Raw genomic sequence first — 54,407 nt, forward strand, 5'->3', positions numbered from 1 at the left:
GTGCGCGAACGCTGGTTCGGCTGGCGTCCGATGTCGATCGACGACGTGCCCATGATCGGCGCCGTGCCGGGCCGTCGCGGCCTGTGGCTGGCCACCGGGCACGGAATGATGGGCGTCGGCATGAGCGCGGGCACCGGCCAGCTGCTTGCGGATCTCGTCGGCGGCCGTGCGCCCGCGATCGACCCCGCGCCGTATCGACCCGACCGTTTCGTGCGTTGACCGCAACCGCGTAACGCGCCCCGCGGCGTAATGCAGCGTCCATTCTTTCCGAGCACGCCATGTCCGACACGCCCGCAACCACCGATTTCGACCTGATCGTGATCGGCGGCGGCTCGGGCGGACTCGCCGGCGCGTTCCGCGCGGCCGAACACGGCGCGCGCGTCGCGTTGCTGGAACCGAATGCGCTCGGTGGCACCTGCGTCAACGTGGGCTGCGTGCCCAAGAAGGCGATGTGGCTGGCGGCGGAAGTCGCCGGAAAACTGCGGCAGGCGGGATCGCTGGGTTTCCCGGCTGCATCGTGCACGCTCGACTGGCCGACCTTCGTCGCGCACCGCGAGCGATACATCGAAAACATCCACGCGAGTTACCGCCGTCGCCTCGACGCGGCCGGCATCGCGCTGATGCCCGTGCGCGGAACCATGCTCGACGCGCGCCGCGTGCGCAGGTCCGATGGCGTCGTGCTCACCGCGTCGCACGTACTGATCGCGACCGGCGGCCATCCCGTCAAACCCGACATTCCGGGTGCCGAGCTCGGTGGTGTGTCCGACGATTTCTTCGCATGGCGCGCTGCGCCGGCGAGCGTCGCCGTGATCGGTGGCGGCTACATCGCCGTCGAACTGGCCGGAGTGCTGCAGGCCTTGGGCAGCCGCGTCACGCTGCGTGCGCGCGGCCGCCTGCTGGAGGGTTTCGACGACGACATCACCGCGCAGCTCGTCGACGACTACCGCCAGCACGGTGTCGACGTGCAGCTCGCGACGCCGACGGCCGCGCTCGAACGTGTCGACGGTGGCATCCGTTTGCGCAACGGTGACGGCACGTGGACCGCGCCGGTCGAGCAGGTGCTGTTCGCGACGGGGCGTCGTCCCAACATCGAAGGCCTCGGGCTCGATGCTGCCGGCATCGCGCTCGACGCGGGTGGTTTCGTGCCGGTCGATGCGTACAACCACACGATCGTCGACGGCGTGTTCGCAGTGGGCGACGTGACGCCGTCGCCCGCGCTGACGCCGGTCGCGATCGCCGCCGCGCGCCGGCTGATGGACCGCGTATTCACTGCACGCACGCGCACACCGCTCGCGCTCGACGATGTGCCGACCGTGGTGTTCTCGCATCCGCCGATCGGCCGCGTCGGCCTGTCCGAAAGCGCGGCGCGCGACACGTACGGCGACGACGTGCACGTGCTGCGTGCCGGCTTCCGTCCAATGTTGCACGCGCTCGCCGAATCGCCGCAGCGCAGCCTGTTCAAGATCGTCTGCACGGGCGAGGAACGCCGCGTTGTCGGCCTGCACCTGCTCGGCGACGCCGCCGACGAAATGCTGCAGGGCTTCGCCGTCGCGATGCGGCGCGGGCTCACGCTCGACGACCTGCACGATACGATCGCGATCCACCCGACCAGCGCCGAGGAAGTCGTGCTGATGCGTTGAGCATCGCGCCATCCACCATGACCGACGACATCCTCACGACCGACACGTTCACCCTGTATCGCGGTCGTGCGCCGTTGCTGGTGAGCCTGCCGCACGACGGCAGCGCGATTCCGGCGGGCCTCGCATCGCGCATGACCGACGCTGCACGACGCGCGCCCGACACCGATTGGCACGTCTCGCGCCTGTACGCATTCGCACGCGACCGACTCGGCGCATCGCTGCTGGTGCCGCGGTATTCGCGCTACGTCGTCGACCTGAATCGTCCGCCCGACGATACGTCGCTGTATCCCGGGCAGAACACGACCGGCCTGTGCCCGACGCGCCGCTTCACCGGCGACGACGTGTATCTCGACGGCGCGCAACCCGACGAAAGCGAAGTGCGTTCGCGCGTCGACACCTACTGGCGCCCGTACCACGGCGCGCTCCAGTCCGAACTCGCGCGCTTGCGCGACGCACACGGCCGCGTGGTGTTGTGGGAAGGCCATTCGATTCGCGGCAGCGATCTGCCGTTCCTGTTCGAAGGCCGGCTGCCGGATCTCAACCTTGGAACGTCGGGTGGCGCGAGTTGCGCGTCGGACTTGCAGGCCTCGCTCGAGCAGGTGCTCGCGACGCAGCCCGCGTTCGACTGGGTCGCGAACGGACGTTTCCGTGGCGGCTACATCACGCGTCACTACGGGCGGCCGGACGACGGCGTCGATGCGATCCAGCTCGAAACCAGCCAGCGCACCTACATGGATGAAGACAGCTTCGCCTACGACGACGTCAAGGCGCTCGCGCTGCAGGCGGTCTTGGAGAAACTGCTACGCGCGGCGCTCCAGCGCGCGTCGCGCTGACGCCTACCAGAGGCAATCCTTGCATCGCCCCTCGACGTTGGCGACCACGCGCTTGAGGCCATCCATCGTCTTCATCAACGCACGCGGTTTCGCATTCAGCGCCGGGTCCGTCGCGTCCAGCCACTGGTCCATGCGTTCGGTCGACCCATAGACGTCGCCCAGGCCACGGTGCAGGCGTACGAGCAGCAACAGGTGCCGGGCAAGGTCGCTGCCGGATGGGACGCGCGCGCTGCCGTTCTGGATCGTCGCGACCATGGCGTCGTCCACCCCCAGCAATCCCGCCAACTCGCCGGCGCCGAGCCGCAACGCGGCGAGCGCGCGGCGCGCATCGAGCGCGAGTGCTTCCGGGGACGACCGGCCGTCGCCATGCGCAACGTGGACGGCGTGATGGTGCTGATTAGGAATGCCCATGTCGCGAGGTTCCCTGAGCCGACATGACGGCGAGGTACACGACGACGCTTTCAACCTGCAATTTCATTCATGCGGCAGAGGTGCGCACGAACGCATATCCAAATGTCCCGCCAAGCCAAAAAAAAAGCCCGCACGATGCGGGCTTTCTCTCATGCGACGGGCTTCAGACCTCCAGCGTCGCCAGATCGCCCTTGCTCTCCAGCCACGCCTTGCGGTCCGACGCTCGCTTCTTCGCGAGCAGCATGTCCATCAGCGCCAACGTCGCGTCCTGGTCGTCCACGGTGAGTTGCACGAGGCGGCGGGTGTCGGGGTGCATGGTCGACTCGCGCAGCTGCTCGGGATTCATCTCGCCCAGGCCCTTGAAGCGGGTGACGGAGATGGCGCCCATCGGCGTGCCCTTTTTCTTCGCGGCGCGATCGCGTTCGATGCGGTCGATGAGGATGCGCTTCTCCTCCTCGTCGAGCGCGTAGAACACCTGTTTGCCGATGTCGACGCGGAAGAGCGGCGGCATCGCGACGAACACGTGGCCTTGGCGCACGAGCTCGGGGAAATGGCGCAGGAACAGCGCCGACAGCAGCGTCGCGATGTGCAGGCCGTCGGAGTCGGCGTCCGCGAGGATCACGACCTTGCCGTAGCGCAGGCCGGAGATGTCGTCCTTGCCCGGGTCGCAACCGATGGCGACGGCGAGGTCGTGCACTTCCTGCGAACCGAGCACGCTGCCCGATGCGACTTCCCACGTATTGAGGATCTTGCCGCGCAGCGGAAGGATCGCCTGGAAGTCCTTCTCGCGCGCCTGGCGTGCACTGCCGCCCGCCGAGTCGCCCTCGACGAGGAACAACTCCGTGCGCGAGAGATCCTGCGACGAACAATCGGCGAGCTTGCCGGGCAGGGCGGGGCCCTGCGTGACCTTCTTGCGGACGATCAGCTTCTCGGTCTTGAGGCGCGCGGCCGCGCGTTCGATCGCGAGCTGCGCGATGCGCGTGCCGAGTTCCGTGTGCTGGTTGAGCCACAACGAGAATGCGTCATGCGCGGCGGATTCGACGAAGCCCGCAGCCTGTCGCGACGAGAGGCGTTCCTTCGTCTGCCCGGAGAACTGCGGGTCGGTCATCTTGATCGACAGCACGAACGCGACGCGGTCCCACACGTCTTCCGGTGCGAGCTTCACGCCGCGCGGCAACAGGTTGCGGAAGTCACAAAACTCGCGCAGTGCGTCGGTGAAACCGGTGCGCAGGCCGTTGACGTGCGTGCCGTGCTGCGCGGTCGGAATCAGGTTGACGTAGCTTTCCTGCACCAGGTCGCCTTCCGGCACCCACGCCGCGGCCCAGTCGACGACCTCGGTTTCCTTGGTGAGCGAACCGACGAACAACTGCGGTGGCAGCAGCTCGCGCTCGCCGAGTTCGCCCGCGAGGTAGTCGCGCAGGCCGTTCTCGAAGTACCACTCGTCGCGCTCGCCGGTGGCCTCGTCGAGCAGGCGCACGGTCAGGCCCGGGCAGAGCACCGCCTTGGCGCGCAACAGGTGGCGCAAGGCACGCAGGTTGAACTTCGGCGTATCGAAATACTTGGGATCCGGCCAGAAGTGCACGCGCGTGCCGGTGTTCTTCCTGCCGACGGTGCCGATGACTTCCAGCGCGGAATCGCGGAAGCCGTCCTTGAACGTCATCCGGTATTCGCTGCCGTCGCGCTTGATGCGTACGTCGACCAGCTTGCTCAGCGCATTGACCACGCTGACGCCGACGCCATGCAGGCCGCCGGAGAACGTGTAGTTGTTGCCGCTGAACTTACCGCCGGCGTGCAGGCGGGTGAGGATCAGTTCGACACCCGGGATCTGTTCCTCGGGATGGATGTCGACCGGCATGCCGCGGCCGTCGTCCGATACCGAACAGCTGCCGTCGGTGTGCAGCGTGACTTCGATGGTTTTGGCGTGGCCGCCGAGGGCTTCGTCGACGGAGTTGTCGATGACCTCCTGCGCCAGGTGGTTGGGGCGGGCGGTGTCGGTGTACATGCCCGGGCGGCGCTTGACCGGGTCCAGCCCGGACAGCACCTCGATGTCGGCGGCGTTATATCGCTTGTTCATTAGTCGAAATGCTAACAGAGCGCGTCGCAGCGGCTGGGACGGCCGCAAGCTGAACGTGTGAATGACGTTTTAGCGTCCCTTTCACGTGAGGGCTACGGTCGCCGCAAGTAGGGTCGCGGCCCGGACAACGGCACCCCCGGGCCGTTCCGGTTTCCCCAAGGAGGCTCCATGAAGAAGCGAATCCTCGCCCTGTCGATCCTGGCCACGCTGGCCGTCCCCGCGTTCGCACAGGTGGCGTTGCCGCCGGTTGCGACCCCGGTGACGCCGACCACGGCCCCGGTCGGCGCCACCGGCAGCGTCGCCGGCGACGTGTCGGGCGCGGTCACCACTCCAACGGTGCCGACCGCCAAGTCGACCAGCGCGGCCGTGCACGCCGCGAAGTCCACCGCGCGCGCGGCCGGTAACAAGGTGGGCGCGACCGTGAGCGAAGCGGCATCCGCGATTCCGCCGGTCGACGCGACCGCCGCCACTGGCGTCAACGGCAGCGCGAGCGCCGGTACGTCGGGCGTCGACGCAAGCGGCTCGGTGTCGGGCAGTGTCGCCGGTTCGACGAACGCCGCCGTCCCCGCGCGCGTGAACTCGCAGGGCGCAGTGAATGCGTCGACCAATGCCGCCGATGCGGTGTCGGGCAACGCCACTGCCGCCACGCGCTCGGCTGTCACGGCAGGCAAGACGGCGATCTCGACCGCCACGACCGCCACCGACGACGCGCTCGCCGGCACCGGCCAGATGACGGACGACGCGCAGGTCGAGGCGGACGCCAAGGCCGACGCGAAGGCGGCCGCCGAGGCCCGCAAGGCCAAGCGCGACGCGCACAAGCGCAAGTAAGACGTCGCGGCGTAATGCACCACGGCGCCCCGGCTCGTCCGGGGCGCCTTTTTCGTGCGTGGCGCGCGGGTCGATTCGCGGGACGCGCGTCACGCCTGTAAACTACGACTTTCCAGCGCACCCACGCCCATGACTTCCGCAAGCCATGTAACGCCGCTCGTGTTCGTCACCGGCGGCGTGGTGTCCTCGCTCGGCAAGGGCATCGCGGCGGCCTCGCTCGCGGCCATCCTCGAATCGCGCGGCCTGCGCGTGACGATGATGAAGCTCGATCCGTACATCAACGTCGATCCGGGCACGATGAGCCCGTTCCAGCACGGCGAGGTCTACGTCACCGACGACGGCGCCGAGACCGACCTCGACCTCGGCCACTACGAGCGCTACGTCCGCACCCGCCTGTCGCGCAAGAACTCGATCACGACCGGTCGCATCTACGAGTCCGTGATCCGCAAGGAGCGTCGCGGCGACTACCTCGGCGGCACCGTGCAGGTCATCCCGCACATCACCGACGAGATCAAGCGCTGCATCGTCGACGCGACCGACGGCTACGACATCGGCATGGTGGAAGTCGGCGGCACGGTGGGCGACATCGAATCGCTGCCGTTCCTCGAGGCGATCCGCCAGCTGCGCAGCGAGCGCGGCCCCGAATCGACGCTGTTCATGCACCTCACCCTGGTGCCGTGGATCGCCGCGGCCGGCGAACTCAAGACCAAGCCGACGCAGCACTCGGTGAAGGAGTTGCGCTCGATCGGTATCCAGCCGGACGTGCTGCTCTGCCGCAGCGAGCAGCCGCTGCCGGATTCCGAGCGCCGCAAGATCGCGCTGTTCACCAACGTGCCCGAGCGCGCGGTCATCTCGGCGGTCGACCTCGACAACATCTACAAGCTGCCGCGCTTCTTCCACGAACAGGGTCTGGACGACATCGTGATCCGTCGCCTAGGCCTGCAGGCGGGTCCCGCCGATCTGTCCGAATGGGACGCGGTGCTCGACGCCAGCGAACATCCGGTGGACGAAGTGACGATCGGCGTCGTCGGCAAGTACGTCGACCATCAGGACGCGTACAAGTCGGTCGCCGAAGCTCTGAAGCACGGCGGCCTGCGCCAGCGCACGCGCGTCAACCTCAAGTGGCTGGAGTCGAGCGACGTCGAGAAGCAGGGCGTGTCCGCGCTCGATGGCGTCGACGGCATCCTCGTGCCCGGCGGCTTCGGCGATCGCGGTTTCGAAGGCAAGGTGCTGACGTCGAAGTTCGCGCGCGAGCACGGCATTCCGTATTTCGGCATCTGCTACGGCATGCAGGCCGCGGTGGTCGACTACGCGCGCGATATCTGCGGCCTAGAAGGCGCGAACAGCACCGAGAACGACAAGGCGTCGCCGCATCCGGTCATCGGCCTGATCACCGAGTGGCGCACGCAGGCGGGTGATGTCGAGCGACGCAGCGAAGCGAGCGACCTGGGCGGCACCATGCGCCTGGGCCTGCAGGACCAGCGACTCAAGCCCGGCACCCTGGCGCGCGAGACGTATGGGCGCGACGTCGTGGGCGAGCGCCATCGCCATCGCTACGAGTTCAACAACCGCTACCGCACGCAGCTCGAGGACGCGGGCCTGGTCATCGCCGCGAAGTCGATGGACGACCTGCTCGTCGAGATGGTCGAACTCAAGCGCGACGTGCACCCGTGGTTCCTCGCCTGCCAGGCCCACCCCGAATTCCTGTCGACGCCACGCGACGGCCATCCGCTCTTCATCGGCTTCATCCGTGCCGCGCGCGAACACAAGGCGCAGGCGGGCGGGCGACTGCTGAAGGAAGCGCGGGCCTCGTGATGCGCCACGACACCAAGCGCCTTCTTGGCGCGACGCACCGGAGCAATCGATGAACCTCTGCGGATTCGAGGTCGGTCTCGACAAGCCGTTCTTCCTGATCGCCGGTCCCTGCGTGATCGAGTCGATGGAACTCCAGATGGAGACCGCCGGCCGCCTCAAGGAAATCACCACCGAACTCGGCATTCCCTTCATCTTCAAGTCGAGCTTCGACAAGGCGAACCGGACGTCGATCTCGGGTTTCCGCGGTCCCGGCGTCGAAGAAGGTTTGAAGGTTCTGGCGGAAGTGAAGCGCCAGCTGGGCCTGCCGGTGCTGACCGACGTGCACGAGTACACGCCGATCGACGAAGTCGCCAGCGTGGTCGACGTGCTGCAGACGCCCGCTTTCCTCGTGCGCCAGACCGACTTCATCACCAAGGTCTGTAGCGCCGGCAAGCCGGTCAACATCAAGAAGGGCCAGTTCCTCGCGCCGTGGGACATGAAACCGGTGGTCGAGAAGGCGAAGTCGACGGGCAACAACGACATCATGGTCTGCGAGCGCGGCGCGAGCTTCGGCTACAACAACCTGGTCAGCGACATGCGCTCGCTTGCGGTGATGCGCGAGACCGGGTGCCCGGTCGTGTTCGATGCCACGCATTCCGTGCAGCTTCCGGGCGGGCAGGGGACGTCGAGCGGCGGCCAGCGCCAGCACGTGCCGGTGCTCGCGCGCGCGGCGATCGCGGTCGGCATCGACGGCATCTTCATGGAGACGCATCCCGATCCGTCGAAGGCGCTGTCCGATGGCCCGAACGCGTGGCCACTGCCGAAGATGCGCGCGCTGCTCGAGACGCTGAAAGCGCTCGATGAAGTGACCAAGCGCAACGGTTTCCTCGAATCTACTGTCTAAGGACAACGTTCCAACAATGACGACGATCGCCAAGATCCACGCCCGCGAAATCCTGGACAGCCGCGGCAACCCCACGCTCGAAGCGGACGTCACGCTCGCCGACGGCAGCTTCGGCCGCGCGATGGTGCCGTCGGGCGCGTCGACCGGTACCAAGGAGGCCGTGGAGCTGCGCGATGGCGACAAGACGCGCTATCTAGGCAAGGGCGTCACGCATGCGGTCAACAACGTCAACACGACGATCGCGCAGGCGCTGGTCGGTTTCGACGCGAACGACCAGGCGGGCCTCGACCGTCGCCTGATCGATCTTGACGGCACCGACAACAAGGGCCGCCTGGGCGCGAACGCGTTGCTCGGCGTGTCGATGGCGAACGCGCACGCCGTGGCGGCGTGCAAGAAGATGCCGCTGTGGCAGCACCTCGCGAACGGTCGCGACGTCCAGCTGCCGGTGCCGATGATGAACATCATCAACGGCGGCGCGCATGCCGACAACAACGTCGACCTCCAGGAATTCATGGTGCTGCCGGTCGGCTTCGACAGCTTCCGCGAAGCGCTGCGCGCCGGCACGGAGATCTTCCACGCGCTGAAGAGCGTGCTGAAGGGACGTGGCCTGTCGACAGCGGTCGGCGACGAAGGCGGTTTCGCGCCTGACCTGCGCAGCAATGAAGAAGCACTGGAAACCATCCTCGAAGCGATCGGCAAGGCCGGCTATCGCGCAGGCGAGGACGTGCTGCTCGGCCTCGACGTCGCGTCGAGCGAATTCTTCGAGAACGGCAAGTACAACCTCACCGGCGAAGGCAAGCGCCTCACCAGCGAGCAGTTCGTCGATTTCCTCGCCGACTGGACCCAGCGCTACCCGATCATCACCATCGAGGACGGCATGGCCGAGCACGACTGGGCCGGCTGGAAACTGCTGACCGAGCGCGTCGGCAACAAGGTGCAGCTGGTCGGCGACGACCTGTTCGTCACCAACCCGAAGATCTTCCGCGAAGGCATCGACCAGCACGTCGCCAACGCGATCCTGATCAAAGTCAACCAGATCGGCACGCTGACCGAGACGCTCGAAGCCATCGCGATGGCCGATGCCGCGCGCTACGCGGCGATCGTGTCGCACCGCTCGGGCGAAACCGAGGACACGACGATCGCGGACATCGCGGTCGCCACCACCGCGACGCAGATCAAGACCGGTTCGCTGTGCCGCAGCGATCGCGTCGCCAAGTACAACCAGCTGCTGCGCATCGAAGAGCAGCTGGGCGCCGCCGCGCGTTACGCCGGCCGCGACGCGTTCGTGTCGCTGGCGCGCTGATCGATGGCGCAACCGCGCTACGGCCTGCTGATCCTGATCGGCCTGCTGGCGATGCTGCTTGCGGTGCTGCAGGTGCGGCTGTGGCGCGGCGAGGGCGGCCGCGAAGCGGTCGGTACGCTGCAACACCAGGTCGACGCGCTCGCGCACGAGAATGGCGGTCTGCGCCAGCGCAACGACGCGCTTGCGGCGGAAGTCGAAGACCTGAAGTCGGGCGAGGCGGCGGTCGAAGACCGTGCGCGCAGCGAACTCGGCATGATCAAGCCGGGTGAAGTGTTCTATCGCGTGGTCGAGAACACGCGCCCTGCGCAGAAGCCGGCTGACGCACCCGCCACGCCGGCGGCGCAATGACGCGCATCTGGGCCGTGGTGCCCGCGGCCGGCAGCGGCAGCCGTTTCGGCGGCGACGTTCCGAAGCAGTATCTCGACGTCGCGGGTCGGCCGCTGATCGCGCATGCGCTCGAGGCGCTGCTGCGTCATCCGCGCGTCGAGGGGGCGATGGTTGCGCTCGCGGAAGGCGATACGCGCTGGCCGGGCTGGACGTCGATGCACGGCAAGCCCGTGCTGACCTGCGAAGGTGGCACCGAGCGTTCGCGATCGGTGCTCGCTGCGCTCGACGCGCTCGCATCGCGTTTCGACGAGGACATCCTCGTGCTCGTGCATGACGCCGCACGTCCCAATCTTCATGCGGACGATCTGGATCGACTGGTCACGGCCGCGCTGGATCATGCCGACGGCGCGCTGCTCGGCGCGCCGGTTCGCGACACGCTCAAACGCGTCGACGCGCACGCCCGCAGTGCAGGCACCGAGCCGCGCGAGCGCCTCTGGCGCGCATTCACGCCGCAGGCCGCGCGTCTTGCCGTGCTGCGCGCTGCATTGACGCGAGCGCTCGACGCCGGCGTCGCCGTCACCGATGAGGCCATGGCGCTCGAACACGCCGGCTTTCATCCACGATTGGTCGAAGGCCGCGAGGACAACATCAAAGTGACGACGCCCGCCGATCGTGCGCTCGTCGAATTCCTGCTGTCGCGTCGATCGAACGAGGCAAACACGTGACCGTCCGCATCGGCCAGGGCTTCGACGTGCATGCGTTCGGCGATGGCGACCACGTCATGCTGGGCGGCGTGCGTATCGCGCATTCGCACGGCGTGGTTGCGCATTCGGACGGGGACGTGGTGTTGCACGCTCTGTGCGACGCAATCCTCGGCGCGTTGGCACTGGGCGACATCGGCCGGCACTTTCCGCCGAGCGACGCACGCTGGCGCCATGCCGACAGCCGCACGTTCGTGCGCCATTGCGTCGCGCTGGCGGCGGAGCGCGGTTTCCACGTGGTGAACGTCGATGCGACGGTGATCGCCGAACGCCCGAAGGTCGGGCCGCATGCGCAGGCCATGCGCGAGTGCATGGCGCAGGATCTCGGCATCGACCTCGACGCAGTCAGCGTGAAGGCGACCACTACCGAACGGCTGGGCTTCACCGGTCGCGAGGAAGGCATTGCTGCGATGGCGATCTGCCTGCTCGAGTCGGTCTGATGACGACGCCATTGCCCCGCGCGCACGGCGACGCCGTGCTGACCGCGACGTTCCGTGCGCGTCCCGAGGACTTCGTCGTCGAAGAAGTTGCGGGCTTCGAACCGACGGGTGCGGGCGAACATCTGCTGCTCGAGGTCGAGAAGCGTGGGCTGACGACGCCGTTCGCTGCGCGTCGCATCGCCGAGTGGGCGGGCGTCAAGGAGGTCGCGATCGGCTATGCGGGTTTGAAGGATCGCCACGCGGTGACGCGCCAGCGTTTCACCGTGCACCTGCCTGGCCGCGAAGCGCCGGATGTCGCGGCGCTCGAAGATGCATCGTTGCGCGTGCTCGCGTCGTCGCGTCACGCGCGCAAGCTGCCGCGCGGCGCGCTCGCCGGCAACCGTTTCGTCATCACGTTGCGCGACGTCGAAGGTGACGCCGCGGCGATCGATGCGCGCCTCGAGGCCATCGCCTCGCGCGGCGTCCCGAATTATTTCGGCGAGCAGCGCTTCGGCCGCACAGGCGACAACGTCCAGCAGGCGCTCGCAATGTTCGCCGGCCGCCGCGTCCGACGCGAGGAGCGCAGCCTGCTGCTCTCGGCCGCGCGATCGGAATTGTTCAACCGCGTTCTCGCCGAGCGCGTGCGTCGCGACTGCTGGGACACGCCACTCGACGGCGAGGTGTGGATGCTGGACGGACGCCGCAGCGTGTTCGGTCCCGAGCCGTTCGACGATGCGCTCGCCCAGCGCCTCGCGGAATTCGACATCCATCCGACCGGCCCGCTCTGGGGGCGTGGCGACTTGCGCACCACCGGTGCCTGCCGTGACTTAGAAATCGCGTGCCTCGACGGTGGCAACGGCCCGGACGTGCGCGCGGGCCTGGAGCGCGCCGGCCTGGAGCAGGAGCGGCGCGCGTTACGGCTGCGTCCGTCCGATTTCGCATGGCGACGTGCGGAACCCGCCGTGCTGGAGCTGACGTTCGGCCTGCCGCCGGGAGCCTACGCAACCTGCGTTCTGGACGCGCTGGGCGATGTGCGGTCGGCCGTCAGCCGCCCCGACTGACCGTTCGTCGCGACTGGACTTCAGTCACGCGACCCTGCCGGGAGCCGGGCGTATAAGAAGGTCGACGCCCGCCACGGGGGCGGACGTCCCGACTGCGTCAGAAGGGAGGGTTTATGTCCGCAATGCGCTCCGCATTTCTGGTCGTCTTCCTCGCCGGCACCGCCACGGGCTGCGCGAGCATGCATGACTCGTCCGCCGCCTACGTGCCGGCGCCGTCGCACAGCGTCGCGACCGTGCAGCAGGACGACGAGTACATCGCGCGCGTCGAACAGCAGGCGCGCATCCACGGCGCCGGCGTCACCTGGATCAACCCGCCGATCAAGCATCGGCATCCCACGCCGCGCTAGCGCTTCGCCAGCAGGACGATCACCGCGCCCGTCCCGCCCTGTGCGGGCGGGGCGGAATGGAAGCCGAGCACGTCCGCGCGCTGGCGAAGCACGCGGTCGACGAGATTCTTGAGCACCGGCGCGCCGCTGCTGTCGAGTTCATCGCCGCCGCGGCCCTTGCCATGGATGACGCGCACGCAGCCGACGCCATGGCGTCGCGCGTCGGCAAGGAATTCGCGAAGCAGTGACTGGGCCTGCCGCGCATCGAGGCCGTGCAGGTCGATCTCTTCCTGCGCCGACAGCTCGCCGCGCTTGAGGCGCCCGAACGTCAACGGCGGCAGGCGCTCGTCGCGGTGACTCAATACGTCGCCGGCGCCCAGCAGCTGTTCGTCGAGAGCCAACCTGAACTCGCTGGCTGCGGCTGCTTCGTCGCGTTCCGCCATGCGCGCGCGCGGCCTAGGCTTTGGCGCGGCAGGCGGCGGAGGCGGCGCGTCGACCGGGCGCACGGGGCCGACCGCCTGCCGGAACAGTTCGAGATCGTCGTCGCCCGGATCGTTGTCGCCCATGCCGCCAGCGTAGCCGGCCGACGCGCGCATCGGTGCGACGTCGTCGTCATCGCGCGAATGGGCGCCCGAAGCATTCGGCTATCATGAGTGCCCGCCGTCGCCGGCGGTTCCTCCACCCGGCGCACCGTATCGAATGCGAGTTCTTGTCAGTAACGACGACGGCGTGGACGCGCCGGGCATCCGCGTCCTCGCGGACCACCTGCGCGCCGCCGGCCATAGCGTCATCACCGTCGCGCCTGATCGCGACCGCTCCGGCGCGAGCAATTCCCTCACCCTCGACATGCCCGTGCGCGTGGTCCGCCAGGACGCGCAGACGTTCCGCGTGTTCGGCACGCCCACCGACTGTGTGCACGTCGCGCTGACCGGGATGCTCGACGAGGAGCCGGACATCGTCGTGTCCGGCATCAACAACACCGCGAACCTCGGCGACGACGTCATCTATTCGGGCACCGTCGCCGCCGCGATGGAAGGCCGCTTCCTGGGCCTGCCGGCGATCGCCGTGTCGCTGGCGACCGCGGACCACGTCGGCCGTCATTACGAAACGGCGGCGCGCGCGGCGGTCGAGTTGGTCGCGCGCCTGGCGGTCGATCCGTTGCCCGCCGACACCATCCTCAACGTCAACGTGCCCGACGTTCCGTGGAATGAACTCGCCGGCTTCGAAGTCGGCCGCCTCGGCAATCGCCACCGCGCCGAAGCGTGCGTGTCGCAGGTCGATCCGCGCGGCCGCCAGTGGTACTGGATCGGCGCCGCCGGACCCGAGCAGGACGCTGGCCCCGGCACCGATTTCCACGCCGTGCGCCGCGGTTGCGTGTCGATCACGCCGATCCACGTCGATCTCACGCGCTTCCAGGCGCTGGAGCAGGTCGCCGGCTGGGTCGGTGGGCTCGCCGAAACGCTGCGCCTGCGGGCGGACGCATGACCATGCGCATGCATCTGAAACCCGAGGCGACGGGCAGCGGGCTGACCTCGCAACGGGTGCGCGACCGCCTGGTCGAGCGCCTGCGCGCGAACGGCATCGTCGACGAGCGCGTGCTCAACGCGATCCGCACCGTGCCGCGTCACCTGTTCGTCGACGAAGTGCTGGCGTCGCGCGCCTACGAAGACACCGCGCTACCGATCGGCCACGGGCAGACGATCTCGCAGCCGTGGGTGGTTGCGCGGATGACCGAAGCGCTGATCGAGTCGCAACCGAAGAAGGTGCTCGAGATCGGCACCGGGTCGGGCTACCAGGCCGCCGTGCTGGCCGCGCTCGGTCTGGAAGTGCACACCGTCGAGCGCATCGGCGAGCTGCTGCGTGTCGCGCGCAAGCGCCTGCGCCAACTCGGCCTCACCGTCCGAACGAAGCATGACGACGGCCGCATCGGCTGGCCCGAGAACGCGCCGTTCGATGCGATCCTCGTCACCGCGGGCGCGCCTGCGCTGGTCGATGCGTTGAAGGCGCAGCTCGTGCCGGGCGGCACGCTGATCGCGCCGGTCGGGCCCGCGAACGCCCAGTCGCTGATGCGCATCCGCCAGCGCGAGGACGGCAGCTTCGAGGAGCAGGTGCTCGCGCCCGTGGTATTCGTGCCGCTGCTGTCGGGCATCGTGGATTGAGACGGAGAACCGCTTGAAGCTTTTCGCCCCGCTGTACGACCGCGCGATCGGATGGGCCCGTCATCGACACGCCGTTCGTTATCTGGCGACGCTGAGCTTCTTCGAGGCGATCATTTTCCCGGTGATGCCGGAAGTGATGCTGGCGCCGATGTGCGTCGCGGAGCCGCGTCGTGCGTTCCGTTTCGCCGCGTTGAGCCTGGCGTTTTCGCTGCTCGGCTCGCTGGTCGGTTATGCGCTCGGTCATTACGCGTTCGAAGCGGTGAAACCGCTGTTCGCCGCTATGGGCATGCTGCCGGCGATCGAGTCCGGCATCCACACCGTGCAGACGAAGATGGCTGAATCGCCGTGGGCGGTGTTCACGTTCCTGGTGCTCGGTGGCTTCATGCCGATCCCGATGAAGATCTTCACGTGGGCGTCGGGCATCGTCGGCGTGCCGATGCTGCAATACATTCCCGCGATGGCGGTCGGACGCGGCAAGCGCGTGTTCCTGCTCGCCGCGGTGATCCGCGCGGGCGGCGAACGCGCGGAGGCAGCGCTGCGCCGCTACATCGAGCCGATCGGCTGGGTCGCGGTGCTTCTTGTCGTCGCCGGTGTCGGCGTGCTGGCGTGGAGGGCGCACGGCGCATGAGCGGTCATCGCATTCGTTCGTTCGTCATCGCTGGCGCGGTGACGCTGCTCGCCGCCTGTTCGAGCACCGTGGTGCGCGAATCGTCGGGTGCGCATGCCGGCGCGCAGCGCGTGTCGACGGCGAAACCCGGTGGCACGACCATCGTGCAGCGCGGCGATACGCTGTATTCGATCGCCACGCGCAACGGCATCAGCGTGCTCGACCTCGCATCGTGGAATGCGTTGCCGCCGCCGTACACGATCTATCCGGGACAGCGCCTGCGCCTGTATCCGGGAAGCGCGCGGCCGCCGTCGATTCCGGCGCCTCCGCCGTCGCGCGGCACGACCGCGCATGTGCCGACCACGCCGCCGCCCGTTCCGCACTACGCGCGTCCGATGCCGCCACCCGTCGTCGTCGCGCCACCGGCGAGCGGCTTCGCATGGCGATGGCCGGCGGACGGCTCGCTGGTCGGACGTTTCGTGCCGGGTGAACCGACCAAGCAGGGCGTCGACATCGGCGGCAGCGAAGGTTCGCCCGTGCGTGCCGCTGCGGACGGCACCGTGGTGTATTCGGGTGCGGGCCTGGTCGGCTACGGCGAACTCGTGATCATCAAGCACAACGACCAGTGGCTGTCCGCGTACGGGCACAACCGGCGTCGACTGGTGAACGAGGGGCAGCTGGTGAAAGCGGGCGACGCGATCGCCGAAATGGGCCACAGCGGCGCACCGCGCGACATGCTGCATTTCGAGATCCGTTACACCGGCAAACCGGTGGATCCGCTGCTGTACCTGCCCGCGCGCTGACGGCTTCGACGCCGCATCAGAGCGGCGGGCGACGGGCGAATCAGCCGCCGAGTATGAATCCGGCGACGATGCGTCGGCCTTCGCCGGCCAGCACGCTGTAGGTGCGCGCCGCGGCGTCGTTGCTCATGACTTCGAAGCCGACGCCGGCCTGCAGGCAGGCCGCCTGAGTCGATGCCGGCGCAAAGGCCTGACGGGAACCGCTGCCGATCACGATGACGTCCGGCTTGAGCGCCAGCAGGGGCTCCAGCAGTTCCGGCGTCAATAATCCGACCGCCGCCACCGGCCAATCCTCGACCAGCACCTCGGGCGACACGACGAAGCTCGTGCTCAGGCGACGGTCGTTGACCAGCGCCGAACGGCCGTCGGCGCCGCGCAGCACATATGCATGTTCAGGGGTCTCGAGCGTCAGTTGCATGCCGGCTCCTCGTGGATCGAGTGTCGACGCGCCGCCGTCTGTACGGCGTCAGGCGCGCGGCAGGACGATCTGCCGCTTCTCGCGGCTCTGCCGGAACAGCACGGCGGTATGGCCGATGCGCTGCACGAGCGCCGCACCGGCGGCGTCAGCGAGCCCGTCGATCAGCGCATTGCGCGCTTCGCGGTCCTCGGCGGCCACCTTCACCTTGATGAGCTCGTGATCCTCGAGCGCCTGGGCGACTTCGGCGACCACCGCCGGCGTCACCCCCTTGCCGCCGACCTGCAACATCGCCTTCAGGCCGTGGGCCTGCCCGCGGAGAAAACGGATCTGGGCATTCGTCAGGCGGGGCGCGGTCAAGCGGAGGTACCGGGAGCGTGGGGAGGCGCAGGGTATCATGCGGCCTTGCGCCGCCTTTTCCGGCGCGTGCACATGCCGATGCCGACGCGCAGCAAGTCCAGCCAACGCTGGCTCAAGGAACATTTCTCCGACCCGTACGTGAAGAAGGCGAAGGCCGAGGGCCTGCGCTCGCGTGCGGCGTACAAGCTCGAGGAACTCGTCGAGCGTGACCGGCTGCTCAAACCCGGCATGGTCGTCGTCGACCTCGGCGCGGCGCCCGGCGGCTGGTCGCAGTGGGTCCGACAGGCGATGGGCGACAAGGGCCGCGTCATCGCCCTCGACATCCTGGAGATGCCGACGCTGGCCGGCGTCGAATTCCTGCACGGCGACTTCCGCGAAGACGACGTTCTCGCCCGGCTCGAAGCTTCGCTCAACGGACTGCCGGTAGACCTTGTGCTGTCGGACATGGCCCCCAACATGAGCGGTATGGACGCGGTGGACCTGCCGCGCTCCATGCACCTGGCGGAGCTCGCGATGGATTTCGCCGACCGGCACCTGCGTGTCGGCGGCAATTTCCTCATCAAGCTCTTCCAGGGCGTGGGGTTCGACGACTACGTGAAGGAGCTTCGGCGGCGTTACGACAAGGTCGTGATCCGCAAACCGGCAGCCTCCCGCAAACGGTCGCCGGAGGTCTATGCGCTCGCGCAGGGCCGTCGATCGGAGATGAAGTAAGGTGGCTCGAGGCCGTTAACGTCCGAAGGCAAGCCCTCGGTCAGGCCGCGATGCGATGACGGTGCTGCAAGCGGCCGTCGCCGCACCGGGTTGCGTGACCCGCGCTTGAAGGCGCGTACAGGATGTGCGTGCTTCAATGACACACAAGGTATGAAGATGAACGACTTGGCCAAGAATCTTTTGCTGTGGGTGGTAGTCGCCGTCGTGCTGATGGTGGTCTTCCAGGCCTTCGGCCCGCGCAGCGCCCAGACGGAGACGCTGGCCTACGACCAGTTCATCCAACAGGTGCAGTCCGATCGCGTGCAGAAGGTGCAGATCGCCGAGGACCGCACGACGATCGCGGGCGAGCGCAAGGACGGCACGAAGTTCGTGACCTACGCGCCGGAAGACAGCGGGCTGATGTACGACCTGCTGCACCACCGCGTGTCCGTCGCCCAGCAGCCGCCGCAGAACGGCCCGTCGCTGTGGGCGATCCTGCTCAACTTCCTTCCCATCCTGTTGATCGTTGGCGCATGGATCTTCGTCATGCGGCAGATGCAGCAGGGCGGTAGCAAGGGCGCGATGAGCTTCGGCAAATCGCGCGCGAAGATGCAGGGCGAGGACCAGGTCAAGGTCACGCTCGCCGACGTCGCCGGTTGCGACGAGGCGAAGCAGGAAGTCGGCGAACTCGTCGAGTTCCTGCGCGATCCGACGCGCTTCCAGAAGCTCGGCGGCAAGATTCCGCGCGGCGTGCTGATGGTCGGCCCGCCGGGTACCGGCAAGACGCTGCTCGCCCGCGCGATCGCAGGTGAAGCGAAGGTGCCGTTCTTCTCGATCTCCGGTTCGGACTTCGTCGAGATGTTCGTCGGCGTCGGTGCGAGCCGCGTGCGCGACATGTTCGACCAAGCGAAGAAGCACGCGCCCTGCATCATCTTCATCGACGAGATCGACGCGGTCGGTCGTCACCGCGGCGCCGGCCTCGGCGGCGGCCACGACGAGCGCGAGCAGACGCTCAACCAGTTGCTGGTCGAGATGGACGGGTTCGAGGGCGGCGAAGGCGTGATCGTGATCGCGGCGACGAACCGCCCCGACGTGCTGGATCCCGCGCTGCTGCGCCCGGGCCGTTTCGACCGTCAGGTCACAGTCGGCCTGCCCGACGTTCGCGGTCGCGAGCAGATCCTGAAAGTACACATGAAGAAGCTGCCCCTCGGCGACGACGTCGATGCGATGGTGGTTGCGCGCGGCACGCCGGGCTTCTCGGGCGCCGACCTGGCGAACCTCTGCAACGAAGCCGCGCTGTTCGCTGCTCGCGACAACGCCAAGCAGGTGCAGATGGAGCACTTCGACAAGGCGCGCGACAAGATCCTGATGGGCGCCGAGCGCCGCTCGATGGCGATGAGCCTCGAGGAGAAGACCAACACGGCGTACCACGAAGCCGGCCACGCGATCGTCGGCCGCCTCGTGCCGGAACACGATCCGGTCTACAAGGTGACGATCATTCCGCGCGGCCGCGCGCTCGGCGTCACCATGTACCTGCCAGAAGGCGATCGTTACAGCTACAACCGCACGATCATCGAGTCGCAGCTGTGCTCGCTGTATGGCGGTCGCGTTGCGGAAGAGCTGATCTTCGGTCGTGGCAAGGTCACCACCGGTGCGTCGAACGACATCGAGCGCGCGACCAAGATGGCCCGCAACATGGTCACCAAGTGGGGCCTGTCCGAACTCGGCCCGATCACGTTCGGCGAGGAAGAGGACGAGGTGTTCCTCGGTCGCTCGGTCACGCAGCACAAGAACGTGTCGGACGAGACCGCGCGCAAGATCGACGAGGTCGTGCGCAGCATCCTCGACAACGCGTACGCGCGGTCGGTGAAGATCCTCACCGACAACGTCGACAAGCTGCACGCGATGGCGAAGGCGCTGCTCGAGTACGAGACCATCGACGCGACGCAGATCGACGCGATCATGGAAGGCCGCGAGCCGCCGCCGCCGTCCGGCTGGGGCCGCGGTGGCCCGGCGACCGAGGAGCCCAAGCGCCTCACGCTCGGCGGTCCGCAGCCCAGCGGCACCTGATCCGCGTTGCCAGAAGCATCCGAAAAGGCCAGAGTCCGCTCTGGCCTTTTTCGTTGGGTGACGTGCATGAAGCAGTCGGGTCGCATGGGTGTATTTCTCGCGATCGGTGTCGCCATTGGCGTGGCGATCGGCGCGGCGATGCACCAGATCGCCATGGGCGTGGCGCTCGGCGTTGCATTCGGCGTCGTCCTCGGCCGCATCGCCGGACGACGCGGACAACCCTGATGTTCGACATCTCACCGACGCTCGACTGCGCCGGTCGTCGCCTCGTGCTCGACCGTCCGCGTGTCATGGGCATCGTCAACGTCACGCCGGATTCGTTCGCTGACGGCGGCGCGCATTTCGATCTCGATGCTGCGGTGGCGCACGGACGGCGGCTCGTCGACGAGGGTGCGGACCTGCTCGACGTCGGCGGTGAGTCGACGCGTCCGGGCGCGGCGGATGTCGATGCGGGCAAAGAGATCCGGCGCGTCGTACCTGTCATCGAACGACTGGTGCGCGAAACGGGCGTGCCGGTGAGCGTCGACACGTCGAAACCGGAGGTGATGCGCGCTGCGGTCGCCGCAGGCGCGGGGCTCATCAACGACGTCTACGCGCTGCGACGCGACGGTGCACTCGATGCCGCGGCGTCGCTCGGTGTACCCGTCGTACTGATGCACATGCTCGGCGAGCCGCGATCGATGCAGGACGATCCGCGCTATGACGACGTCGTCGCAGACGTGCACCGCTTCCTCGCCGAGCGCATTTTCGCGGCCGAAATGGCCGGCATCGACAAGAAGCGCATCGTCGTCGACCCCGGCTTCGGGTTCGGCAAGACGCGCGATCACAACCTGCAGTTGCTGGCGAATTTCGAGCGCTTCATCGACCTCGGCGTGCCGGTGCTGGCGGGTCTGTCACGCAAGCGCACGATCGGTGACATCACCGGGCGCGACGCGCCTGCCGATCGCGTCTTCGGGTCCGTCGCCGCGCACCTGATCGCCGTGCACAACGGCGCGCGCATCGTGCGCGTGCACGATGTCGCGGCGACGGTCGATGCACTGAAAGTGTGGAGCGCGGTCGATGCGCAGCCGCGGCCGAAGGCGCGCAGTGCGGCGCCGTCGATCCGCTGGCCGGACGACGACTGAGGGACTGCCGCGCGTCGATTTCGACGCGTCGGAATCGCGCCGCCGTTGTCCGCACCGGACATGGATTCGATAGCCCGTCGAAGCGGAGCGGACGAGGCCGCCATCGCAACGCGCGCTATGGCGCGTCGAGTCCGCTGTCAAGCTGCGCGTTACCCACACGCGCTGTGGATAACCCACGGGAGCGGATTGTGGATAACCGTTCGAGGGCGCGTCGCGTCGGGCGTGCAGGCCATCGTGGCGAAACTTTGACCGGGCGATGACGGATCGCATCGCGGTCGCGCTTGCTCCACACTTCGGCCACCCGTACGCCGCCCCGAGGCACGCATGTCGACCTGGCTCCGTCGCAAGGACATCGATCGCATCACCGTGCACGAGGAGGGGCGTCGGCTCGTCCGCACATTGAGCTGGCCGCATCTGGTCGCGCTCGGCATCGGCGCGATCGTGGGTACGGGCATCTACACGCTGGTCGGCGTCGCGGCGAATCTCGCCGGACCGGCGGTGCTGCTGTCGTTCGTGGTCGCCGGCGTCGTCTGCGCCTGTGCGGCGCTCGCGTACGCCGAGATGGCGACGATGATGCCCGCGGCAGGCAGCGCCTACACGTACAGCTATGCGGTCCTGGGCGAGAGCATCGCCTGGGTGGTGGGCTGGAGCCTGATCCTCGAGTACTCGCTGGTGGTGAGTGCGGTGGCCGTCGGGTGGTCGGGCTCGGTGGTCGAGTTCCTCCAGGGGCTGGGCGTCGCGTTGCCGCACGCGTTGATCGCCGGGCCGCATGCGGGCGGCATCGTCAACCTGCCGGCCGTGCTGATCGTGTTCGTCGTTGCAGGGTTGCTGATGGTCGGCACACGCGAGAGCGCGACGCTCAACGCCGCGCTGGTCGCGGTGAAGGTCGTGGCGCTGGGCGTGTTCGTCGCGATCGCGATGCCGCATTTCGATGCGGGCAACCTGCATCCGTTCATGCCGTACGGCTTCGTCAAGGCGGCGGGCGCGGACGGTGTCGAGCGTGGCGTCATGGCCGCGGCGGCGATCATCTTCTTCGCGTTCTACGGCTTCGACGCGATCTCGACCGCGGCGGAAGAAGCGAAGAATCCGGGACGCGACCTGTCGATCGGCATCGTTGGCTCGATGATCGGCTGCACGCTGATCTACCTGCTCGTTGCGGTCGCCGCTGTGGGCGCGATGCACTACACGGTGTTCGCGCAGAGCCCGGCGCCGCTGGCGCTGATCATGCGCGAGCTGGGGCAGGGCGCGGCGGCGAAGATCGTCGCGGGCGCGGCGGTGGTCGCGCTGCCGACGGTGCTGCTCGCGTTCTTCTACGGCCAGAGCCGCATCTTCTTCGTCATGTCGCGCGACGGCCTGTTCCCGCGCGCGCTGTCGAAGGTGAATCCGCGCACCGGCACGCCGGTCGCGATCACGTTGTTCACGGCGGTGATCGTCGCTGCGCTCGCGGGCGTGGCGCGACTCGACGAGATCGCCGCGCTCGCCAACGCGGGCACGCTCGCCGCGTTCGTCGCCGTCGCGGCCTGCCTGCTCGTCCTGCGCGTCCGCGATCCGCAGCGTGCGCGCGTGTTCCGCACGCCGGCGGCGTGGATCGTCGGCCCGATCGCGATCCTCGGCTGCCTGTATCTCTTCTACAGCCTGCCGCACCGCACGCAGTACTGGTTCCTGATCTGGAACGCGATCGGCGTCGCCGTGTACCTGCTGTTCGGTCGACGCGGCAGCGTGCTGGCGCGCGGCGAGCACGCCTGACGTCGCGTCGTCGATGGCCGACCCGCGTCCGCTCGCCATCGCGTTGATGGGCCCGACCGCGTCGGGCAAGACCGCGCTCGCGGTCGAGTGGGCGCAGCGGTTCGGCGGCGACGTGGTGAGCGTCGATTCGGCGCTCGTCTATCGCGGGCTCGACATCGGTGCAGCCAAGCCGACCGCGCACGAACGCGATGGCGTCGCGCATCACCTCATCGACGTGCGCGAGCCCTGGCAGCCGTATTCGGCCGCGGACTTCGCGACCGATGCGCTCGTGGCGATCAACGACATCCTCGCGCGCGGTCGCCTGCCCATCCTCGCCGGCGGCACCGGCCTGTATTTCCACGCACTGCTGCGCGGGCTCGCACCCATGCCCGAGGCCGATGCGGATGTGCGCGCAACGCTCGAAGCCGAAGCCGCCGAGCGCGGTTGGGCGGCATTGCACGCGGAGCTGGCGACGGTCGACCCCGAGGCCGCATCGCGCATCCACGCGACCGATGCGCAGCGTATCCAGCGCGCGCTCGAGGTCTGGCGCATCAGTGGTCGCACGATTTCGGACTGGCGTCGCGAGCGCCCGGCACAGCGCTTCCCGTGCCGCGTGCTGAAGCTAGTGGTTGCGCCCGCGTCGCGCGAGGTATTGCACGAGCGCATCGCGCGTCGCTTCGACGCGATGCTCGAGACCGGTTTCCTCGACGAGGTCCACCGCCTGCGTGGACTGCCCGCGATCGCCGCGCATCCGCGACCGCTCGATCTGCCGGCGATGCGCGCGGTCGGCTACCGTCAGGCGTGGGAGCACCTCGACGGTCAGTTCGACGCGGCGACGCTGCGCGATCGCGGCATCTTCGCCACGCGCCAGCTCGCGAAGCGACAGCTCACCTGGCTGCGCGGGGAACTCGATGCGCTGTGGGGCGACCCGCTCCACGGTCGCGCCCGACTCGACCGACTCGTGACGGACTTCGTCGAACCGCGCTGAACGTCGCGCTCCTCGACGCCGCGCCGACGGGAAATCAGCCACTTTGCGCTACCATCGGGCCGTCGCTGCCGTGGGGACAACCGCGGCGACACGGCCTGCCTCAGCGGGCCGCCCATAACAACAAGAGCAAAAGGTGGGGAACAGCAATGTCGAAGGGGCAATCTCTCCAGGACCCGTTCCTGAATGCACTGCGCCGCGAGCGCGTGCCGGTGTCGGTGTACCTGGTCAACGGGATCAAGCTGCAGGGGACGATCGAGTCGTTCGACCAGTTCGTAGTGCTGCTGCGCAATACCGTGAGCCAGATGGTCTACAAGCACGCCATCTCGACCGTGGTGCCCGCGCGCAACGTGCGCGTCGGACCGGGCGGTGGCTATGTGCAGCCCGGCGACAGCGAAGGCGCGCCGGAGAACGGCACGGAATGATGCGAATGTGGTTGGAGGTGCAGAGTGTTTGAACGCTCGCGCAAGGGCGAGAACGCGCTGCTGATCCAGCCGCACGCCGGCCCGCTCGACGAGACGGTGCTGGAGGAGTTCCAGGAACTCGCGCGGTCGGCCGGGGCGAGCATCGCCACCGTGCTGACCGCGCGCATCGACCGCCCGAATGCGGCGACGCTGATCGGCAGCGGCAAACTCGAGGAAGTGCAGGCCGCCGCCGAAGCCAGCGGCGCCGACCTGATCCTCGTCAACCATCCGCTGTCGCCCGGCCAGGAACGCAACCTCGAGAAGGTGCTCAAGCGTCGCGTCGTCGACCGCACGGGCCTGATCCTCGACATCTTCGCGCAGCGTGCGCGCAGCCACGAAGGCAAGCTGCAGGTCGAGCTCGCGCAGCTTCGACACATGGCCACGCGCCTGGTGCGCGGCTGGACCCACCTGGAGCGCCAGCGTGGTGGTTCGATCGGCCTGCGCGGCCCGGGTGAGACCCAGCTCGAAACCGACCGCCGCCTGCTTCAGAAGCGCCTCGAACAACTGTCCAAGCGGCTCGACAAGGTCGAAGTGCAGCGCACGCAGATGCGTCGGGCGCGACTGAAGGGCGAACTGCCGCGCGTCGCGCTGGTCGGCTACACCAACGCGGGCAAGTCGACGCTGTTCAATGCGCTGACCGGCGCCGGGGCCTACGCGGCCGACAAGCTGTTCGCGACGCTCGACCCGACCGTGCGTCGCGTCGATCTCGCCGGCGGCGGTGTCGTGCTCGCCGACACCGTCGGCTTCGTGCGCGACCTGCCGCACGAACTGGTCGCGGCGTTCCGCTCCACGCTGTCCGAAGCGCGAGAGGCGGATCTGCTGCTGCACGTCATCGACGCCGCCGACCCGTTGCGCACGGATCGCATCGCGCAGGTCGATGCCGTGCTCAAGGACATCGGCGCGAGCGACATCCCGCAGCTGCTCGTGTTCAACAAGATCGACCGCCTCGAAGACATGGCGCCCCGTTACGATCGCTTCGTCGAGGAGCGCCCGCGCGTGTGGCTGTCGGCGCGCGACGGCACCGGCCTCGACTTGCTCGGCGACGCGCTTGGCCAGATGCTCGGCCTGGAGCGCGTGACCGGCCGCATCCATCTGCCATCCGCGTCCGCGCGCCTGCGAGGCCGGCTGTATGAGCTGGGCGCCATTCGCGCGGAACGTGTCGACGACGATGGCTGGTCGCTCGACATCGACATGCCGCAGGCCGAAGCCCGGCGCATCGCGGACGGCGCGGGCGGACACCTGCTCACCCCGCTGCTTCCACCCCCGGTTGATCCGCCGCCCCTTGGTTGAGGCGGCTGGACCCCCCACCTAGAATCCCGAACATCGCGCCGGCGTTACGCCGTTCCGCGAAGGCGCGACCGCCGCGCCCGCGGCGGTCGCCGATGCACCCTCAGGAGTCCGCATGGCCTGGAACACGCCCGGCAGTGACAACGGCGACCGCGAATCGCGGCCGCGCAGCCCGCGACGTGGTTTCGCGCCCAACGACCTGCTCGACCGCCTGCGTGGCCTCGGCGATGGCAACGGGCCGCTGCGGTGGGTCGCGCTGGCGCTGGGCCTGGTGCTGGTGTTTTCGACCTTCACGCTGATCTCCGAGCAGCAGCGCGGCGTCGTGCTGCGTTTCGGCCAGTTCGCGCGCGAACTCAGGCCCGGTCCGCACCTGAAGATGCCGTGGCCCATCGAGCGTGTGTTCAAGGTCAACGCGACGCAGATCAAGACGTTCACGCAGACCGTGCCGGTGCTGACCTCCGACGAGAACATCGTCTACGTCGATATCAACGTGCAATACCGCATCGCCGATTCGCAGCAGTACCTGTTCGGCACGCGTGATGCCGACGAGGTGCTGAAGGAAGCATCGCTGTCGACGGTGCGCGAGATGGTCGGCCGCTCCAACCTCGACACGGTGCTCGGCTCACGCAATGCGTTGGCCGTAGCCGCGCGCACGCGCCTCGAGAAGTCGTTGCAGGCGTACCGTACCGGTCTGACGGTGACCGAACTCAACCTTCCCAACGCGCGTCCGCCGGAAGAAGTGAAACCGGCGTTCGACGACGTCAACAGCGCGCAGCAGGACAAGGACCGCGTGATCAGCGAGGCGCGCGCGTACGCCGCCAAGGTGATCCCGGAGGCGCGCGGCGAAGCGGCTCGCGTCCGGGCGACGGCGGAAGGCGAAAAGGCCTCGGCGATCGCGCGCGCGACGGGCGATGCGAATCGTTTCTCGCTGCTGGTCGAGCAGTACAAGGCGGCGCCGGACGTCACCCGCAAGCGTCTCTGGCTGGAAACCGTGCAGCGCGTGCTGGCGGAGAACCGCACGATCGTCGGCGGCGATTCGCGCCAGCTGATCTACGTTCCGATGTCGGATGCGAACGCCACGCAGCCGGTCGCGCCGCCGCTGCTCGCGCAGCCGCAGGCGGCACCGTCGATCATCCCCGACGTGCTCGCGCCGGTGACCGCATCGGGTGATTCGAATGGTCGCGGCCCGCGTGCGCCGCGCGCACCTCGTAGCGCAGGAGCCGAACGATGAGATATCCCGCCCTGATTGCACTGGTTGTCGCGACGTTGCTCGCGCTGATGGGGTCGGTGTTCGTCGTGCCGGCAGGCTACAGCGCCATCGTGCTCAACCTCGGCCGGCTCGCGCGTACCGATCTGGGCCCCGGCCTGCATTTCAAGTTCCCGCTGGTGGAAAGCCAGTTGCTGTTCGACCGTCGCCTCGAAGTGTTGCCCGCCGAACCGGAGCGTTACCTCACCTCCGAACGCAAGGACATCAGCGTCGACTTCTTCGCGGTCGGCCGCATCGAGAACCTGCGCGCGTTCTACCGCGCGACCGGTGGTGATGAGTCGGTCGCCATTGAACGTCTCGCGCCCATCATCAAGGACGCGCTGCGCAACGAGATCAACACGCGCACGCTGTCGGAGGTGGTGTCGGGTGATCGCAGCCGGATCGTCGCGGCGCAGCTGGCGACCATCAACAAGGGCGCGTCCACGCTCGGCGTGCGCATCCTCGACCTGCGCATCAAGCAGATCGACCTGCCGACCGACAGCAAGGTCATCGCCGACGTCTACAGCCGCATGCGCGCGCAGCGCCAGCAGGTGGCGAGCCAGTTGCGCGCGGAAGGCGCGGAGCAGGCGCAGCGCATCAAGGCCGATGCCGACCGCGACAGCGCGGTGATCGTCGCCGAGGCCGAGCGCGATGCGCAGGAACTGCGTGGCCAGGGCGATGCGCAGGCTGCGCGCCTGTACGCCGACGCCGCGCAGAAGGACCCGGGCTTCTATGCGTTCCAGCGCAGCCTCGAGGCCTATCGCCAGGCATTCGGCACCGGCCAGACGGTGATCGTCGTGGACAAGAACGACCCGTTCCTGCAGTACCTAAAATCCGACCATTGATGGCGCGTGAGTTGCTCTCCGCGCTCTGCCTGGTGGCGGTGCTCCAAGGCCTGTTCCTGTTCCTCACGCCGGATGGCTGGAAGCGCACCGTCGAGCGGCTGTACGTGCTGAGCACGCCACAGCTGCGCGTGTTCGGGGCGGTCATCGTCGTCGTCGGGCTGCTCTCGCTGTGGGGCGTGCGCGGCTGAACGATGCGACCGGCGGGGTGGCCCCACCGGACCGAAACCCGGATAATGCACAAAAGCCGGACGGGGACACCCGCCGGCTTTTTCCATGTCTGCGATCCGCCACGGCGGATCGGTCGGCCGACGTGCGCCCGAGGGCGCCATCACGCGCGCTGCCGCGTGCCGCCGATGTCGCGCGTCCACGCGGCCGGTCCTCTGTGCACGCAGCGAATTCGGAGAGCGGTAATGGGTCAGTCGGTAGTGGTGCTCGGTGCCCAGTGGGGCGACGAAGGCAAGGGCAAGATCGTCGACCTGCTGACGCAGGATATCGGCGCGGTCGTGCGCTTCCAGGGCGGCCACAACGCCGGCCACACGCTGGTCATCGGCGGCAAGAAGACCGTACTCCACCTGATTCCGTCGGGCGTGCTGCGCCCCGACGCGCTGTGCCTGATCGGCAATGGCGTGGTGCTGCATCCGGGCGCGCTGCAGAAGGAGATCGCCGAGCTCGAAGGCAACGGCGTCGAAGTGCGTTCGCGCCTGAAGATCAGCCCCGCCACGCCGGTGATCATGCCGTACCACATCGCCCTGGATCAGGCGCGCGAGAAGGCCGCCGGCGGCAAGGCGATCGGTACGACCGGGCGCGGCATCGGCCCCGCGTACGAGGACAAGGTCGCGCGTCGCGGCATCCGCATCGCCGACCTGCACTATCCGCAGGAAATGGCCGAGAAGCTGCGCGCCGCGCTCGACTATCACAACTTCGTGTTGACCAAGTACCTCGGCGTCGAAGGCGTCGACTACCAGCAGACGCTCGACGAAGCGCTCGCGTTCGGTGAATACGTCGAGCCGATGAAGGCCGACGTCGCCGGCATCCTTCACGAGCTGCGCAAGCAGGGCAAGAAGGTGCTGTACGAAGGCGCGCAGGGCTCGCTGCTCGACATCGACCACGGGACGTATCCGTACGTCACCTCGTCGAACACCACGGTGGGCGGCGCGCTCGCCGGTACCGGCGTTGGCGCGGACGCGATCGACTATGTGCTCGGCATCGCGAAGGCGTACGCGACGCGTGTCGGCGGCGGCCCGTTTCCGACCGAGCTCGACGACGAGATCGGGCAGGGCATCCGCGATCGTGGCCAGGAATACGGCGCGACCACCGGCCGCCCGCGTCGCTGCGGCTGGATGGACATCGTCGCGCTGAAGCGTGCCGTCGCCATCAACGGCATCAGTGGCCTGTGCATCACCAAGCTCGACATCCTCGACGGGATGGAGAAGCTGAAGATCTGCATTGCCTACGAATACCGCGGTAAGCGCACGGAATACGCGCCGCTCGATGCTGCCGGCTGGGAAGAATGCACGCCGGTCTACCTCGAGTTCCCGGGCTGGAACGAGAGCACCGCGGGCATCACCGAATGGGACAAGCTGCCGGCCGCCGCGCGCGCCTACCTTCGCTCGCTGGAGGAGCTCGCGGGTTGCCCGCTCGCGATCGTCTCGACCGGCCCGGACCGCGACGCCAACATCGTGCTGCAGGATCCGTTCGCCTGATCCCGGGGCGCTGCATTGCCGCATGACGCGGGCTGCCTTCGGGCGGCCCGTTGCGTTTCACGCGTCGAAACGGTCGTGGATGCGCCCTGCACGGCCGGTGTGCGACGAAGGCGGCGTGCGGATGTCGTCATCCACCACCCGCAACGCTCCGCTCCCCGCGCAAGGAGGCGACGCATGGCATCGATGAATCTTCGGCAGGCGCGAAAGCGCGTCGCGCAATGGCGGCTGGGCAGCACGTCGAGCCGCTATGAATCCTCCGGCCGCGGCGCCGGTGTTATCTCCTCGGGTAAAGGCGACGCGGGCGGCAAGTCGTACGGCGAATACCAGCTGTCGTCGCGCACCGGGACGCTGCAGCAGTACCTCGCGCAGTCGTACTACGCACCGCGCTTCGCCGCGCTCGAGCCCGGCACGCCGGCGTTCGACGCGATGTGGACGCGCATCGCGGCCAGCGATCCCGCGTTCGCCCGCGACCAGCACGACTTCATCGGCCGCACGCACTACGACGCGCAACTCGCCCGACTCCGCGACGCCGGTATCGACCTGTCAGGCGCGGGCTACGCCGTGCACGACATGCTCTGGAGCACGGCGGTGCAGTACGGCGCGCTGACGCTGTCGATCGTCACGAACGCGCTGCACGGAACATTCGGTGCAGCGGCGGACGCCACGACATTGACCGACGCGCAGATCGTCGGCGCCGTACAGGACTACAAACTCGCCCACCTGCAGACGTTGTTCGCGCATTCGAAGCCGCTATGGCCGGGCCTGCGACGCCGCGTCGTCGATGAGAAACGCGATCTGTTGCGACTCGCGGATGCCGAGTGCATCGTGGTCGAAGCGGATCGCGCGGCGGCCGAGCGCGCTTCGCGCAGCGCGTGAAACCTGCACCTTCAGCTAACACGGGTGGCCTACGCTGTCGGCCTGCAGCAGGGAAGCCGACGATGCGCGACGATCGACCTCCGCCTGGCGTGCCCGTGCGAGCGCTGGCTGTCGCGGCGGCTGGCGCGATGTCGTGCACCGGTTGCCACCTGCTGGGCGCGCTGTTCGACGTTCACGTCCTACGCGAGATCGTCCTGGTGGTGATCGTCATCGCGATCATCGGCTTCTTCGTGTCACGCTCGGACAAGCGCTAGTCGGCGTCGATGCGGTGCACGTCCTGCGCGATGCGCGCGACTTCCGCCGGCACGTGGCTGACGTAGATCATCGGCAACCCGCTCTCGTCGCGAACACGCTGCAGGTACGGCAGCAGGTCGTCGCGACGATCGGCGTCGAGCATCGACAACGGCTCGTCGAGCAGCAGCAGTCGCGGTTGCGCGAGCAATGCGCGGCCGAGCGCGATGCGTTGCACTTCGCCGCCCGACAGTCCGCCGGTGCGACGCGCCAGCAACGGCGCGAGTGCGAGGAGCTCGACCACGTCGTCGAGTCGCGTCTCGCCGGCCGACGCGTGCCGCGCGCCGTAGAGAAGATTGGACCGGACGTCGAGGTGCGGGAACAGCCGACCGTCCTGGAAGACGTAGCCGATACGGCGGCGGTGCGCGGGCACGTCGACGCCTCGCGACGAATCGAACAGCACGTCGCCCGCTACTTCGATGCGGCCATCGACGGGACGGACAAGCCCGGCTACCGCGTGCAGCAGCGAGGTCTTGCCACTTCCGGATGCGCCAACCACGGCCACGACACGTGACGCGCTCTGCAGGCGGACGCGGCGCTCGAATCCGCCGCGCTGCAGCAGCACGTCGATGTCATGCACGACGCCGCTCACGTCGGTGGGTCCGCGCGGCCGCGCTGCGCCAGCGCTTCGGCCACGAGCATTGCGACGAACGAGATCGCGACCGACACGCCGCACAGCAACCACACACGCGACTCCGCGCCGGGAACCTGCAGCAGGCCGTAGATCGCGGACGACAGCGTGCGCGTTTCGCCGGGAATGCTCGATACGAACGTAATCGTCGCGCCGAACTCGCCGACCGCTTTGGCGAAGCCGAGCACCGCGCCGGCGATGACACCCGGCCACGCGAGCGGCAGCGTGATGCCGGTGAACACGCGCCATGGCGACGCGCCGAGCGTCGATGCCGCGTTCTCCAGTCGACGGTCGACGCCTTCGATCGACAGCCGTATCGCGCGCACCATCAACGGAAAGCCCATCACTGCGCACGCCAGCGCCGCACCGGTCCAACGGAATGCGAAGGTGATGCCCAGCGCGTCGTGCAGCCACGCGCCAATCAGGCCGCGTCGCCCGAGCAGCGCTAGTAGCGCGTACCCGGTGACGACAGGCGGCAGCACCAGCGGCAGGTGCACGATGGCGTCGACCAGCAACCGGCCGGGAAAGCGGCGCCGCGCCAGCAACCAGCCGACTGCGACCGCAACCGGCAGGCTTGCCAGCGTGGCGACCACCGCGACCTTCAGGCTGAGCAGGACGGCCGCGGTTTCGTCGGCGGAGAGTGCGGTCACTTGGGTGCGAGAAACCCGTGTCGACGGAACACGGCCTGCGCGGCCGGCGTGGCCAGCCATGCGACGAAATCGGCGGACTTAGGATGGGCACTCGCGGCGATGCGCGCGGCGGGATAGACGATGCGTGGATGCGTCGCCGCCGGGAAGCGCGCGACCGCGCGCACGCGCGGCTCGGCCAGCGCGTCACTCGCGTACACGATGCCGAGCACCGCTTCGCCACGGGCGACGAGTTGCAGCGCGGCGCGCACGTTCTCCGCTTCCACCACGCGCGGCTGCACGGTCGCCCACGCGCCCAGCGATTCCAGCGCGGCACGGCCGTATTTCCCCGCCGGCACGCTGGCGGTGAGCGCGAGCGCGATCCGGCCATCGGTGCCCAGCAGCGGCCGCAGGTCGACGCCCCGCTTGAGCGTGACGCGTGGCGTCGTCGCGTCGGTCGGCGCGATCAGCACCAGCGCATTGCCGGCGATGTCGCGACGCGTCGTCGTGTCGATGAGGCGCTTCGCCTGCAGCTCGTCCATCCAGTCGAGATCGGCCGAGATGAAGACATCCGCGGGCGCGCCGTCCTCGATCTGGCGCGCGAGCGCGGAACTCGCGGCGTAGGAAACCCGCACCGTCGCGCCGTGCGTGCGGCCATACAGCGCGCCCGCTTCGTCGAGCGTTTCCTTGAGGCTGGCCGCGGCGAATACCGTGATCGGCTCCGCGGCGAACGCCGGAAGGGCCGCGAGCAGGAGCAGCAGCGCGGTGATTGCACGGGCCGGCAAGCGCATGGGAGCCAATCCATCGAACGGATAGCGGCATTAGACCAGAGCGCGTCTTCACCCGGCGAGCGCCGTGGGCATCGTCCAATGCAGCCGATTCACGGTGGGAACGGCATGGACGGCGAATCCAGGCATGACATCCGGCGGCGGCAACGCGCGCGCGACGACGCTTTCGTGCGCGTGCGCGGCGCGCGCGAACACAACCTCAAGGACATCGACGTCGACATCCCGCGCGACGCGCTGGTGGTGTTCTCGGGCGTGTCGGGATCGGGCAAGTCGTCGCTCGCCTTCGGAACGCTGTACGCCGAAGCGCAGCGCCGCTACTTCGAATCGGTGGCGCCGTATGCACGCCGCCTGATCGACCAGGTCGGCGTGCCCGACGTCGACGAGATCGAAGGGCTGCCGCCTGCAGTGGCGCTGCAACAGCAACGTGGCACCGCGAGCGCGCGGTCGACGGTGGGCAGCGTGACCACGCTGTCGAGCCTGGTGCGCATGATGTATTCGCGCGCCGGCACGTATCCGCCGGGCCGGGCGATGCTGTATGCCGAGGATTTCTCCGCGAACACGCCGCAGGGCGCGTGCCCGAACTGTCATGGCCTTGGCTACGTGTACGACGTGACCGAGGCGTCGATGGTGCCGGACCCGTCGCTGTCGATCCGCGAGAAGGCGATAGCGTCGTGGCCCCCCGCGTGGCACGGGCAGAACCTGCGCGACATCCTGGTGACGCTCGGCTACGACGTCGATCGCCCATGGAAGGACCTTCCGAAGAAGGACCGCGACTGGATCCTCTTCACCGAGGAGACGCCGACGGTACCGGTGTACCCCGGCTTCACGCCCACCGAGACGCGCACGGCGCTCAAGCGCAAGACCGAGCCCGCGTACATGGGCACGTACATGGGCGCGCGACGCTACGTGCTGCACACCTTCGCGACGACCCAGAGCGCGCTGATGAAGCGTCGCGTTGCGCGCTATCTCACCGGCACGCTGTGCCCGGTGTGCGACGGCAAGCGGCTCAAGCGCGAAGCGCTATCGGTCAAGTTCGCGGGCCTCGACATAGGCGAACTGTCGCAGCTGCCGTTCGACCGGCTCGCGGACGTATTGCGACCCGTTGCGGAAGGTCGCTTCGACGCGGCATCGGGCAAGGCACATGGCGACGCACGCGGCGCCGAAGCCACCAGGCGCGACCGCGCCACGCGCAAGGCCGCCGGCCAGGCGGCGCACGCCGCGGCGCCCAACATCCATCGCACAGGCACGATGTCCGAAGAAAAGCGCATCGCTGCGCAACGCATTGCGGCTGATCTGGTCGCGCGCGTCGGCACGCTGCAGGGTTTGGGGCTGGGCTATCTCGCGATGGATCGTTCCACGCCCACGCTGTCGCCCGGCGAACTGCAGCGACTGCGCCTGGCCACGCAGATCCGCTCGAACCTGTTCGGTGTCGTGTATGTGTTGGACGAACCGTCCGCCGGCCTTCATCCCGCCGACAGCGAGGCGTTGTTCGACGCGCTTCTGCAACTGCGCGAGAGCGGCAATTCCATCTTCGTGGTCGAACACGATCTCGGCATGATGCGGCGCGCCGACTGGCTGGTGGACGTCGGCCCCGGCGCCGGCGAGCGCGGCGGGAAGGTGCTCTACAGCGGACCGCCGCCGGGACTCGATGCCGTGCGGGAATCGGAAACCGCGCGCTACCTGTTCGACCGCGTGGCGGCGTCGTCGCGTGCGCCTCGCGAACCAGCCGGCTGGCTGGAACTGCGCGACGTGCATCGCAACAACCTGCACGGTCTCGATGCGCGCATTCCCCTCGGCGTGCTGACCGCCGTGACCGGCGTGTCGGGTTCGGGCAAGTCGAGCCTGATCAGCCAGGCGCTGGTCGAACTGGTCTGCGCGCATCTCGGCCACGAGCCGGAAGATGACGAGCCGGAACCCGAAGACGGCCCGAGCATCGTGCAACGCACGCGCGGGCACCTGGGCGGCGATGTCGATGCGATCCGCCGGCTGGTGCGTGTCGACCAGAAACCGATCGGCCGCACGCCGCGATCGAACCTCGCGACCTACACGGGCCTGTTCGACCATGTGCGCAAGCTGTTCGCGGCCACGCCGGATGCGCGTCGTCGCCGCTACGATGCGGGGCGTTTCTCGTTCAACGTCGCCAAGGGACGTTGCGAAACCTGCGAAGGCGAAGGGTTCGTCAGTGTCGAGTTGCTGTTCATGCCGAGCGTGTACGCGCCGTGCCCGACGTGCCACGGCGCGCGCTACAACGAGGCGACGCTGAAGGTGCAGTGGAACGGCAAAAACATCGCGGACGTGCTCGCGATGAACGTCGAGGAGGCCTGCGACTTCTTTGCGGATGAATCCACGGTGCTGCGCCCGCTCAGGCTGCTGCGCGACATCGGGCTCGGCTATCTGCGACTTGGCCAGCCGGCGACCGAACTTTCCGGCGGCGAGGCGCAACGCATCAAGCTGGTCACCGAGTTGCAGCGCAGCCAGCGTGGTCGTGGCCTGTACGTGCTGGACGAACCGACCACGGGCCTTCACCCGGCCGACGTGGATCGGCTCATGGCGCAACTGCACGGCCTCGTCGATGCGGGCAACACCGTCGTGCTGGTCGAGCACGAGATGCGGGTCGTCGCGCAGAGCGACTGGGTGATCGACATCGGGCCCGGCGCGGGCGAGCAGGGTGGTCGGCTCGTCGCCTGCGGTACGCCAGTCGATGTCGCGCGGTCCGCCGACAGTCGCACTGCGAACTATCTCGCCGATGTCATGGGCCACCAACGCCGGTAGCTTCTTCGTCGCAGCTCGCGACGTCGGCAACCGGGGACGGCGGCATCGCCGGAACTTCCGCGGGCACCGCGACCTCGTCGTGCGACATCGGGAGCATCTTCGCCTTCCGCCAGCCGCCGAACCGGTAGTACGCCGCAGAGGCGATCATCGCCACGACCGCGCTCACCGGGAAGCTCCACCAGATCGCGTCGGCGCCAAGCCGCGGTTGCAGCAGCGATGCGAACGGCACGCGCACGCCCCACAGCGCGAACGCGAGGATGAGCAGCGGCGGAATCACCGCGCCGGTCGCGCGCACGACGCCCGACAGGACGAACGTCACGCCGAAGAACATGAAGGAGAAGATCACGATGGGATCGAGGTGCTGCGCGATCGCCAGCGCCGGGCTCGACGCGGGCAGGAACAGCGACAGCGTGGCGTGGTCGAACACGATCAGCGGAACGATCAATGCGCCGGTCATGAGGAAGTTGAACAGCACGCCGGATTTCGCCGTGGCGTGCACGCGGTCCCAGCGATGCGCGCCGACGTTCTGCGCCGCCATCGACGAGCAGGCCGCGCCGATCGCCATCGCCGGCATCTGCACATAGGTCCACAGCTGCAGCGATGCGCCGTATGCCGCGGTGGTGTCCACACCGTGCTTGTTGACCATCGTCATCATCGCGAGCATCGCGACCGAGATCAGCATCATCTGCAGCCCGATGGGAATGCCCTTGCCGATCAGCGACTTCAACACGGCGAAGTTCGGCTTGTAGAGATGCCGTTCATTGCGGCTGATCCACAGGCGATGCTTCTTGTGGCGCAGCCAGAGTAGAAGCGCGGCCAGGCTGGTTGCGTTCGCGATGAGCGTCGCCGTCGCCGCGCCGGAAATGCCCATTTCCGGGAACGGCCCGAGGCCGAACAACAGCACCGGGTTGAAACCGATGTCGAGCGCCACCGTCATCAACAGGAAGATGAAGGGCGTGCGCGTATCGCCGGAGCCGCGCAGGATCGCGGTGATGAAGGTGAAGGCGTAGAGGAAAGGCAGTGCGAGGAAAATGATGCGCAGGTAGGACTCGGCGAAGGGAAGCGCGGCAGCTGGCGTATCCATCCACGCGAGCAGGTGTCGCGAGAACGGCAGGCCGATCGCGGCGATGATGACCGACAGGCCGATGAAGAACGTCGCGCTGGTGCCGATCACGCAACGCGCCTGCGTGAGGTCGTTGCGACCGATCGCCTGCGCGACCAGGATGCTGGCCGCCATGCCGACGCCGAACACCGCGCCGAGCAGCAGGAACATCACGTTGTTGGCATTCGCGGTAGCGGTGAGCGCCTGTTCGCCGAGGAACCGGCCCACCCACACCGCGTTGATCGACCCGTTGAGTGACTGCAGAACGTTGCCGCCCAGGATCGGCAGCGCGAACAGGAACAGGGTGCGGGCGATCGGGCCTTCGGTGAGGTTGTGGCGCTGTGGCATTCGGTCCTCCGACTCATTCCAGCCTACCGGGCAGGCGTGACCGCGGCGCGCATTCGCCAGCCTCGTCCGCAGACGAACGGCCCCAGATGTGAACGCCCGGTTGGCGCGCCGATAACAACCGTGTCGATAACCTGTGAACGCTCCCGGTCGCCGGTGCACGGACCGCCGCCGGGATGCGCGGACCGTCGCGGCCGCCCTGCAGCCTTGCGACGGAATGGAACGGTGTCGTCCCCCCCACGACACCGACGCCAACGGAGGACGTAGAAATGGCGAACAGCAATGGCGGCCGCCACGGTGGCGGCTTCGGCAGCATGGATCCGGACAAGCAACGCGCAATCTCGTCGATGGGCGGCCGTGCCGCACACGAGAGCGGCCACGCCCACGAGTTCGATTCCGCGGAGGCCCGCGAGGCCGGCCGCAAGGGCGGCGAAGCCGTGAGTCGCGACCGCGCGCACATGGCGCAGATCGGCAGGCTCGGCGGCGAGGCCAGTCACGGCGGCGGTAAACGCCCCGTCGTGCCGGTAGAGCGCGCATCGAACGAACGTCGCGCCGACCCGCTGATGGGTGACGTGGTCTGACCTGAGGCACGCACCAAAGAAAAAGCCCCGCGGGTGCGGGGCCTTCTCCTGGGCCGTTGTCCGGCTTACATCACGTTGGGCTCGCTGAAGGCTTCCGGCTCGCCGTCGAAGGCCTCGATCGGCACGCACGAGCAGAACACGTTCTTGTCGCCGTAGACGTTGTCGACGCGCGCCACGGGCGGCCAGTACTTGTGCTGCCTCAGCACCGGCAACGGGAACGCGGCGAGTTCGCGCGGGTAGGCGTGCGTCCATTCGCTGCCCGCGACCATCGTCGCGGTGTGCGGCGCGTTCTTGAGCGGGTTGTCCTCGCGATCGAGGCGACCGTCTTCGATCGCGCGGATCTCGTCGCGGATCTGGATCATCGCGTCGATGAAGCGATCGAGTTCGTGCAGCGATTCGCTTTCGGTCGGCTCGACCATCAGCGTTCCCGCGACCGGGAAGCTCAGCGTGGGTGCGTGGAAGCCGAAGTCGATGAGGCGCTTGGCGACGTCTTCCGCGCTGATCCCGGTCGCGTCCTTGATCGGGCGCAGGTCGAGGATGCACTCGTGCGCGACGAGTCCGTTACGACCGGTGTAGAGCGTCTCGTAATGCGGCTCGAGCTTCTTGGCGATGTAGTTCGCGTTGAGCAGCGCGACCTGCGTGGCGCGACGCAGGCCGGACGCGCCCATCATCGTGACGTACATCCAGCTGATGGGCAGGATCGACGCGGAGCCGAAGCTCGCGGCCGACACCATGCCGACCTCGCCGTTGCCGACGCCTTCCGTGCGCATGCCGTCCTTGTGCAGTGCGCCCGGAAGGAACGGGGCGAGGTGCGACTTCACCGCGCACGGGCCAACGCCGGGGCCGCCGCCGCCGTGCGGAATGCAGAACGTCTTGTGCAGGTTGAGGTGCGAGACGTCCGAACCCCACTTGCCCGGCTTCGCGACGCCGACCAGCGCGTTCATGTTCGCGCCATCGGTGTACACCTGGCCGCCGTGCCTGTGCACGATCTCGCAGATCTCGACGACGTCTTCCTCGAACACGCCGTGCGTGGAGGGGTAGGTCATCATGATCGCGGCGAGGCGATCGCTGTACTTCTCGGCCTTCGCGCGGATGTCGGCGACGTCGACGTTGCCGTTGGCGTCGCACTTCGTCACCACCACCTGCATGCCGCACATCTGCGCCGACGCCGGATTCGTGCCGTGCGCGGACTCCGGGATCAGGCAGATGTCGCGATGGCCTTCGTTGCGCGACAGGTGGTAGGCGCGGATCGCCAGCAGGCCGGCGTATTCGCCCTGCGCACCGGAGTTCGGCTGCAGGCTCACCGCGTCGTAGCCGGTGCACTCGACCAGCATGTCTTCGAGGCTGGCGATCAGCTCGCGATAGCCTTCCGCCTGGTCGGCCGGCGCGAACGGATGGATGTTCGCGAACTCCGGCCACGTCACCGGGATCATCTCGGCGGTGGCGTTGAGCTTCATCGTGCACGAGCCGAGCGGGATCATCGTACGGTCGAGCGCGAGGTCCTTGTCGGCCAGCATGCGCATGTAGCGCAGGATTTCGTGTTCGCTGTGATGCGTGTTGAACACCGGATGCGACAGGAACGCGCTCGTGCGCTGCAGCTCCGCCGGAATCAGCGACGGGGCCTTCGCATCGAGCGTGTCGATGTCGGGCAGCTTGGCGTCATCGCCGCCGAAGATGCGCCAGAGCAGTTCGAGGTCCGCACGCGTCGTCGTTTCGTCGAGCGAGATGCACAGGTACTCGTCCCACGCGACGCGCAGGTTCGCGCCCATCGATCGCGCGCGCGCCGCGATCGCATCGGTGCGGTCGCCCGTCTTGAGGCAGATCGTGTCGAACGCCGTGTTGTGGTGGTAACGGTCGTAGCCGAGCTCGGCGAGGCCGGCGGCCAGGATCGCGGTCATGCGCGCCACGCGCGAGGCGATGCGCTTCAGTCCGTCCGGGCCGTGATACACGGCGTACATCGACGCCATCACCGCCAGCAGCACCTGCGCGGTGCAGATGTTCGACGTCGCCTTCTCGCGACGGATGTGCTGCTCGCGCGTCTGCAGCGTGAGGCGGTACGCCGGCTTGCCTTCGGTGTCGATCGACACGCCGATCAGGCGGCCCGGCATCGAGCGCTTGAACGCGTCTCGGCAGGCCATGAATGCGGCATGCGGGCCCCCGAAGCCGAACGGCACGCCGAAACGCTGGCTGTTGCCGATGACGATGTCCGCGCCCATCTCGCCCGGCGGCTTCAGCAGCGTCAGCGCGAGCAGGTCGGTCGCGAAGACGACGAGTGCGCCCTTCGCGTGGATCGTCTCCGCGTCCTGGCCCCAGTCGGCCAGCCAGCCGCTCGATGCCGGGTACTGGATCAGCACGCCGAAGAAATCGCCCTTGTCGAGCGCGACCTTCCAGTCGTCCGCGCCCATCGCCAGCTCGACGCTGATCCCCAGCGGCTCGGCTCGCGTGCGCAGCACTTCGATCGTCTGCGGATGCGTGTCGCCGGAGACGAGGAAGGTGTTCGACTTCGACTTCGCCGAACGCTTGGCCAGCGTCATCGCCTCGGCAGCGGCCGTGGCCTCGTCGAGCAGCGACGCGTTCGCGATCTCCATGCCCGTGAGCTCGGCGACCATCGTCTGGAAGTTGATCAGCGCTTCCATGCGGCCCTGCGAGATCTCGGCCTGGTACGGCGTGTACGCCGTGTACCACGCCGGATTCTCGAGGATGTTGCGCAGGATGACGTTCGGCGTCTGCGTGCCGTAGTAGCCCTGGCCGATGAAGCTGCGGACGACCGTGTTCTTCGACGCGATCGCGCGGATCTTCGCGAGTGCCTCGACTTCACTGATCGGCTCGGGCAGCGCGAGCGGATTGCCCGACTTGATGGAGCCGGGGACGATCGCGTCGGTCATCGCATCGAGCGAATCGTGGCCGACGGTGCGCAGCATCTGCGCGATCTCGGCGTCGTTCGGGCCGATGTGGCGTTCGATGAAGCCGTCGTGGTGCTCGAGGGCGCGCAGGGAAGTGGGCTGGGTCATGGAGAGCTCTGGCGGCGAAGGAGGGTGGCGCGGTGTCCGCTTCGGCGACATGCGTCGCGGAACGAACACCCGGCCAGCCGGCCTCGCGGCCGTCTGGCGCTCGCAGGCTCGCAGCTCGCGCTGCTCGAAAGCCCTGCTCGCCCCTCTGTCCTTCTGCCTGAGAGTTTCGACACGCGGGGGAGGATGCGTGTCTTGCCCCTTCGGCGCCGGCGCGTGCCCGAAGGCCGGCCGATCTCTCCAGAGTGTGTGCAACCGGCGGTGTGGGGGCCTGAGCGATTCCGGGCGATTGCGCCTTCGGCAGCGGGTCGAAACCCGCTTCTCCCACCGGGTGCGTCGACGCCGATTGTACCGCGTGGGCTGGGCCGCCCGCAGGCGGCCGGATACGCGGGCGGCTGTGCATGGAAACGGGACGCACGGATGATCCGGGTCGCGCGATCGACCCTCGTCGTCGCCCTGCTCGCCACCATGGCCGGCGCGAAGGAGTCGGAGGTGGGTTTGGTCGCGCTGCCGACGCTGCCGCTGCAGGCGCCTTCGGTCGACGCGTTCGTTCCGGTCGGTTGGGCGGCGGCTATGTCGAGAACAGCGTGCGCAACAGCGGCGAGGTCACCGACACCAGCGTCAACCTGCTGACCAACAAGGCGTCGCGCACCGTAGGCAGCATTGACGACGACCGCACGCACGTTCGGCGCTACAAACGGAAAGCCCGCGCGCCGGTGTACCTCGACACGGTCACTGACGAGTTCGACCGCGGCATCCCGTACAAGTGACCGACGTCAGGCGGTGGCCGCTTCGTCCGCCGCCTGCAACTGCAGCTGCCACAGCTGCGCATAGTGGCCGAGCGCGGCGATGAGCTCGTCATGCGTGCCGTGTTCGACGATGCGGCCCGCGTCCATCACCAGGATGCGGTCGGCGTTCATCACCGTCGACAGCCGGTGCGCGATCACCAGCGTGGTGCGGCCTTCGGCGATGCGTTCGAGTTCGGCCTGGATCGCCTTCTCCGAGCGCGAATCAAGCGCCGATGTCGCCTCGTCGAAGATCATGATCGCGGGGTTCTTCAGCAGCGCACGCGCAATCGCCACGCGCTGCTTCTCGCCGCCGGACAGCTTCAGGCCGCGCTCGCCGACTTCGGTGTCGTAGCCGTCGGGCATGGCAAGGATGAATTCGTGGATGTGCGCGGCCTTCGCCGCGGCTTCCACTTCCTGGCGCGTCGCGTTCGGGCGGCCATAGTGGATGTTGTAGTAGATCGTGTCGTTGAACAGCACCGTGTCCTGCGGCACGGTCGCGATCGCCGCACGCACCGAGCCTTGCGTGAGATCGCGAAGGTCGTGGCCGTCGATGGTGATGCGGCCGTGGTCGGGGTCGTAGAAGCGGTAGAGCAGGCGCGCGAGCGTCGACTTGCCCGAGCCGGAATGGCCGACGACGGCGACGGTCTGCCCCGGTCGGATCTCGAAATTGACGCCCTTGAGGATTTCCCGTCGCGGGTCGTACGCGAAGCGCACGTCCTCGAACCGCACGTGCGCGTTGCGCGTGTGCAGCGGCTGCGAGTCCGGCTTGTCCTGCACGTCGAGCTTCTGGTCGAGCAGTCCGAACAGGCGCTCCATGTTGGTGATCGACTGCTTGATCTCGCGATACATCATGCCGAGGTAGTTCAGCGGCGCGGCGAGCTGCAGCAGGTAGGCGTTGACCAGCACCAGGTCGCCCAGCGTGTACTGACCGGCGACCACGCCCGCGGCCGCCCGCCACATCAGCGCGGTGACGCCGAGCGACACGATCGCGGTCTGGCCGACGTTGAGCACGGCGAGCGACTTCAGGCTCATCACCGTCGCTTCCTCGACGGTGCGGAGGTTCTCGTCGTAGCGGCTGGCTTCGTGCTCTTCGTTGTTGAAGTACTTGACGGTTTCGTAGTTCAGAAGCGAGTCGACCGCACGCGCGTTCGCCTTCGTATCCGCCTCGACCTTGGCGCGGTAGTAGCGCGTGCGCCATTCGGTGACGGCGAACGTCCAGCCGATGTAGCCGGCGAGCGTCAGGAGCGTGATCGCGCCGAACGACCAGCCATAGCGGTACACGAGGAAACCGGTGACCAACGTGACTTCGATGATCGTCGGGATGATCGTGTAGATCGTCCAGTCGAGCAGGTCGGTGATCGCGGTGCCGCCGCGTTCGACGTCGCGCGAGACGCCGCCGGTGCGGCGCGAGAGATGGAACTTCAGGCTCAGCGCGTGCAGGTGGCGGAACACCTTGAGCGTGACCTCGCGTGCGGTGCGCGCCATCACCCGCGCGAACACCACCTGTCTCAGTTCGGTGAAAAGGTTCACACCGACTCGCGCGGCGCCGTAGGCCGTGAGCAACATGACAGGCAGCACGCGCAACGTCGTTTCGATGTTCAACGAGTCGACGATGTGCTTGAGCAGCATCGGTACCGTGAGGCCGAGCAGCTTCGCGGCGAGCAGGCAGCCGATCGCAAAGGCGATGCGCGCGATGTGCGGCTTGAGGTAGGGCAGTAACGAGCGGACGATGCCGAAATCGCTGCGCTGCGTGCCGCGGGTGGCGACGCTCAGGGGGTCGGGGGAGGCCATGCGGTCAACGTAAGGGCGCGGGCGTGACGGAACAACCCGCGGCCGGTCCACGGCGCGTTCCACCCGTCGCGCGAAGCGGCCGTCCGGCGTGGTTCCAGCGGCCGCCACCGCAGCGCCGGTTACCCTAGTCCGCCGTATCGCATGCCGACCATGACGCCGAACGTCCGCCCGTCGACGCGACGACTCGCCCTGCTGCTGGGTGGGCTGGCGATGTTCGGCCCGTTCTCGATCGACACGATCTTCCCGGCGTTCCCGCAGATCGGCGCGCAGCTCGGCGCCGACCCGGTGGCGATGCAGCAGACGATCAGCGCCTATCTGGTCGCGTATGCGCTGATGAGCGTGGTGCACGGGCCGCTGTCGGATGCGATCGGGCGGCGACGCGTGATCCTCGGCGGCCTGGTGGTGTTCGCGGCGGCCTCGGTCGGCTGCGCATTGGCGAAGGACCTGCCGACGCTGCTCGCGTTCCGCGCGCTGCAAGGCCTGTCGTCGGGCGTGGGCCTGATCGTTGGCCGCGCGGTGATCCGCGACATGCTGCACGGGCCCGACGCGCAGCGCCTGATGAGCCAGGTGTCGATGATCTTCGGCATCGCGCCGGCGATCGCGCCGATCATCGGTGGCTGGCTGCTCGGCTGGAGTCGCTGGCCGATGATCTTCTGGTTCCTGGTGGCGTTCGCGCTGGTGTTGCTGGTGATGACGTGGGCGGTGTTGCCCGAGACGCATCCGCCTGCGTCGCGCCTGCCATTCGTGCCGCGCACCCTGCTGCGCGACTACATCGCGATTTTCGTGAACCCGCGCTTCCAGCGGCTCGCCGCCGCGTCGTCGTTCAACTTCAGCGCGCTGTTCCTGTACATCGCGTCGGCGCCTGTGTTCGTGCTGGAGATGTTGCGCCTGCACGGCCGGCACCTTGGCGAAACCCAGTTCGGCTGGTTCTTCGTGCCGACCATCGGCGGCATGGTGATCGGCGCGTTCGTGTCGGGACGCGCGGCGGGCAAGCTCAGCGGCGATCGCCTCGTGCGTATTGGTTTTGCCGCGACCGCGATCGCGATGGTGTTCAACGTCGTCTACAACGCGATCGCGCCGGTGCCGCAAATCCCGTGGGCGGTGCTGCCGATGACGCTGCATGCCTTCGGCATCGCGCTGGTCTTCCCGGTGCTGACGCTCGCGATACTCGACATGTATCCGCGCCAACGCGGCTCGGCGTCGTCGCTGCAGGCGTTCACCAGTCTCGTCATGAACGCGCTGGTGGCCGGCGTGGTGTCGCCGCTGCTGTCGCACCACGTGCTGTGGCTGGCCGCCGCCGCGACCATGATGACGGTGATCGCGTTCGGCTTCTGGAGCTGGGAGGCCGCGGTGTCCAGGAAGCAGGCGCTGCGCTGCGAAGGCGCGGACGTGCCGACGCCGTAAGCTGCAAAGAAGAAGGGCCGGCAATGCCGGCCCTTCGTTCGATCACGCCTTGGCGGGCGGCGCGGGTTTCGCGGGGACCGGCGAGGACGCCGGCGGCGCGGACGTCACCGCGTTGGGCTCCCAGCCGCAGGTCTTGCCTTCGTTCTGTTGCTTCAGCCATTGCTGCAGCGGTGCGAAGTATTCGAGCACGGCGGATGCGTCCATCTTCTCGCTGCCGGTCATTTCCTTCAGCGTCTTCTGCCACGGCTGGCTCGCGCCGTGCGACAGCATCGTCAGGTAGCGACGGCCCGCTTCCGGATTGCCGTAGAAACTGCATTCGTACAGCGGCCCCTTGTAGCCCGATGCATCGCAGAGTGACTTGTAGAACTGGAACTGCAGGATGTCGGCGAGGAAGTAGCGCGTGTACGGCGTGTTGGCCGGCACGTGGTACTTCGCACCGGCGTCGAAGAACGCCTCGCTGCGCGGCGTCGGCGGCGCGACGCCCTGGTACTTCGCCTTCAATTGCCACCACGCGGTGTTGTAGTTCTCCGGCTTGATCGAACCGTCGAACACACCCCAGCGCCAGCGGTCGATCATCAGGCCGAACGGCAGGAACGCCACCTTCGCCAGCGCCATGCGCATCTGCGCGTTGATCAGCGCGTCGTTGCTCACCTGTGGCTGGTCGACCAGGCCGATCTGGTGCAGGTACGACGGCGTCATCGACAGCACGATGGTGTCGCCGATCGCTTCGTGGAAGCCGTCGTGCGCGCCCGCCTGGAACAGCGGCGGAAGCTTGTTGTAGGCCAGGTAGTAATAGACGTGGCCCATCTCGTGATAGATGGTGGTGAAGTCTTCTTCCGTCGGCTTCGTGCACATCTTGATGCGGACGTCGCCGGACATGTTCATGTCCCATGCCGATGCATGGCAGACGACGTCACGATCGCGCGGCTTGATGAACTGCGTGCGCTCCCAGTAGCTCGCCGGAAGCTTCGGCATGCCGATGGACGTGTAGAAGTCCTGCGCACGCTCGTTCATCTGTTTGGCGGTGGCGAGCAGCGCGTCGTGCTCGGCCTGCGACATCGCCGACGGCGAATGATCGCCGCTGACCTTCGCCGTTTCCGCCGTCAGGTTCTTCTGGTACTGCGCCTCGAGCGCCGAATTCACGTCAAGGCTGCCCGCGCCCGGATACGGCGCGAGGATGTCCCAGAGGTTGCTCCAGTCCTGCTGCCACATGTTGCCCATCAGGTGTGCCGGCAGCATGTGGCCGGCGACGTGGCCGCGCTGCGGGCCGTACTTGGCGTCGAGCTTGGTCCCCGCGTAGCAGTGCAACTGTTCGTAGAGCGGCTTGACCTGGCCCCAGAGGCGATCGGTTTCGGCCGACAGCTCGGCGGGCGTCATGTCGTAGCCCGAACGCCAGAGCTCGCCGGCGTCGGCATAGCCCATGTCGCGCGCGCCTTCGTTGATCAGGCTCGCAAAGCGCGTGTAGTCCTTGCGCTGCGCGGCGGCGGTGGAATGCCAGCCCTGCCAGGCGTCGAGCTGCTCGTCGTAGTCGCGGCTCTTGGCCAGCACTTCCTCGAGATCGCCCAGCTGGCGACACGTCTTCGCGGTGCCTTCGCCGGTGCAGTACGTGCCCTTGCCGTACGCGCCTTCCATGCGCGTCGCGATTTCGGTGAGTTCGGCGAGCTTCTTCGGATCCTTCGGCGGCGGCATCGCAGCCTGCAGCTTCAGCAGCTGGATGGCACGCGCGGTGTCGGGCGACATCTTCTGCCCTTCGAAGCGGCGCGACTGCTCGATCCAGCGATTGAGCTGGCCGAGATAACGTTCGTTCGCCTTCGCCGACACGAGTTCGCTGTCGTCGTTGATGTAGGTCGACGACAGCCATTGCGCGGCGGTCAGCTCCGGATACATCGCGCGGTATTCGTCGTTGACGCGCGCGACGAACTGGTCGGCGGTTTCGTTCTCGGGCGGCGCGGCAGTGCCGGGCGCGGTGGAGCCGGTCGTCGTCGACGTGCCGGGGGGCGCCTTGCAGCCGGACAGGCCGAGGACGGCGACGATGCTCAGGGCGAGCAGGGCGCGAACGGGTTTCATGGGCGCATTCCGCTGGGGTGTCCCCGGAGGCTAGAGGCCGTCCCCGGCCCGTGCAAGGTGACCGCTGGGCCAAGCGGTTCAGCCCGGCAGGCGCAGGCGCCGCGTCGAGGCGTCGACGAGCCCGGTACGGCCGAGCCACGCCCAGGCGTCATCGGCGTCCTGCTCCACGTAGGCCTTGGCCGAGCCCAGCCGGAACGTGTAGCCCCAGGCGTCCATGTCGGCGAGCACGCGATCCGCGCCCACGCCCGGCAGCTCGCCGCCGAGCAGCGACTGCAGCACGCAGACGGCGTTTTCCTCGTCGATCGAATCCGTGGCGTCGGTGTGCACCGTTTCGCGGCGCTCCGGCGGCAGCACGATCAGGTGCGCCGCCTCGTGCAGCATCGAATGCACCGGCGTGTCGCGTCGCACGTATACCGTCGAGCCGATCAGGCCGGCCTCGCATTCACCCCAGTAGCTCCCGGGAATCGGATCGCCGTCGGCCACGCGCGCGAGCACCAGGCCGTAGCGCGCGAGCAGTGCGGCGGCGGTGTCGAAATCGATGTCGGCGAGAGTGAGCATGGGCTTCAGACGACGATGCCCCCGCACGGGCGAGGGCATCGTCAGGGCGTCGCGGTCGGGGAGGTCAGGCCTGCGCCGGACCTTCCGGCAGCGCGACGGAGATGTCGAGCACCTTGTTGTCGCCGTCGCCGATCAGGTCGACCTTGACGGCCTCGGCGTCGACGTTGACGTACTTGCGGATCACCTCGAGCAGCTCGCGCTGCAGCATCGGCAGGTAATCCGGGCCGCCGCGCGTCACGCGCTCGTGGGCCACGATGATGCGCAGGCGATCCTTCGCGACCGAGGCCGTCTGCTTCTTCGTCGTCAGGAAATCGAAGATGCCCATGGCTCAGCCTCCAAAGAGCTTGCCGAAGAAGCCCTTCTTCTCGACCTGCACGAACCGCAGTGGACGGCTCTCGCCGAGCAGTCGCGCGACCGAGTCGTCGTAGGCCTGCGCCGCGTCGGACGTCGTCTCCAGGATGACGGGCTCGCCCTTGTTCGAGGCGTTCAGCACGTCGCCCGATTCCGGGATCACCCCCACCGCCTTGAGCCCGAGGATTTCCTCGACGTCGCCGATGCTCAGCATTTCGCCGGTCTCGACGCGCTTCGGGCTGTAGCGCGTGAGCAGCAGGTGTTCCTTGACGCGTTCACCGTTCTCGGCGCGGCGCGTCTTCGACGCCAGCAGCCCGAGGATGCGGTCCGAGTCGCGCACCGACGACACTTCCGGATTCACCACGACGACCGCCTGGTCCGCGAAGTACATCGCGAGGAAGGCGCCCTTTTCGATGCCGGCCGGGGAGTCGCAGACGATGTAGTCGAAACCGTCGGCGGCGAGGTCGTTCAGCACCTTCTCGACGCCTTCCTTGGTCAGCGCGTCCTTGTCACGCGTCTGGCTGGCGGCGAGCACGAACAGCGTGTCGAAACGCTTGTCCTTGATCAGCGCCTGCTTGAGCGACGCCTCGCCATGCACGACGTTGACGAAGTCGTACACCACGCGGCGCTCGCAGCCCATGATCAGGTCGAGGTTGCGCAGGCCGACGTCGAAGTCGATGACCGCGACCTTGTGGCCGCGGCGCGCGAGGCCGCAGGCGAGGCTGGCGCTGGTGGTGGTCTTGCCCACGCCACCCTTGCCCGACGTGACTACGATGATTTCTGCCAACTGAGGTTCCTCCGGATTCGTTCTCAGGTCCCCGCCGGCAATGCCGGTGCGGGCGACAGCATGCCCTAAAGCATGCGGATGTGTGACGGCTTACGCGTCGAGTGCTTCGATCCGCAGTTGGCCGCCGTCGAGCCACACCTGCACGGGCTTGCCGAGCAGGTTGGCAGGAATGTCCTCGGACACCTTGTACTGCCCCGCGATCGCGACGAGTTCGGCGTGGAACTCGCGGCAGAAAATGCGCGCCTGTTCATAACCCTGGGCGCCAGCGAGCGCGCGCCCACGCAGTGCGCCGTAGATGTGGATCGAACCGTCGGACATCACTTCCGCGCCCGCCCCGACAGAGGTGAGCACGGTGAGGTCGCGATCGGCGGCATAGACCTGCTGGCCCGAGCGGACGGGCGCCGTCTGCACCATTCCCGGCTGCGAGGCCGATGCGGCAGCGGGCGCCGCGACAGGCGCGGGCGCGGGCTCCGCAGCGCGTTCGCGACGCAGCGCAGGCGACGCGTCGACGGGCGCGCCGTCGGCACGTTCGTACTGCGCACGGAACTTCGCGAGCAGCGGAAGGCCAAGTTCGCGCGACAGCGCTTCGATCTCGCTGGTGCCGTAGGCGAGGGCGACGGGCAACACGCCCGCCTCGCGCAGTGCGTCGACCAGCGCCTGCGCGGTGGCGACGTCCGGCGTGCGCGTCAGACCGCCGAAATCCAGCACGACGGCGGCGCGCGCGAACAGGTTCGGCGCGCGCTGAACGCGACCCCGCATTTCCTCGGCGAGCTTGGCGACATCGAGCGTGCGCACGCGCAGGTTGGCGATGCCGACCTGGCCGATCTTCAATTCGCCCGCGGGTTCGAAATCCATTTGCGCGCTCATGCGCGGCCTCCGGCCACGCGCGTACGGGTGGCGATCGGCGTGCGCGGAGTATGGATCCAGGGCTCGGCGGGCAGGTCGCGCCCGTAGGCTTCGCGCACCCACGGGTAGCTGCACAGCGGTTTCATCAGCATCGACGCGCGAAGCCCGGTTTCGTCCATCACGTGCTGGCCGACCTCGTTGAAGCCGAACGTGCCGTGGAACAGCAGCACCGGGTCGTTGCCGCCTTGCATCAGCACCTCGCAGGCCATCTGCGGATAGCGCAGCTCGGCGTAGGTCTGCGCATCGGCGTAGAACGCGCGGCCGACACCGCCACCGCGACGCCGGCTCGCGACGACGATGCGGTCGATATAGAAAAACTCCGAATGACGCTCGCGGAACCAGCGGAAGTTCGAGCTGTCGTGATCCGACGCGTCGCCCATGCCGATCAGGAAGCCGGCGAGCGATCCGTCGCGCTCGGCGACACGGAAGTACTCGGCGGTTTCGTAGAAATGCTGGAGACGGTTGGCATCCAGCGGAAGGATCGCGGGGCCTGCGGCGTTGTTCAGGGCTAGGACGGAATCCAGCTCGTGCTCGCGCACGTCGCGGACGACGATCGACATTCTTCCGGCTCCGGGGAGGGCAGCCGAGCCAGTGCGGCGCGGCGCGCGATTATCGCACGCCCGCCGCGTCGGGCCAGCGCCGCTTGCCATGACTTTCGGCCGGAGGGCGCTGCGGAAACGCGGCGTAGGATGCATCGATGCCGGTCCAACTGAACCACACCCGACTTCTGCGGTACTCCGGTCTCTCGACCTGGGCCATGGTCGGCTTGCCTTTGCTCTACATGACGTTCGGGCCGCAGGGCGGCGAGGACCTCGCGGGCGACGAGGCGCTGGGCCCGCGATCGATGACGCTGCTCGGCTGGGGCGTCTACCTGCTTTTCGGCGCGAGCTACTTCTGGCTGGCCAAGGGATTCGGCCGCCGGACCGCGCGCATTGGCGACGTGATCGGGCTTTTGCTGCTCACCGCGAGCGCGATCGGCGTCAGCTACTACAGCCGAAGTGGCCTCGGCAGCGTGCTTCTGATGACCGCCGCGTGCCTGTTGCCTTGGCTTCTGCCATTGCGCGCGGGCATCCCGTGGCTGATCGCCAGCCAGTTCGCGGTGATGCCGGTCTTCGTCTACGGCTTCAACTTCCCGTTGTTCGAAGCGCTGATGCAGTCGCTGCTGTACACGGGTTTTTCGGTGTTCGTGTTCGCCACCAGCCTGATCGCACGCCAGCAAGCCGATGCGCGCGAGGAACAACGTCGACTCAACGCCGAACTGCGCGCCACGCGCCTGTTGCTTGCCGAGAGTGCGCGCGTCAATGAGCGCACGCGCATCTCGCGCGAACTGCATGACCTTCTGGGTCATCACCTCACCGCGCTCAGCCTGAATCTGGAAGTCGCCGGCCATCTCGCCGAAGGCCGCGCGAAAGACCACGTGCTGCAGGCGCATACGCTCGCGCGCCTGCTCCTCACCGACGTACGCGAAGCGGTGAGCCAGCTGCGCGAGGGTGGTGCGATGGATCTGTCCGTCGCGCTCAGGCCGCTCGCAGAGAATGTTCCGTCGATCGACATCCACATGGATATCGAATCGCCACTGACGATCGACGACCCCGAGCGCGCGCACGTGCTGCTGCGCTGCACGCAGGAAATCATCACCAACGCGGTGCGCCACTCCGGCGCACGCCACCTGTGGCTCGAAGCGCGTCGCGACGGCACCAACATCATCGTGACTGCGCGCGACGACGGTCGCGGCGCGAACCTGCTCGTCGCCGGCAACGGCCTGCGAGGCATGCGCGAACGCCTTGCGCAGCAGGGCGGCACCCTCGACATCGATACCCGCCCGGGCGACGGTTTCCGTCTCCGGCTCGTCCTGCCCATCGCGGCCGCCCAGGCCGTCCGAGAAGGAGTTGCCGCATGACCGCGCCATCCGTTCGTCGCATCCGCGTGATGCTGGTCGACGACCAGAACCTCGTCCGCCAGGGCGTGCGCTCGCTGCTTGCGCTGGCGGAGGGCATCGACGTAATCGGCGAGGCCGCCGACGGTCGCCAGGCGGTCGAGCAGATTCCCCAGATGAATCCCGACGTCGTGCTGATGGACATGCGCATGCCGGTGATGTCCGGCCTGGAGGCGGTGCAGACCCTCGCGCGCCTCGGCCAGCTGCCGCCCACGATCATCCTGACGACGTTCGACGACGACCAGCTGGTGCTCGCGGGCATCAAGGCCGGCGCGAAAGGCTACCTGCTCAAGGACGTCTCGCTCGACCAGCTCGTCGGCGCGATCCAGACCGTAGCCGACGGCGGTTCGCTGGTGCAGCCGGCCGTCACCCAGCGCCTGTTGTCGGGCCTGGAGCACATGCGCAACGATTTCGTCAGCCTCGATCGCCCGGATCCGCTGACCGAGCGCGAGACCGAGATCCTGCGGCTGATGGCAGGCGGATTCTCGAACAAGGAAATCGCGAATTCGCTGGGCGTGGCGGAGGGCACGATCAAGAACCACGTGTCGAACATCTTGTCGAAGCTGGGCGTGCGCGATCGCACGCGCGCGGTGCTGAAGGCGTTCGAGCTGCAGCTGGTCTGACGGACAGGAGTCCGGCCCGGCGCAGCGCGCCGGGCGCTTGCAGGAGTCACGCTGCGATGCCGCGTGGCGACGCCTGCTCACCGTCTCCAAGCTGGGCGCGCGATCGCATGCGTGCGGTGCTGAAGGCGTTGGAGCTGCAGCTGGTCTGACGCGCGCATCCGCGCGCGACGGGACGGCGACGCGCCCCGTCCGTCGGAGCCCCGGCCTGTGGGGAGCCCCGCGCCAGCGCGTGAAGGCGGCCGTGTCGCGCGGCTGTGGCGAGGCGCAACGTGCCGGACGGCGCGGAAAGGCCATCGGGATCGCAAAAACGGGGCCTGCTTCACGCCGGCGAACGAGAGGCGCATCCGACGTTCACGCCAGTGCCGCTGTCTTGCTACGATTGGCGGTCTGCGCCTCGGTCCTGCGACGGCTGGCGCGGGCCAGGCCCCGGAGAACTCCTGAATGACCCGTTTGCTCGAGATCCTCATTTCCATCGCGATCGTCTTCGCACTGTTCGTGATCGTGGGCGTTTTCCTGCCCAGCAGTCGTCACCTGTCCGAGTCGGTCCAGTCGAACCGCAAGCTCGCGATCGCGTTCGACCTGCTCAACAACACCCGTCGCTTCACCGACTGGAACCCCATCCTGCTGCACGACCCGGCCGCCGCCATCCAGATGTCGGGCAAGGACGAGGGCGTCGGCGCGAAGATCGCGTACCAGTCGAAGGTCCGCGGCGTCGGCAACGGCAGCTGGGAGATCAAGGAGAGCGAGCCGCGCTCGCGCATCCTCTACGCGATCGAGACCGATTCGCCGGGCAGCAACAAGCGCAGCGAGTTCAAGCTGAAGGCGGTGGGTAACCACGGCCGCAACACGCAGATCACGCAGACCTACGACGTCGACTACGGCTTCAATCCGATCGCGCGCTACGCCGGCCTGTACGTGAGCAACAGCGTGGGCGAGGACATCAAGCTCGGCCTGGGTCGCCTGTCGAACGCCCTCGCCGGCGTGCCGAACATCGACTACAGCCAGCTGCCCGTCGAGTACAAGGCGCCGCTGCCGACCCTCGGCAACCGTCCGGCCGAAACGTTGCTGACCGTCGGCGCCGTGGTGCCGATCGACCGCGACAAGATCAAGGGCCAGATGAACTCGAACCTCGAGTGGATCAAGAAGGTGATCGCCTCGAACGGTCTGGAGCAGGCCGGCCCGGTCCGCGTCATCACCAACGAACAGGGCTCGGCGAACTACTCGTTCGATGTCGCGGTTCCGGTGAAGAAGGCCGGTGCGGGCGACAAGATCGAAGGCATCAAGCTCGAGGGCCCGGTCAAGGTCGCCTACAACGATGCGTCGAAGATCGTGGGCACCACGTTCACCGGCGACATGGGCAACCTGCAGCGCCTGCGCGACGCCATGCGCGCCTGGTCGCTGACGCACGGTTACGCGACGGTCGATCGTCCGTACGAGCTCTGGAACGGCGGCATCGATGCCGGCTTCACCGACCAGGGCCAGTTCACGATCCAGTGGGCGGTCAAGTAATCCCGACCGACTTCGAAAACGCGCCGCTTGCGGCGCGTTTTTCGTTGGGGCGCGTGATCGCGTCGATGCGCGTCATCGGAGAGGGGACATGAGCCGCGAGGCGCGCTGGCCGGGCATCGTCGGCGCGTTGTTCGGCGCGTCCGGCGTCGGTCTTTCGGCGTATGCCGCGCACGCGGCGACGGGCGACGCGCAGCGCTGGCTGTACACCGCGGCCGCCATGGCGCTCGTGCATGGCATCGCGCTGGTCGCCTATGCGCCGCGCCGGTCGCGTGCTGGCGGCTTTGCGCAGGTCGGATTTGTGCTTGGCGTGCTGCTGTTTTCCGGCAGCCTGGTCGCTGCGCACGCATTGGGCTGGCCGACACCGCTCGCACCCGCGGGCGGCATGTTGCTGATCGCCGGCTGGTTGCTGGTCGCGGTCGAACGGGCGTCGCGCTGACATGCCACGGTGGTCACGAGGATTCGATGTCGACGCCGCGACGAAGCATCTGCGTCGCGCCGATCGCGCGCTGGGTGCGTGGATGCGCCGCATCGGCCCGATCGAGGCCGACGCACGTTGGCGGCGTCCGTTCGACCCGGTCGACGCCCTGGCGCGCGCAATTCTCTATCAGCAACTGTCCGGCAAGGCCGCCGCGACGATCGTGGGGCGCGTCGAAGTCGCGATCGACAGTAACCGCCTGCACGCCGACACACTCGCGCGTTGCGATGACCTGACGATCCGTGCATGCGGCGTTTCCGGCAACAAACTGCTGGCGCTGCGCGACCTGGCGCGTCGCGAAGCACTGGGCGAGATTCCGAACCTGCGGCAGATGTCGGTGATGGACGAGGACGCGATCATCAACGCGCTCGTTCCGATTCGCGGCATCGGGCGGTGGACGGTCGAGATGATGTTGATGTTCCGGCTCGGTCGTCCCGACGTGCTGCCGATCGACGATCTCGGCATTCGCAAGGGCGCGCAGGTGCTCGACGAACTGGATGCGATGCCGACGCCGCGCGCGCTCGCCGAGCGCGGCGAAGCGTGGGGGCCGTATCGGACCTATGCGAGCTTCTATCTCTGGCGCATCGCCGACTTCGCGGCGCCGGCGGCCAAACCGGTCAAGCGTTCCCAGAGCTGACCGCGCCGATCGGACGGCGCTAGACAACCCGTGGCGCGTTCTTCTCCACGTCGCGTACGCCGAGCCCGAAACGGGCGTGCAGGGCGGCGGCAAGTGCGCCCACATCGTTCGCCGCGTCGTCGAAGTGCATCGCATGAATGCCGAGCGCGGCGGGCGCGACCAGATTGCATGGGCTGTTGTCGATGAACACGACCTCGGCGGCCGAGGCGTCGAGCGCGTGCAAAGCGTGTTCGAAGATCGCCGGGCCGCGCTTGCCGCTGCCGACCGCCGCCGACACCACGATCGGATCGAACAGCGCCCGCAGCGCCCACCGGCGCGAAAGGTGGTCGATGCGGTCCTGCTTGTTGTCGGTGACGATTCCGACCGCGACGTGCGCAGCGAGCTCGCGCGCCAG

At 68.0% G+C, this 54,407-nt stretch carries 57 protein-coding genes and 1 riboswitch (2 of these 58 only partly in view); of the genes, 39 read left to right on the forward strand and 18 right to left on the reverse strand.

Annotated elements, in window-relative coordinates:
- The 3 genes in view from ACKTTN_RS05150 to hutG are tightly spaced (at most 59 nt apart) and all read left to right on the forward strand, a layout consistent with a single transcriptional unit that may run on beyond the window.
- Nucleotides 1-219, forward strand: the 3' portion of a protein-coding gene (locus ACKTTN_RS05150) for an NAD(P)/FAD-dependent oxidoreductase (RefSeq protein ID WP_407908820.1). 1,053 nt of this gene lie to the left of the window's left edge; only the last 219 of its 1,272 coding nucleotides appear in the window; its start codon lies beyond the left edge, outside the window; it ends in the stop codon at nt 217-219.
- 59 nt (nt 220-278) lie between these two features.
- Nucleotides 279-1,640: a glutathione-disulfide reductase gene (gene gorA / locus ACKTTN_RS05155; protein WP_407908821.1), complete on the forward strand. Its 1,362-nt coding sequence runs from the start codon at nt 279-281 to the stop codon at nt 1,638-1,640.
- Between the two features lie 17 nt (nt 1,641-1,657).
- Complete coding sequence (gene hutG, locus ACKTTN_RS05160) at nt 1,658-2,473, forward strand: N-formylglutamate deformylase (protein ID WP_407908822.1); 816 nt, start codon at nt 1,658-1,660, stop codon at nt 2,471-2,473.
- Nucleotides 2,474-2,476: 3 nt separating this feature from the next.
- Here hutG and ACKTTN_RS05165 read toward each other — a convergent pair whose 3' ends face one another.
- On the reverse strand, nt 2,477-2,884 hold the full coding sequence (locus ACKTTN_RS05165; protein ID WP_407908823.1) for an antitoxin Xre/MbcA/ParS toxin-binding domain-containing protein: 408 nt from the start codon (nt 2,882-2,884) through the stop codon (nt 2,477-2,479).
- 163 nt (nt 2,885-3,047) lie between these two features.
- Nucleotides 3,048-4,958 (reverse strand): DNA topoisomerase IV subunit B, encoded by a 1,911-nt coding sequence (parE, locus tag ACKTTN_RS05170; RefSeq protein WP_407908824.1) that lies wholly within the window; start codon nt 4,956-4,958, stop codon nt 3,048-3,050.
- A 168-nt stretch (nt 4,959-5,126) separates the two neighbouring features.
- Here parE and ACKTTN_RS05175 point away from each other — a divergent pair, with 168 nt between their 5' ends.
- The 9 genes from ACKTTN_RS05175 (at nt 5,127) to ACKTTN_RS05215 (ending at nt 12,702) form a co-directional block, all read left to right on the forward strand.
- Nucleotides 5,127-5,786: a hypothetical protein gene (locus tag ACKTTN_RS05175; RefSeq protein WP_407908825.1), complete on the forward strand. Its 660-nt coding sequence runs from the start codon at nt 5,127-5,129 to the stop codon at nt 5,784-5,786.
- Nucleotides 5,787-5,915: 129 nt separating this feature from the next.
- A complete protein-coding gene (locus ACKTTN_RS05180) occupies nt 5,916-7,601 on the forward strand; it encodes a CTP synthase (protein WP_407908826.1) in 1,686 nt (561 codons plus the stop codon).
- 49 nt (nt 7,602-7,650) lie between these two features.
- Nucleotides 7,651-8,484, forward strand: a complete 834-nt coding sequence (kdsA, locus tag ACKTTN_RS05185; protein WP_407908827.1) for a 3-deoxy-8-phosphooctulonate synthase — start codon at nt 7,651-7,653, stop codon at nt 8,482-8,484.
- A 16-nt stretch (nt 8,485-8,500) separates the two neighbouring features.
- Nucleotides 8,501-9,787: a phosphopyruvate hydratase gene (gene eno, locus ACKTTN_RS05190; protein WP_407908828.1), complete on the forward strand. Its 1,287-nt coding sequence runs from the start codon at nt 8,501-8,503 to the stop codon at nt 9,785-9,787.
- 3 nt (nt 9,788-9,790) lie between these two features.
- Nucleotides 9,791-10,135 carry a cell division protein FtsB gene (ftsB, locus tag ACKTTN_RS05195; RefSeq protein WP_407908829.1) on the forward strand — a complete coding sequence of 115 codons (345 nt, stop codon included), beginning with the start codon at nt 9,791-9,793 and terminating at the stop codon, nt 10,133-10,135.
- Nucleotides 10,132-10,839 carry a 2-C-methyl-D-erythritol 4-phosphate cytidylyltransferase gene (gene ispD, locus ACKTTN_RS05200; RefSeq protein WP_407908830.1) on the forward strand — a complete coding sequence of 236 codons (708 nt, stop codon included), beginning with the start codon at nt 10,132-10,134 and terminating at the stop codon, nt 10,837-10,839. The genes ftsB and ispD overlap by 4 nt, the downstream gene beginning before the upstream one ends.
- Nucleotides 10,836-11,315 (forward strand): 2-C-methyl-D-erythritol 2,4-cyclodiphosphate synthase, encoded by a 480-nt coding sequence (ispF, locus tag ACKTTN_RS05205; protein ID WP_407908831.1) that lies wholly within the window; start codon nt 10,836-10,838, stop codon nt 11,313-11,315. The genes ispD and ispF overlap by 4 nt, the downstream gene beginning before the upstream one ends.
- On the forward strand, nt 11,315-12,355 hold the full coding sequence (gene truD, locus ACKTTN_RS05210) for a tRNA pseudouridine(13) synthase TruD (RefSeq protein WP_407908832.1): 1,041 nt from the start codon (nt 11,315-11,317) through the stop codon (nt 12,353-12,355). Before ispF ends, truD begins: the two co-directional genes overlap by 1 nt.
- Before the next feature lie 113 nt (nt 12,356-12,468).
- Nucleotides 12,469-12,702, forward strand: coding sequence for a hypothetical protein (locus ACKTTN_RS05215; protein ID WP_407908833.1), 234 nt, complete (start codon nt 12,469-12,471; stop codon nt 12,700-12,702).
- Here ACKTTN_RS05215 and ACKTTN_RS05220 read toward each other — a convergent pair.
- Nucleotides 12,699-13,247 carry a Smr/MutS family protein gene (locus tag ACKTTN_RS05220; protein WP_407910013.1) on the reverse strand — a complete coding sequence of 183 codons (549 nt, stop codon included), beginning with the start codon at nt 13,245-13,247 and terminating at the stop codon, nt 12,699-12,701. The two genes, ACKTTN_RS05215 and ACKTTN_RS05220, sit on opposite strands and share 4 nt — an antisense overlap.
- 133 nt (nt 13,248-13,380) lie before the next feature.
- Here ACKTTN_RS05220 and surE point away from each other — a divergent pair, with 133 nt between their 5' ends.
- The 4 genes from surE to ACKTTN_RS05240 are packed head-to-tail and all read left to right on the forward strand — an operon-like array spanning nt 13,381 to nt 16,250.
- Complete coding sequence (gene surE, locus ACKTTN_RS05225; protein ID WP_407908834.1) at nt 13,381-14,166, forward strand: 5'/3'-nucleotidase SurE; 786 nt, start codon at nt 13,381-13,383, stop codon at nt 14,164-14,166.
- On the forward strand, nt 14,163-14,840 hold the full coding sequence (locus tag ACKTTN_RS05230; protein ID WP_407908835.1) for a protein-L-isoaspartate(D-aspartate) O-methyltransferase: 678 nt from the start codon (nt 14,163-14,165) through the stop codon (nt 14,838-14,840). Before surE ends, ACKTTN_RS05230 begins: the two co-directional genes overlap by 4 nt.
- Before the next feature lie 13 nt (nt 14,841-14,853).
- Nucleotides 14,854-15,468 (forward strand): YqaA family protein, encoded by a 615-nt coding sequence (locus ACKTTN_RS05235; protein ID WP_407908836.1) that lies wholly within the window; start codon nt 14,854-14,856, stop codon nt 15,466-15,468.
- Nucleotides 15,465-16,250, forward strand: coding sequence for a peptidoglycan DD-metalloendopeptidase family protein (locus ACKTTN_RS05240; RefSeq protein ID WP_407908837.1), 786 nt, complete (start codon nt 15,465-15,467; stop codon nt 16,248-16,250). Before ACKTTN_RS05235 ends, ACKTTN_RS05240 begins: the two co-directional genes overlap by 4 nt.
- Nucleotides 16,251-16,290: 40 nt before the next feature.
- Here ACKTTN_RS05240 and ACKTTN_RS05245 read toward each other — a convergent pair whose 3' ends face one another.
- Together ACKTTN_RS05245 and yhbY are read right to left on the reverse strand one after the other, a co-directional pair.
- Entirely contained in the window at nt 16,291-16,665 is a 375-nt protein-coding gene (locus ACKTTN_RS05245; protein ID WP_407908838.1) for an Mth938-like domain-containing protein, read from the reverse strand.
- Between the two features lie 48 nt (nt 16,666-16,713).
- The gene (gene yhbY / locus ACKTTN_RS05250) at nt 16,714-17,022 is read right to left on the reverse strand and encodes a ribosome assembly RNA-binding protein YhbY (protein ID WP_407908839.1); all 309 of its coding nucleotides are present in this window, start codon (nt 17,020-17,022) and stop codon (nt 16,714-16,716) included.
- 78 nt (nt 17,023-17,100) lie between these two features.
- On the opposite strand from yhbY, the gene rlmE reads away from it, so the two are divergent.
- The 14 genes from rlmE (at nt 17,101) to ACKTTN_RS05320 (ending at nt 30,291) form a co-directional block, all read left to right on the forward strand.
- Nucleotides 17,101-17,733 carry a 23S rRNA (uridine(2552)-2'-O)-methyltransferase RlmE gene (gene rlmE / locus ACKTTN_RS05255; RefSeq protein ID WP_407910014.1) on the forward strand — a complete coding sequence of 211 codons (633 nt, stop codon included), beginning with the start codon at nt 17,101-17,103 and terminating at the stop codon, nt 17,731-17,733.
- 156 nt (nt 17,734-17,889) lie between these two features.
- The gene (ftsH, locus tag ACKTTN_RS05260; protein ID WP_407908840.1) at nt 17,890-19,782 is read left to right on the forward strand and encodes an ATP-dependent zinc metalloprotease FtsH; all 1,893 of its coding nucleotides are present in this window, start codon (nt 17,890-17,892) and stop codon (nt 19,780-19,782) included.
- Between the two features lie 66 nt (nt 19,783-19,848).
- Nucleotides 19,849-20,007: a hypothetical protein gene (locus ACKTTN_RS05265; RefSeq protein WP_407908841.1), complete on the forward strand. Its 159-nt coding sequence runs from the start codon at nt 19,849-19,851 to the stop codon at nt 20,005-20,007.
- Nucleotides 20,007-20,906: a dihydropteroate synthase gene (gene folP, locus ACKTTN_RS05270; RefSeq protein WP_407908842.1), complete on the forward strand. Its 900-nt coding sequence runs from the start codon at nt 20,007-20,009 to the stop codon at nt 20,904-20,906. The genes ACKTTN_RS05265 and folP overlap by 1 nt, the downstream gene beginning before the upstream one ends.
- Before the next feature lie 324 nt (nt 20,907-21,230).
- Nucleotides 21,231-22,652, forward strand: a complete 1,422-nt coding sequence (locus ACKTTN_RS05275) for an amino acid permease (protein WP_407908843.1) — start codon at nt 21,231-21,233, stop codon at nt 22,650-22,652.
- 13 nt (nt 22,653-22,665) lie between these two features.
- The gene (gene miaA / locus ACKTTN_RS05280; RefSeq protein ID WP_407908844.1) at nt 22,666-23,619 is read left to right on the forward strand and encodes a tRNA (adenosine(37)-N6)-dimethylallyltransferase MiaA; all 954 of its coding nucleotides are present in this window, start codon (nt 22,666-22,668) and stop codon (nt 23,617-23,619) included.
- A gap of 146 nt (nt 23,620-23,765) precedes the next feature.
- Nucleotides 23,766-24,041: an RNA chaperone Hfq gene (gene hfq / locus ACKTTN_RS05285; protein WP_407908845.1), complete on the forward strand. Its 276-nt coding sequence runs from the start codon at nt 23,766-23,768 to the stop codon at nt 24,039-24,041.
- Nucleotides 24,042-24,065: 24 nt separating this feature from the next.
- Entirely contained in the window at nt 24,066-25,370 is a 1,305-nt protein-coding gene (gene hflX / locus ACKTTN_RS05290) for a ribosome rescue GTPase HflX (protein WP_407908846.1), read from the forward strand.
- A 112-nt stretch (nt 25,371-25,482) separates the two neighbouring features.
- Nucleotides 25,483-26,598, forward strand: coding sequence for an FtsH protease activity modulator HflK (hflK, locus tag ACKTTN_RS05295; RefSeq protein WP_407908847.1), 1,116 nt, complete (start codon nt 25,483-25,485; stop codon nt 26,596-26,598).
- On the forward strand, nt 26,595-27,458 hold the full coding sequence (gene hflC, locus ACKTTN_RS05300) for a protease modulator HflC (RefSeq protein WP_407908848.1): 864 nt from the start codon (nt 26,595-26,597) through the stop codon (nt 27,456-27,458). Before hflK ends, hflC begins: the two co-directional genes overlap by 4 nt.
- Nucleotides 27,458-27,646 (forward strand): DUF2065 domain-containing protein, encoded by a 189-nt coding sequence (locus tag ACKTTN_RS05305; protein ID WP_407908849.1) that lies wholly within the window; start codon nt 27,458-27,460, stop codon nt 27,644-27,646. Before hflC ends, ACKTTN_RS05305 begins: the two co-directional genes overlap by 1 nt.
- Before the next feature lie 222 nt (nt 27,647-27,868).
- Nucleotides 27,869-29,161 carry an adenylosuccinate synthase gene (locus tag ACKTTN_RS05310; RefSeq protein ID WP_407908850.1) on the forward strand — a complete coding sequence of 431 codons (1,293 nt, stop codon included), beginning with the start codon at nt 27,869-27,871 and terminating at the stop codon, nt 29,159-29,161.
- A 174-nt stretch (nt 29,162-29,335) separates the two neighbouring features.
- Nucleotides 29,336-30,037 carry a VgrG-related protein gene (locus tag ACKTTN_RS05315; protein ID WP_407908851.1) on the forward strand — a complete coding sequence of 234 codons (702 nt, stop codon included), beginning with the start codon at nt 29,336-29,338 and terminating at the stop codon, nt 30,035-30,037.
- Between the two features lie 62 nt (nt 30,038-30,099).
- Nucleotides 30,100-30,291, forward strand: a complete 192-nt coding sequence (locus ACKTTN_RS05320) for a hypothetical protein (protein ID WP_407908852.1) — start codon at nt 30,100-30,102, stop codon at nt 30,289-30,291.
- Here ACKTTN_RS05320 and ACKTTN_RS05325 read toward each other — a convergent pair.
- From ACKTTN_RS05325 to modA, 3 genes are read right to left on the reverse strand one after another with little or no spacing between them, the layout of a single operon-like run.
- Complete coding sequence (locus tag ACKTTN_RS05325; RefSeq protein WP_407910015.1) at nt 30,288-30,908, reverse strand: ATP-binding cassette domain-containing protein; 621 nt, start codon at nt 30,906-30,908, stop codon at nt 30,288-30,290. The genes ACKTTN_RS05320 and ACKTTN_RS05325 overlap by 4 nt on opposite strands.
- A gap of 8 nt (nt 30,909-30,916) precedes the next feature.
- Nucleotides 30,917-31,609 carry a molybdate ABC transporter permease subunit gene (gene modB / locus ACKTTN_RS05330; RefSeq protein WP_407908853.1) on the reverse strand — a complete coding sequence of 231 codons (693 nt, stop codon included), beginning with the start codon at nt 31,607-31,609 and terminating at the stop codon, nt 30,917-30,919.
- Nucleotides 31,606-32,376 (reverse strand): molybdate ABC transporter substrate-binding protein, encoded by a 771-nt coding sequence (modA, locus tag ACKTTN_RS05335; protein ID WP_407908854.1) that lies wholly within the window; start codon nt 32,374-32,376, stop codon nt 31,606-31,608. Before modA ends, modB begins: the two co-directional genes overlap by 4 nt.
- Before the next feature lie 105 nt (nt 32,377-32,481).
- Here modA and ACKTTN_RS05340 point away from each other — a divergent pair, with 105 nt between their 5' ends.
- On the forward strand, nt 32,482-35,145 hold the full coding sequence (locus ACKTTN_RS05340; protein ID WP_407910016.1) for an excinuclease ABC subunit UvrA: 2,664 nt from the start codon (nt 32,482-32,484) through the stop codon (nt 35,143-35,145).
- On the opposite strand, the gene ACKTTN_RS05345 is transcribed toward ACKTTN_RS05340, so the two are convergent.
- Nucleotides 35,123-36,595, reverse strand: a complete 1,473-nt coding sequence (locus ACKTTN_RS05345) for an MATE family efflux transporter (RefSeq protein ID WP_407908855.1) — start codon at nt 36,593-36,595, stop codon at nt 35,123-35,125. The two genes, ACKTTN_RS05340 and ACKTTN_RS05345, sit on opposite strands and share 23 nt — an antisense overlap.
- 266 nt (nt 36,596-36,861) lie before the next feature.
- On the opposite strand from ACKTTN_RS05345, the gene ACKTTN_RS05350 reads away from it, so the two are divergent.
- The gene (locus ACKTTN_RS05350; protein WP_407908856.1) at nt 36,862-37,173 is read left to right on the forward strand and encodes a KGG domain-containing protein; all 312 of its coding nucleotides are present in this window, start codon (nt 36,862-36,864) and stop codon (nt 37,171-37,173) included.
- 65 nt (nt 37,174-37,238) lie between these two features.
- On the opposite strand, the gene gcvP is transcribed toward ACKTTN_RS05350, so the two are convergent.
- On the reverse strand, nt 37,239-40,184 hold the full coding sequence (gene gcvP / locus ACKTTN_RS05355; RefSeq protein WP_407908857.1) for an aminomethyl-transferring glycine dehydrogenase: 2,946 nt from the start codon (nt 40,182-40,184) through the stop codon (nt 37,239-37,241).
- 135 nt (nt 40,185-40,319) lie between these two features.
- A riboswitch (glycine riboswitch) is annotated at nt 40,320-40,435 on the reverse strand.
- Between the two features lie 333 nt (nt 40,436-40,768).
- Between gcvP and ACKTTN_RS05360 the strand changes: the two genes are divergently transcribed.
- A complete protein-coding gene (locus ACKTTN_RS05360) occupies nt 40,769-40,951 on the forward strand; it encodes a hypothetical protein (RefSeq protein WP_407908858.1) in 183 nt (60 codons plus the stop codon).
- A 6-nt stretch (nt 40,952-40,957) separates the two neighbouring features.
- Here ACKTTN_RS05360 and ACKTTN_RS05365 read toward each other — a convergent pair whose 3' ends face one another.
- Nucleotides 40,958-42,760 carry an ABCB family ABC transporter ATP-binding protein/permease gene (locus tag ACKTTN_RS05365; RefSeq protein WP_407908859.1) on the reverse strand — a complete coding sequence of 601 codons (1,803 nt, stop codon included), beginning with the start codon at nt 42,758-42,760 and terminating at the stop codon, nt 40,958-40,960.
- A gap of 150 nt (nt 42,761-42,910) precedes the next feature.
- Here ACKTTN_RS05365 and ACKTTN_RS05370 point away from each other — a divergent pair, with 150 nt between their 5' ends.
- Nucleotides 42,911-44,164 (forward strand): multidrug effflux MFS transporter, encoded by a 1,254-nt coding sequence (locus ACKTTN_RS05370; RefSeq protein WP_407908860.1) that lies wholly within the window; start codon nt 42,911-42,913, stop codon nt 44,162-44,164.
- Between the two features lie 42 nt (nt 44,165-44,206).
- Here the strand turns inward: ACKTTN_RS05370 and ACKTTN_RS05375 are convergent, their stop codons facing one another.
- The 6 genes from ACKTTN_RS05375 to ACKTTN_RS05400 all read right to left on the reverse strand — a co-directional run bounded on the left by ACKTTN_RS05375 (nt 44,207) and on the right by ACKTTN_RS05400 (nt 49,393).
- Entirely contained in the window at nt 44,207-46,231 is a 2,025-nt protein-coding gene (locus tag ACKTTN_RS05375) for a M2 family metallopeptidase (RefSeq protein ID WP_407908861.1), read from the reverse strand.
- A gap of 78 nt (nt 46,232-46,309) precedes the next feature.
- Entirely contained in the window at nt 46,310-46,789 is a 480-nt protein-coding gene (locus ACKTTN_RS05380; protein ID WP_407908862.1) for a hypothetical protein, read from the reverse strand.
- Nucleotides 46,790-46,853: 64 nt separating this feature from the next.
- Nucleotides 46,854-47,114: a cell division topological specificity factor MinE gene (gene minE, locus ACKTTN_RS05385; RefSeq protein WP_407908863.1), complete on the reverse strand. Its 261-nt coding sequence runs from the start codon at nt 47,112-47,114 to the stop codon at nt 46,854-46,856.
- A 3-nt stretch (nt 47,115-47,117) separates the two neighbouring features.
- Nucleotides 47,118-47,927, reverse strand: coding sequence for a septum site-determining protein MinD (gene minD, locus ACKTTN_RS05390; protein ID WP_407908864.1), 810 nt, complete (start codon nt 47,925-47,927; stop codon nt 47,118-47,120).
- Between the two features lie 90 nt (nt 47,928-48,017).
- Nucleotides 48,018-48,794 carry a septum site-determining protein MinC gene (minC, locus tag ACKTTN_RS05395; RefSeq protein ID WP_407908865.1) on the reverse strand — a complete coding sequence of 259 codons (777 nt, stop codon included), beginning with the start codon at nt 48,792-48,794 and terminating at the stop codon, nt 48,018-48,020.
- Nucleotides 48,791-49,393 carry a GNAT family N-acetyltransferase gene (locus ACKTTN_RS05400; protein WP_407908866.1) on the reverse strand — a complete coding sequence of 201 codons (603 nt, stop codon included), beginning with the start codon at nt 49,391-49,393 and terminating at the stop codon, nt 48,791-48,793. Before ACKTTN_RS05400 ends, minC begins: the two co-directional genes overlap by 4 nt.
- Nucleotides 49,394-49,530: 137 nt before the next feature.
- Between ACKTTN_RS05400 and ACKTTN_RS05405 the strand changes: the two genes are divergently transcribed.
- The 5 genes from ACKTTN_RS05405 to ACKTTN_RS05425 all read left to right on the forward strand — a co-directional run bounded on the left by ACKTTN_RS05405 (nt 49,531) and on the right by ACKTTN_RS05425 (nt 54,013).
- On the forward strand, nt 49,531-50,733 hold the full coding sequence (locus tag ACKTTN_RS05405) for a sensor histidine kinase (RefSeq protein ID WP_407908867.1): 1,203 nt from the start codon (nt 49,531-49,533) through the stop codon (nt 50,731-50,733).
- Nucleotides 50,730-51,392: a response regulator gene (locus ACKTTN_RS05410; RefSeq protein ID WP_407908868.1), complete on the forward strand. Its 663-nt coding sequence runs from the start codon at nt 50,730-50,732 to the stop codon at nt 51,390-51,392. Before ACKTTN_RS05405 ends, ACKTTN_RS05410 begins: the two co-directional genes overlap by 4 nt.
- 441 nt (nt 51,393-51,833) lie before the next feature.
- Nucleotides 51,834-52,901: an SRPBCC family protein gene (locus ACKTTN_RS05415; RefSeq protein ID WP_407908869.1), complete on the forward strand. Its 1,068-nt coding sequence runs from the start codon at nt 51,834-51,836 to the stop codon at nt 52,899-52,901.
- Between the two features lie 88 nt (nt 52,902-52,989).
- Complete coding sequence (locus ACKTTN_RS05420) at nt 52,990-53,337, forward strand: DUF423 domain-containing protein (RefSeq protein WP_407908870.1); 348 nt, start codon at nt 52,990-52,992, stop codon at nt 53,335-53,337.
- A gap of 1 nt (nt 53,338) precedes the next feature.
- Nucleotides 53,339-54,013 (forward strand): DNA-3-methyladenine glycosylase family protein, encoded by a 675-nt coding sequence (locus tag ACKTTN_RS05425; RefSeq protein WP_407908871.1) that lies wholly within the window; start codon nt 53,339-53,341, stop codon nt 54,011-54,013.
- 19 nt (nt 54,014-54,032) lie between these two features.
- On the opposite strand, the gene ACKTTN_RS05430 is transcribed toward ACKTTN_RS05425, so the two are convergent.
- Nucleotides 54,033-54,407, reverse strand: partial view of an HAD-IA family hydrolase gene (locus ACKTTN_RS05430; RefSeq protein WP_407908872.1) — the 3' portion only. The gene runs 273 nt beyond the window's last position; 375 of the gene's 648 nt are visible here — the last part of the coding sequence; its start codon lies off the right edge, out of view; the stop codon is at nt 54,033-54,035.

It is taken from the genome of Lysobacter claricitrinus (assembly GCF_045866565.1).
Classification (GTDB): Bacteria; Pseudomonadota; Gammaproteobacteria; order Xanthomonadales; family Xanthomonadaceae; genus Cognatilysobacter; species Cognatilysobacter claricitrinus.

Coding starts and splice junctions, on each gene's coding strand:
- gorA (WP_407908821.1), top strand. CDS start 279: ATGTCCGACACGCCCGCAACCACCGATTTCGACCTGATCGTGATCGGC.
- hutG (WP_407908822.1), top strand. CDS start 1,658: ATGACCGACGACATCCTCACGACCGACACGTTCACCCTGTATCGCGGT.
- ACKTTN_RS05165 (WP_407908823.1), bottom strand. CDS start 2,884: ATGGGCATTCCTAATCAGCACCATCACGCCGTCCACGTTGCGCATGGC.
- parE (WP_407908824.1), bottom strand. CDS start 4,958: ATGAACAAGCGATATAACGCCGCCGACATCGAGGTGCTGTCCGGGCTG.
- ACKTTN_RS05175 (WP_407908825.1), top strand. CDS start 5,127: ATGAAGAAGCGAATCCTCGCCCTGTCGATCCTGGCCACGCTGGCCGTC.
- ACKTTN_RS05180 (WP_407908826.1), top strand. CDS start 5,916: ATGACTTCCGCAAGCCATGTAACGCCGCTCGTGTTCGTCACCGGCGGC.
- kdsA (WP_407908827.1), top strand. CDS start 7,651: ATGAACCTCTGCGGATTCGAGGTCGGTCTCGACAAGCCGTTCTTCCTG.
- eno (WP_407908828.1), top strand. CDS start 8,501: ATGACGACGATCGCCAAGATCCACGCCCGCGAAATCCTGGACAGCCGC.
- ftsB (WP_407908829.1), top strand. CDS start 9,791: ATGGCGCAACCGCGCTACGGCCTGCTGATCCTGATCGGCCTGCTGGCG.
- ispD (WP_407908830.1), top strand. CDS start 10,132: ATGACGCGCATCTGGGCCGTGGTGCCCGCGGCCGGCAGCGGCAGCCGT.
- truD (WP_407908832.1), top strand. CDS start 11,315: ATGACGACGCCATTGCCCCGCGCGCACGGCGACGCCGTGCTGACCGCG.
- ACKTTN_RS05215 (WP_407908833.1), top strand. CDS start 12,469: ATGTCCGCAATGCGCTCCGCATTTCTGGTCGTCTTCCTCGCCGGCACC.
- ACKTTN_RS05220 (WP_407910013.1), bottom strand. CDS start 13,247: ATGGGCGACAACGATCCGGGCGACGACGATCTCGAACTGTTCCGGCAG.
- surE (WP_407908834.1), top strand. CDS start 13,381: ATGCGAGTTCTTGTCAGTAACGACGACGGCGTGGACGCGCCGGGCATC.
- ACKTTN_RS05230 (WP_407908835.1), top strand. CDS start 14,163: ATGACCATGCGCATGCATCTGAAACCCGAGGCGACGGGCAGCGGGCTG.
- ACKTTN_RS05240 (WP_407908837.1), top strand. CDS start 15,465: ATGAGCGGTCATCGCATTCGTTCGTTCGTCATCGCTGGCGCGGTGACG.
- ACKTTN_RS05245 (WP_407908838.1), bottom strand. CDS start 16,665: ATGCAACTGACGCTCGAGACCCCTGAACATGCATATGTGCTGCGCGGC.
- rlmE (WP_407910014.1), top strand. CDS start 17,101: ATGCCGACGCGCAGCAAGTCCAGCCAACGCTGGCTCAAGGAACATTTC.
- ftsH (WP_407908840.1), top strand. CDS start 17,890: ATGAACGACTTGGCCAAGAATCTTTTGCTGTGGGTGGTAGTCGCCGTC.
- ACKTTN_RS05265 (WP_407908841.1), top strand. CDS start 19,849: ATGAAGCAGTCGGGTCGCATGGGTGTATTTCTCGCGATCGGTGTCGCC.
- folP (WP_407908842.1), top strand. CDS start 20,007: ATGTTCGACATCTCACCGACGCTCGACTGCGCCGGTCGTCGCCTCGTG.
- ACKTTN_RS05275 (WP_407908843.1), top strand. CDS start 21,231: ATGTCGACCTGGCTCCGTCGCAAGGACATCGATCGCATCACCGTGCAC.
- miaA (WP_407908844.1), top strand. CDS start 22,666: ATGGCCGACCCGCGTCCGCTCGCCATCGCGTTGATGGGCCCGACCGCG.
- hfq (WP_407908845.1), top strand. CDS start 23,766: ATGTCGAAGGGGCAATCTCTCCAGGACCCGTTCCTGAATGCACTGCGC.
- hflK (WP_407908847.1), top strand. CDS start 25,483: ATGGCCTGGAACACGCCCGGCAGTGACAACGGCGACCGCGAATCGCGG.
- hflC (WP_407908848.1), top strand. CDS start 26,595: ATGAGATATCCCGCCCTGATTGCACTGGTTGTCGCGACGTTGCTCGCG.
- ACKTTN_RS05305 (WP_407908849.1), top strand. CDS start 27,458: ATGGCGCGTGAGTTGCTCTCCGCGCTCTGCCTGGTGGCGGTGCTCCAA.
- ACKTTN_RS05310 (WP_407908850.1), top strand. CDS start 27,869: ATGGGTCAGTCGGTAGTGGTGCTCGGTGCCCAGTGGGGCGACGAAGGC.
- ACKTTN_RS05315 (WP_407908851.1), top strand. CDS start 29,336: ATGGCATCGATGAATCTTCGGCAGGCGCGAAAGCGCGTCGCGCAATGG.
- ACKTTN_RS05320 (WP_407908852.1), top strand. CDS start 30,100: ATGCGCGACGATCGACCTCCGCCTGGCGTGCCCGTGCGAGCGCTGGCT.
- modA (WP_407908854.1), bottom strand. CDS start 32,376: ATGCGCTTGCCGGCCCGTGCAATCACCGCGCTGCTGCTCCTGCTCGCG.
- ACKTTN_RS05340 (WP_407910016.1), top strand. CDS start 32,482: ATGGACGGCGAATCCAGGCATGACATCCGGCGGCGGCAACGCGCGCGC.
- ACKTTN_RS05345 (WP_407908855.1), bottom strand. CDS start 36,595: ATGCCACAGCGCCACAACCTCACCGAAGGCCCGATCGCCCGCACCCTG.
- ACKTTN_RS05350 (WP_407908856.1), top strand. CDS start 36,862: ATGGCGAACAGCAATGGCGGCCGCCACGGTGGCGGCTTCGGCAGCATG.
- gcvP (WP_407908857.1), bottom strand. CDS start 40,184: ATGACCCAGCCCACTTCCCTGCGCGCCCTCGAGCACCACGACGGCTTC.
- ACKTTN_RS05365 (WP_407908859.1), bottom strand. CDS start 42,760: ATGGCCTCCCCCGACCCCCTGAGCGTCGCCACCCGCGGCACGCAGCGC.
- ACKTTN_RS05370 (WP_407908860.1), top strand. CDS start 42,911: ATGACGCCGAACGTCCGCCCGTCGACGCGACGACTCGCCCTGCTGCTG.
- ACKTTN_RS05375 (WP_407908861.1), bottom strand. CDS start 46,231: ATGAAACCCGTTCGCGCCCTGCTCGCCCTGAGCATCGTCGCCGTCCTC.
- ACKTTN_RS05380 (WP_407908862.1), bottom strand. CDS start 46,789: ATGCTCACTCTCGCCGACATCGATTTCGACACCGCCGCCGCACTGCTC.
- minE (WP_407908863.1), bottom strand. CDS start 47,114: ATGGGCATCTTCGATTTCCTGACGACGAAGAAGCAGACGGCCTCGGTC.
- minC (WP_407908865.1), bottom strand. CDS start 48,794: ATGAGCGCGCAAATGGATTTCGAACCCGCGGGCGAATTGAAGATCGGC.
- ACKTTN_RS05400 (WP_407908866.1), bottom strand. CDS start 49,393: ATGTCGATCGTCGTCCGCGACGTGCGCGAGCACGAGCTGGATTCCGTC.
- ACKTTN_RS05405 (WP_407908867.1), top strand. CDS start 49,531: ATGCCGGTCCAACTGAACCACACCCGACTTCTGCGGTACTCCGGTCTC.
- ACKTTN_RS05410 (WP_407908868.1), top strand. CDS start 50,730: ATGACCGCGCCATCCGTTCGTCGCATCCGCGTGATGCTGGTCGACGAC.
- ACKTTN_RS05415 (WP_407908869.1), top strand. CDS start 51,834: ATGACCCGTTTGCTCGAGATCCTCATTTCCATCGCGATCGTCTTCGCA.
- ACKTTN_RS05420 (WP_407908870.1), top strand. CDS start 52,990: ATGAGCCGCGAGGCGCGCTGGCCGGGCATCGTCGGCGCGTTGTTCGGC.
- ACKTTN_RS05425 (WP_407908871.1), top strand. CDS start 53,339: ATGCCACGGTGGTCACGAGGATTCGATGTCGACGCCGCGACGAAGCAT.